Below are 55,904 nucleotides of genomic sequence, written 5' to 3' on the forward strand. Positions count from 1 at the left end.
TTCGGCTGGCGGCATGATCTGCTCCCTGTGTGGTGAGTATGCAGAGTCAGACAGCGCTGCCAAGAGAAGATTCCGGCATTTCCCCTATTTGCCGAGGACAGAGCCTATCATAAAGGACACACCGATGAAAACCTCCCGCCTTCCCTCCCTCTCTTGCCTGCTGGCCTGCGCCACCCTCGCCTGGCCGCTTGCTGCCAGCGCGGCCGACCAGGCTGCCCCCTCCCTGCCCGGACACTACTACCTGCAAGGCGTCATGGAAACGGGTTCCGAACTGCTGCTGAAAAAGGATGGCACCTTCGAATGGATGCTCAGTTATGGCAATACCGACGAGCAAGCCAGCGGCGAGTGGCGCGTTGCCGGCGACACGGTGACCCTGGAGGCGGGCAACGGCGGCAAGGAACCGCAGTTTCGCGTGTTCGATGAATCGGAAATGCGCATTCAGAAACCGTCCGAAACAGGACTGTGGGTGGCCATCGTCGGCTTCCCCCGGCTGGGGCCGATGGCCGGCGTGGAAGTGAAGTTCGAAGCGCACAGCGGCAAGACGGCCACGGCCGTCAGCGTGGCGAACGGCGACGCCATCGTCCGCATGCCGGCGTCGGAGCGCTGGGTGCGCGCCGGCTTGCGCCGCCAGGGTTCCAACGCCGACTATCAATGGCTGGCCGTGCCGCCCGAGCGCGCACAGGAACGCATCGCCGCATTCGCCGTCACCGACCCTCAATGGCTCAGGGGCCAGGCATTCCAGAAGCTGGCCTTGCGCGTCGTCAAGGGTGGCCTGAAAGTCGATGATGCGGACAATGGCCTGGCCAGGGGCCTGTACGCGAAACCGGCATCGAAGCCATAGCCCGCACTCCCCCGCGTTCCATTCTCCAGGCACGCTGCCCTGGTCAAGCATATTGACCGGGGCGGCGCTGTTTGCCCGCGCGCGCTGCCGTGCGCCGTTGACACCCCGCACGGTCTGTCCTATAGTCGCCGGGTTAACAAGAAATGAGAATGAGAATCATGTTCATTAAAGTGAAAAAATGGCTCGTCTGCTATCCACTCGTCGCTGCCAGCCTCAGCCTGTTGCTGGCCGGCGGCGCGCAGGCGCAAGCGACCGATGCCGGCGCCGGTGCCAAGCAATTGTGGCAATTGATTGATTATGTTGCCGTCGATTACAGCGGCGCCGTCGAGCACGGCAAGGTAGTGAGCGAGGCGGAATACGCGGAAATGCTCGATTTTACGGACAACGCGACGACGCAGATCGCCGCCCTGCCCGCCCACGCCTCGAAAGCGGCCATTGCCGCCGCCATCGCCGACCTGCGCAAAGCCGTCGTCGCCAAGGCGGACGGCGTGGAAGTCAGGCGCCTGGCGCACCATGCGAATGGCTTGCTGATTGCCGCGTATCCGATTCCCGTGGCGCCAAAAGTACTGCCCAACCTGGCGCGCGGCGCGGCCCTGTATGCGGCCCAGTGCGCGTCCTGCCATGGCATGGCCGGTGGCGGCGATGGTCCGCTGGCGGCCAGCCTGGAACCGAAGCCGATCGCTTTCACGGATGGCGAACGGGCGCAGTCGCGCAGCCTGATGGCGCTGTACCAGGTCATTTCGCAAGGCGTGGCCGGCACCTCGATGGCCAGTTTTGGCCAGCTGTCCGAAAATGAGCGCTGGGACCTGGCGTTCTATGTCGGCGGCATGTCGCACGATGCGGCGGCGAGCGCGCGCGGCGAAAAGCTGTGGCAGGACGATCCGCGCAGCAAAAAACTGTACGCGGACCTGGCCGCCGTGACGACCCTGACGCAGGAAGCCGTTGCCGCCAAGCTGGGCGCGGACGCGGCACTCGCCTTGACGGCGTACTTGCGCAGCCATCCGGGCAAGGCCGAGGCGCACAAGCCGGCCGGCCTGGCCCTGTCGCGTTTGCGCCTGGCGGAAAGCCTGGCCGCCATACGCGCGGGCGACCGCGCGGGCGCCACGCGCCTGGGCCTGTCGGCCTACCTGGACGGCTTCGAGCCGATCGAGCCGATGGTCGGCGCGCGCAACAAATCCCTGCTGCTGGCCGTGGAAAACGCCATGCTGGCCTACCGTGCCGCCGTTGCCAAGGGCACGCTGGCCGACGCCGAGGCGGCCGGCGACAAGCTGCAGCAACTGTTTACCCACGTGGAAGCGGAACTGGGCGACGCCAAGGCCGAACCGATGACGACCTTTATCGGCGCCCTGACGATCTTGCTGCGCGAAGGCGTGGAAGCGCTGCTGATCGTGATCGGCATCATCGCCTTCCTGCGCAAGGCCAAGCGCAACGACGTGTTGCCCTACGTGCATGCGGGCTGGGCCAGTGCCCTGGTGGCGGGCGGCCTGACGTGGGTGGCGGCAACGTATCTGGTCACCATCAGCGGCGCCAGCCGTGAAGTGAGCGAAGGGCTCGGTTCCGTATTTGCGGCCCTGGTCCTGCTCAGCGTAGGCTTGTGGATGCACCAGAAGAGCAGCGCCGGACGCTGGCAGGAATACCTGCACGAGAAACTCACGGCGGCGATGAGCCGGCGCTCCGCCTGGGGCCTGTTCGCCCTGGCCTTCATCGCCGTCTACCGCGAAGTCTTTGAAACCGTGCTGTTCTATTCCGCCCTGGCGGCGGACGGCAATGGCGGCGCCCTGCTGGGCGGCTTCCTGGTGGCCATCGTGCTGCTGGTCGTGATCGCCTGGGCCTTGCTGCGCACCAGCGCGCGCATGCCTATCGGCAAATTCTTCTCGTGGACGTCCGCCTTCGTGGCCGTGCTGGCCGTGATCCTGATGGGCAAAGGCGTGGCCGCGCTGCAGGAAGCGGGCTGGGTCGGCGTCACGCCCGTCGACTTCATCCGCATCGACCTGCTGGGCATCCTGCCAACGCTGGAAACCTTGCTGGCGCAGGCGGCCATCCTGGCCATCATCATCGCCGGCTACGGCTGGAACCGCGCTTCCGCAGGCAAGCGCAAGCCGGCCTGAGCTTGGCACTCGTCCCTTGAAACGCGCCGGCACGGGCGTTACCGCCTAGAACGGCTGATAGCCCCCAATAGCCGCAAGCTATTGGGGGCTATTTCATTGCGCCAGCGGGTCTTGGCCGCCATTCGCAGCGCGCTCATCCAGTTTCTTTGTTGAAGACATGCAGCCATGTTTCGGCACGTGACAATTGAATAGTAATATTTTTAAATATTTAACTATATTCGGTATTGCAGAGATTACGCCGGCCGCCCGGACATTGGCCGTATCCAAAGAAACCCATCCATTGAACGCACCACCAACGAAAGCTTATCGATGAAAACTCAACGCGCGACAATCTGGTCGCTGGGTCTTATTGTGGCAGGCGCCCTGTTATCGTCCCCTGCATATGCGGCGAAAATCCCCGACTGCGGCAAAAGGGAACCGAGCAAAACCCTGCCCACCCCGCAAAATAGCGAATATGACGCCTACCGCAACGCGAAGACGCGCGCGGTGGCCGGTGGTGCCGGCAATACCGTCTTCAATAACAATGAAGGCCGCCTGCCCGCCGCCGGCAAGGACGAGGTTTATTATGAATACTATCTGGGTATCGGCGGCGATGGCGGAGCGGGCTCGCATCGCGCGGTATTGCTGGTGCAAACCCCGGCGGGCAAACGCAAGTTGGTGCAACGCTATTACACGCAAGACCACTATGCTTCCTTCTGCAGCCTGAAAAGCTAGTTTATCTTCAAATACGAGCCGCAGCCGAGAAACAGCTGCTGCGGCTTGTCGCGTGCACGGTGTTGAAAATTGCGATATGATGGCCGTCATGCAGAAACCACCTGACAACTCAACTGCCAAAGCCCCGGCGCAAAGCCGCAAGGAAGCCAGCCACGAACGCATCGTCGAGGTGGCCACGCGCGCCATCCGCCGCAGCGGCTATGCGGGCACGGGGGTGGCCGACATCATGAAGGAAGCGGGCCTGACCCACGGCGGCTTCTACGCGCACTTCGCCTCGCGCGACGCCCTGCTGGCCGAAGCGGGCGACCGGGCGGGCGCCGAGTCGGTGGCGCTGGCGGCCAGGGTGGCCGCTGCCGCTCCGCCCGGCCAGGCGCTGCAGGCGATGCTGGCCGCATATCTGTCGCCCGAACACGTCGCCGCCATTGAGGTGGGCTGTCCCGTCTCGGCGCTGGGTTCGGAAATGCCGCGCCAGGCGCCCGCGGTGCGGCGCGCCGCCACCATTCACATCAAGGAAATGATCGACCTGTTCGCGCGCCAGTTGCCGAACTGGGGCCAGCCCGAAGCGCACGCGCAAGCCATGGCGACGGTATGCGCCATGATCGGCACCACCATCCTCGCGCGCGCCGTCGATGAGCCAGCCCTGTCGGAAGCGCTGTGCGCGGCCACCCTGGCGCAGTTTCAAACGCCCGGCTAATTGCCCTGCCCGTGGCGCTGATCCGTCCCGGGCTTTTTTTTAAACAACAATATGACGATCGTCATATCTTATGTCCCACGCTGTCAACCACTGAAGGAACTAGCATGAAAAACCACAAGATTGCCCTGGTCACCGGCGCCTCGTCCGGCATCGGCGCGGCCGCGGCCCAGCGCCTGGCGCAAGCCGGCTATACGGTGTACGGCACCAGCCGCCGCAGCGCGCAAGCCGGCGTACACGGCGACACGATGCTGGCGCTCGACGTCACCAGCGATGCGTCTGTCGCTGCCGCCGTGGCCGAGGTGATGCAGCGCGAAGGCCGCATCGACTTGCTGGTGAATAACGCCGGCTTCGGCGTGGCGCCGGCGGGCGCCGAGGAAAGCAGCATGGCGCAGGCGCAAGCCATCTTCGACACGAATTTCCATGGCGTCGTGCGCATGACCCTGGCCGTGCTACCGCACATGCGGGCCCAGGGCGGCGGGCGCATCCTCAATATCGGTTCCGTCGTGGGCTTTTTGCCCATGCCCTACGGCGCGCTGTATTCGGCCACCAAGCACGCCATCGAGGGCTACACCGAATCGCTCGACCATGAAGTACGGGGCTGGGGCATCCGCGCCAGCGTCATCGAACCGGCCTACACGAAAACCACGTTCGAAGCCAATTTGCTGGCGCCCGATGCCCCGCTGTCCGCCTACCGGCCAGTCGGCGCGGCCGTCACGCGCCGGCTGCAAGCGTTGATGGCCGGCGCCGATGGCCCTGGCGTCGTGGCCGAGACGGTCTTGGCGGCGGCGCAGGCACGCCAGCCGAAATTGCGCTACACGGCCGGGCCGCTGGCGGCGCGCTTGCGCCTGATGCGCCGTTTCATGCCCGCCGCTCTGCTGGACGCCGGCTTGCGCAAGGACCTGCGCCTGGCCTGAAGGCCAGCACTTTTTCCAGCATTCAGAGAGAACATCATGCAAGCATTGCAACTCAAACAGTACGGCGGCCCCGATCACGTGGCGTTTGCGGAACTGCCCCGTCCCTCGCCCGACCCCGGCTAACCTCGATGTCGTGCACGCGGCGTCGATTCCCATGGTGGGCTTGACGGCGTGGCAAGCCATGCAAAGGCACATGCAGCTCCAGCCGGGCCAAAAAGTGTTTATCCAGGCCGGTTCCGGCGGCCTCGGCACGTTTAAAAGCCGTGCGCATCGTCAAGCCTGGCAGCCGCGTCGTCTCGCTGGTCGGTCCGCCGGACGCCGCTTTCGCCCGCGCGCGCGGCAAGGTGGTGCTGCAATTGTCCGTGTCTTGAGTCGCCTTGGGATTGCTTTTAGCGCCGTGACTGCGAATGTGACTATGTGTGAGTTTTGCCTTGGTAATTTCCTCCATACTCGTTATCAACCCTATACCTCTTGATAACGATCAAACTCAATCAAGGTAGCTCATGCGCTTCTTCCGGAAATGCTGCTGGCTCGCGATTACCCTGGGGGCAGGCATCGGCCATGCCGCCGAACCGGGCGTCACCGACACGCAAGTCCGGCTGGGCATGGTCAATGCGCAAACGGGCGCCGCCTCGGGGCTGGGGCGGGCCATGCTCGATGGCGCAACGGCCGTGTTCCAGGAAGCGAACCGGCGCGGCGGCATCCATGGCCGGCGCATCGAGCTGGTGGTCGCGGACGACGGCTACGATCCGGACCGCGCCATCAGTGAAACGCTCAGGCTGGTCGAGGAGGAACAGGTGTTCGCCCTGTTCGGCAACGTGGGTACGCCCACCACCAACGCCGTCATGCCGATCGTCCAGGAAATGAAGGTGCCGCTGATGGGCGCGTTTACGGGGGCGATGACCTTGCGCCGCCCCGTGGTGCATGAAATCATCAACTTCCGCGCCAGTTATGACGATGAGTCTGATGCCCTGGTGCAGTATTTCGCCAGCCGCGGCGTCACGCGCTTTGGCGTCCTGTACCAGGATGACGGTTTCGGCAATGCCGTGCTCGACGGCACCGTGCGCGCCCTGCAACGGCGCGGCATGGAGCTCGTCGCCAAGGGCTCCTTCCAGCGCGGCACCACGGCCGTCAAGGCGGGATTGGCGGCTCTGATCGGACACGACCTGCAAGCGGTGATCATGGCCGGCCCCTACACGCCGGTGGCCGCGTTCGTGCGCGAGGCTGGCGGTGCCGGGCTGAAGGCAGCCCTGGCAACCGTGTCCTTTGTCGGCACGGACAGCCTGCTGCAACTGCTGGGCAAGGAAGGCAACAACATCGTCATTTCGCAGGTGGTGCCCTTGCCGGAAGACCGCCAGTTGCCCATCGCCGCCGACTGCGCTGCGCTGCTGGCCAGGCATGTGCCGGCGGCCAGGCTGTCTTTCGTCAGTTTCGAAGGCTGCATCTCGGCCACCCTGATGGTCGAAGCGTTGCGCCGCACGGGCGCCGACCTCACGCGCAAGCGCCTGATCCAGAGCTTCGAAACGTTCGACCGGCTCGACCTCGGAGGCATGCAGGTGACGCTGCGGCCAAGCGACCACCAGGCGTCGACGGCCGTCTTCCTGACCCGCATTGCCGACGGCAGGATCGTTCCGGCCGGGCCGGCGCCTGGAGCCTGGCGTGAAAATCAGGACTAAACTGATCATCAGTACCACCGTCCTGCTGGCGGGCGTGGCAGCCATGGCGGCGGCCAGCCTGCTGCTGGTGAAAGGCATCGAAACCCATGTGCACGGCTTGACCGACCGGACCGTGCCACTGTACACGGACGTATTGCGCCTGCGCTATACCGTGCAGGACATGGCATCGGATTTTTTCGAACTGGGCAAGGCGGAAGACCTGGTGCAGCTGGAGCAGGTGTCGAACAAGATAGTGGCCAATATCCAGACCGCCGAGAGCATCAGCAATGCCTTGCGGCGCCACGGCGAGTCGCAGGCGCCCCGCTATCACTCGGCTTTCGAACAGGAATTCCAGCGCATGCGCGTCGCCGTGCGCACCCGCCTGGAAAACGAGGCCTACTACAAGGCGCAGGCGACGGAGATGCGGCAAGTGCTGGCGCAGATCAAGGCCGCCGCCAAGGGCGCGCGCGGCAAGATTCGCCTGGTCGACAGCCAGGCCCAGACCACGGCCGCCGAGGTGCAGCTGCAAAGCCAGCGCCTGAACCAGAACGCACGCTACCTGACCGACTTGCGCAAGAGCATCCTCGACATGCAGATTGCGCTGGCCGAAACGGAGGCCGTGAAAAACCGTTTCCGCATCGCGCCCTTGCGCGAGCGGCTGACGGCGGCAGTCGCGCATCTGGCGGGAAGCGGCGAGCGCGACATCAGCCCGGCCCAGCAGGCGCTGCGGGCGACACTGCTCGCCACGGCGCGTCAGACGCTCGATCCCGCCGCCGGCCTGATGGCCTTGCGCGCCGGGCTGCTGGCCGAAGGCGGCGCCAGCGCGGCGCAGCAGGCGCGCTATGCCGCGCTCAAGGAGCAAATCAGCGCCACCCTGGCCAGCGCCCACCTGCGCCTGGCCGAGGAACTCGACCCCATCGAACTGCAACTGGCCATCGGGCGCGACCGGCTGGCGCAGGCCAACCGCTACATGCGCACCTCGGCCCGCATCGAGGACGCCAGCGGCGACATCAACCTGGCGGTCGACGCCATCAGCATCGGCGTGGGCGAAGTCATGCTTGCCACGGCCGCCGGCGACGTCACGCGCCTGGGAGACGAGATCGCACTGCACATCAGCGCCCTGCACCGCGACATGGGCACCATGCAGACCTTGCTGCAAAGCATAGGTCAGCTGGGCTTGCTGGCCGAAACGCGCAGCGTCAACACCTACCTGGACGCGGTGGAGCGTTCGGGACAGCGGCTGCTGCAAGCCAAGGGCAGCGTGCTCGACAGCCGGACGGCGCTGGACGAGGTCATCGACCATGTGCGCGCCTTCGAGCGCGAACAGGCCGCCTATTCCGCGCAGCAGGTGGCGCGCATCACGGAGCAGCAGCAAGACGCGGTGGCCAAGGTGCGCGATGGCGTGCGGCATGCTTTCATGCTGATCCTCGGCATCGCGCTGGTCCTGCTGCTGGCCTGCGTGGCCATCACCGGACTGATCAGCGCTTCCATCGCCAGGCCGCTGGCGCGCCTGTCCCACGCGATTGCCCATATCCGCCGCGGCAACGCGCTGTCGGTACGCGTGCCGCAGCATGGCAGCGATGAACTGGGACAATTGATCCAGGGCTTTAACGGCATGCTCGAGCACATCGAACAGCGCGACCTGGCGCTCAAACAGGCCAAGGCCGATGCCGACGCCGCCAACCGCGCCAAGTCGGAATTCCTGGCCAAGATGAGCCACGAGATCCGCACGCCGATGAATGGCGTGCTGGGCATGACGGAATTGCTGCAGCGCACTGAACTCAGTCCCAAGCAGCAGCGTTTCGTGCACACGGTGCACCGTTCCGGCGAAAGCCTGCTGAGCATCATCGACGACATCCTCGACTTTTCCAAGATCGAGGCGGGCAAGCTGGTGCTCGAACACATCCCCTTCGACCTGCGCCAGGTGATCGACGATGTCGTGGCGCTGTTTGCCAACGGCATCGAGCGCAAGGCCATCGCATTTACCTGCCGCATCGCCCCCGACGTGCCGCAGCACGTGCGCGGCGACCCCGTGCGCCTGCGCCAGATCCTCACCAACCTGCTCAATAACGCCACCAAGTTCACCGAACGGGGCGAAATTTCCGTCGATGTCAGCTGCCCCGCTGCCGGCCGGATCCGCCTGGAAGTGCGCGACACGGGCATCGGCATGGCGCCGGAAGCGGCGGCGGCCGTCTTCCAGCCGTTCCGCCAGGCAGACAGCACCACTTCGCGCAAATACGGCGGCACAGGACTGGGCCTGGCCATCATCAAGCAACTGGCGGAAATGATGGACGGCAACATTGTCCTCGAGTCGGTGGCGGGCCAGGGTTCCAGCTTCGCCGTCACCGTCGCCGTGGGCGAGGTGGCGCCCGCAGACGCGCCGCCAGCGCTGCCTGGCCTGCCCGCTCCGCCTGCGCCTGACGGCGGGACCGCAGGCCAGGCGCCGCTGCGCATGCTGCTGGTGGAAGACAACGCAATCAACCAGGAAATCGCCCTGGCCATGCTGGAAGATACCTCTTACCACGCCACGCCGGCCGGCAACGGGCGGCGCGCGCTGGCCCTGTGGGAGCGGCAGCCTTTCGACGTGATCCTGATGGATTGCCAGATGCCGGAAATGGACGGCTTCGAAGCGACCCGGCAGTTGCGCCGCATGGAAGCCCAGCAAGGCCGTGAGCGCACGCCCATCATTGCCCTGACGGCCAATGCCATCCTCGGCGACCGCGAACTGTGCCTGGACGCGGGCATGGACGACTATCTCGCCAAGCCCTATACGCGCGCCGCCCTGCTGGCCGTGCTGGCCCGCTGGCGCCCGCCGGCCGCCGCGCCGGCAGCCGACGAGACGGTGGAAACGCTGGAGACGGCTGCACTGCCTGGCGCCATCCTCGACGCGGCCGCCCTGCAAAATCTGCGCGCCATGCGGCGTCCCGGCCGTCCCGACGTGCTGGCCCGCATCATCGACCTGTTCTACAGCGATGCCCCCCGCCTGCTGGGCCAGCTGGAAGTGGCCGCCGGGGCCAGCGATGCCGCAGCCGTCCAGCTGGCGGCGCACACGCTCAAGTCCAGCTGCGCCAACGTTGGCGCGCTGGGCTTGTCGGCCACCTGCCGTGAAATCGAACAATACGCGCGCGGCAATGACGTCGGCAGCGCGCTGCAGCATATCCGCGGCATCCAGCAAGAACTCGACCGTGTCCTCGCCGCCCTGGCCATTGAAAAGGAAGCCATATGAATACCGCACTGCCCCCGCAAGCACTGGTTCTGGTGGTCGATGACGACACCATGACGCGCATCCTGGTGACGGAAGCGCTGGAGCCGGAAGGCTTCCGCATCGAGGAAGCGGCCAGCGGCCTGGAAGCGCTGGCCGCCTTCCAGCGCGGCGTGCCCGACCTGGTCCTGCTCGACGTCGCCATGCCAGGCATGAGCGGCTTCGAATGCTGTCAGCAGCTGCGCCGGCTGCCCGGCGGCGCGCACGTGCCCATCGTCGTCCTGACCGGCAACGACGACGATGACTCCATCAAGCAGGCGCTGGAAGCGGGCGCCAGCGATTTTATCTCCAAGCCGATGCAATGGCGCTTGCTGGCGCACCGGCTGCGCTACCTTCTGCGGGCCAGCAGCGCCCTGACCGAGTTGAGCCGTATCCAGGAAAGCCTCAGCCACGCGCAGGCGCTGGCCCGCCTCGGCAACTGGGAATACCGGGTTGCCGCCGGCGACGGCTACTGGTCGCCGGAACTGTCGCGCATCCTGGGCCTGGACGCCGATGCCGGCCCCACCAGTTTCGACCGCCTGCTGCAATGCCTGCCGCAAGACCAGCGGCCCCTGCTGCTCGATGCCTTCATGGAACTGCATGCCAGCGGCACCAGCTACGGCCTGGAACACAAGGTGCTGCGGCCCGATGGTGGCGAAAGCATCGTCTTTCACCAGGCCGAGGCCGTGCGCGAAGGCCGCGAGGTGCTGCTGATGCGCGGTACCGTGCAGGACATCACGGAACGCAAGCGGCAGGAATTGCGCATCGAATACCTGGCCAACCACGACGCGCTGACGGACTTGCCCAACCGCCAGTTGCTGAACGACCGCATCGGCCAGGCCATCGCGCATGCCCGCCGCACCCGCTTGCACCTGGCCACCCTGATGCTGGACCTCGACCGTTTCAAGTTCGTCAACGACAGCTATGGCCACCCGGTGGGCGATGCGCTGCTGCAGGAAGTGGCCCGGCGGCTGAAGCTGGCGGTGCGCGAAGGCGACACCGTGGCCCGCCAGGGCGGCGACGAGTTCGCCATCCTGCTGACGGACCTGTCAGATATCGAGACGGCCGAGCAGATCGTGAAAAAGGTGCTGGCCGTGTTCGCCGATCCTTTCGTGCTGGGCGCACATACCTTGCACGTCAGCACCAGTATCGGCGCCAGCGTGTTTCCCTCCGACGGCGACAGCGGCGACATGCTGCTCAAGACGGCCGATGCGGCCCTCTACAGCGCCAAGGACAAGGGGCGCAACGGCTACCAGTTCTACAACCACAAGATGGGGGTGCTGGTGGAAGAGCGGGCCGAAATCGAGCACGCGCTGCACCAGGCGCTGGCGCTGGGCGAACTGGAGCTGCACTACCAGCCCAAGGTCGACCTCACCAGCGGCAAGATTTATGGCATGGAAGCGCTGCTGCGCTGGCGCCGCGACGGCATCGGGCTGGTGCCGCCGGACCGCTTCATCCCTCTGGCCGAGGAGACGGGCATGATCGTGCCCATTGGCGAATGGGTGCTGCGCACGGCGTGCGCGCAGCTGGGCGTCTGGCATGCCTACGGCTTTACGCACCTGACGATGGCCGTCAACGTATCGGCGCGCCAGTTCCGCCAGGTCGACATGCCGCAACTGGTGCGCGAAGTGCTGGCCAACAGCGGCATGCCGGCCCACTGCCTGGAACTGGAGCTGACGGAGAGCGTGCTGATGCAAAACCGCGACCTCGTGGTGGGAGCGCTGGAAGAATTGAAAGACATCGGCGTCACCTTGTCGCTGGACGACTTCGGCACCGGCTATTCCAGCCTGTCCTATCTCAAGCAATTTCCCATCGACGTCGTCAAGATCGATCAATCGTTCATCCGCGACGTGACCGACAGCGTGGATGGCGCTTCGTTGACCCGCTCCATCATCGCCATGGCCAAGTCGCTGCACATGACCACGGTGGCCGAGGGGGTGGAAACGGAGGGGCAATTGGGATTTCTCAATACCAACCGCTGCGACGCCATGCAAGGCTATTACTTCAGCCGCCCCCTGCCCGGCGCCGAGATGGATCAGATGTTGTATGCCGGCACCCATTTGCCGCCCGAAAGCTGCCATGCGGAGGCGCCGCAGCGCGTGCTGCTGCTGGTCGATGACGAGGAGCATATCCTGTCCGCCCTGCGCCGCTCGCTGCGCAAGGAGGGTTACCAGATACTCAGCACCAGCAAGCCGCAGGAAGCGCTGGAACTGGTGGCCGCCCACGCAGTGGGCGTGATCCTCACGGATGCGCGCATGCCGGGCATGTCCGGCAACGAACTATTGCGCCGCATCAAAGGCATCTATCCGGAGATCGTGCGCGTGATGCTGTCCGGCTATCCTGAGTTGCATTCGGTCACGGCAGCCATCAACGAAGGCTCGGTGTACAAGTTCATCACCAAGCCCTGGGACGAGACCTTGCTGAAAGACCATTTGCGCGAAGCCTTCCTGCGCTTCGAATCGGGCGTGCAGCGGCCGCCGCGAGGCCCCCATGGCATCGAGATCGGCAACCGCGCCGCCTAGCCACTTTGCTTACCAGTAGCCGAGCAGCTTCCACCAGGTCGTGCCGACGACGGCAAAGATCAGCAGTTCCACCACGCACATGATGAAGCCGACGCGCCACCAGTTGCCCATCGTCACGAAACCGCTGCCGAAGATGATGGGCGAGGTGCCCGTCGCATAGTGCGTCAGGGTCATCATGATGGCCGAACCGGCCGTCATCATCAGCATGAACGGCACGTGGTATGCGGCCGGAATCAGGTGCAGTCCCACCGTCAGGAAGGCCAGCAGCATGGCGCTGATGTGGGCCGTCGTGCTGGCGAAGAAGTAATGCGAGAAGACGAACACCAGCACCAGGACGCCCGCGATCGGCAGCCAGTCCATGCCGCTGGCAATAATCGCCGCCTTCATGCCGGCCGAGAACCAGGCGATCACGCCCGTCTTGTTCAGCTGCTCGGCCATCATGACGAGTGCGCCGAACCACACGAGGGTATCCCAGGCGCTCTTTTCCGACAGCACGTCGTCCCAGTCGATGGTGCCCGTAATGATCAGCACGAACAAGCCGACAAAGGCCACCACCGTCGCATCGAGCGAAAACGCGGGGCCGAACAGCATGGCGGGCACGTTGGCCCACAGCAGCAGCAACAGGGCGAAGGTGCCCAGCATGACCTTTTCCGACGGCGACAGCGGACCCATGCTTTTCAGCTCCGCCTTGGCGTAGGTGACGGCGTCCGGTGTCGCTTTCAGTTCCGGCGGCGAGAGCCAGTAGATGATCAGCGGCATCACCAGCAGACAGACCAGGCCCGGCAGCAGCATGCACAGGGCCCAGGTGGTCCACGTCAGGTGAAAACTCTGGCCGCTGGCCTTGGCCACGAAGTCGACTACCAGGGGATTGGGCGCCGTGGCCGTCAGGAACATGGCCGACGTGATCGGGTTGGCGTGGTAATTGACGAGGGCCAGATAGGTGCCGACTTTCTTTTCCGTGCCCTTGGCCGGGTCCGAATCGAAGGCATTGGCGATCGATTTCATGACGGGGTGGACGATTCCGCCGCCGCGTGCCGTGTTACTTGGCGTAAATGGCGCCAGCACCAGTTCGCAAATCGCCAGGCCGTAGCCGATGCCCATGGTGCGCTTGCCCAGCAGGGAAATGAACAGCAGGCCGATGCGGCTGCCCAGCCCCGTCTTTTTCAGGCCGCGCGAAATCAGGATCGCCACGACGATCAGCCAGATCAATGGATTCGAGAAACTGCTGAGCGCATCCGTGATGGCGCCCTTGGATGAGGTCGACGTCACTTGCGACAAGGACACGATGACGATGGCCATCATGGCCATCACGCCGATCGGCATGACTTTCAGAATGATCGCCAGGATAGTGGTGAGGAAAATCGCCACCAGCCCCCAGGCCTTGGGCGTCAAGCCGTCCGGCGCCGGCAGCAATAGCATGCTCACCAGCAAGGCGGTGCAGATCAGGGCGGGGACGAGGCGGAATGGGACGGCTTCCTTGAAATGCAGGAACAGGTCGCGCACTGTTTTATACATCTTTATTACCTTTCGCTGTGGGTCAGGCATCCTCGCGGTCGGAATCGCGCACGCAGATTCATGGGCCGATAGGCACAAGAAGCGCGCCCGCAAGATGACAGATGCCCAACAATTCTGTTCGGCAATATCATACACGCAAGGCGCCCACGCCCCTGCTCCATTCAGCGCGCCGTTCCCGGCAATTGCAAAATCGTTGACCTACGCGCGACATCGCTCACATAATCGCCCCTCATGCTGCCAAACAGACAAGGACGCCATTGCAAGCCCGCAACCATCATATCGACGCCCTGCGCGGCGCGGCCATCCTGTGCGTGCTGGTGCTGCACTTCGCGCTGGCCTATGGCTTGAAGAACAGCCCGCTCTCGGCCTTGCCTGGCTGGCTGCTGGGCGCCGCCTACCAGGGTAACTATGGCGTGACCATGTTCTTCGTTATTTCCGGTTACCTGATCAGCTCGACCTCGCTGCGCCGCTGGGGCGACCTGGCGCGCATCGACCTGGCGGCGTTTTATGCCTACCGCATCGCCCGCCTGCTTCCCTCTCTGCTGCTGGCCCTGTCCCTGATCGTGCTGCTGGGCGTGCTGGACGTGCCCTTCTTTGCCAATTCGGACGGCGGCAAGGATTTGCCAGCCAGCTATTTCGTCATCGCCATCGCTTCCGTACTGACCTTCTGGCACAACGTGCTGATGCAAAGCGCCGGCTATTTCAATTACTGCCTGAACGTGTACTGGTCACTATCTGTCGAGGAAATGTTTTATCTGCTGCTGCCGCTGTCGTGCCGCTTCCTGCGCCAGCGCCATCGGATAATGCTGCTGTGCGGCGTTGCCATCGTGGCCGGCCCCGTCTATCGCAGCCTGCACGCGGACAACGAAATCTATTTCATGTATGGCTATATCGCGTGTTTCGACGCCATCGCCATCGGCTGCCTGACGGCCCTGCTGACACAACATTGGCAGCCGGGTGCGCGTGCCGGGCAACTCTTGCGCTGGCTAGCGGGCCTGGCTCTGGCGGCCCTGTATGTGCGCGGCATCGGCGGCCATGAAGTCTTCGGCTTCAGCGCGATCGCACTGGCCAGCGCCGCCTTCATCGTGGGCGCCACGGCGGGCCAGGCGGCCAGCCAGGGCCGCCACGGTCCGCTGCCATGGCTGGGACGGCACAGCTATGAGCTGTACCTGTTCCATATCATCATACTGGCCGCCATGCGCAATGTGGTCGACAAGGCGGGCCTGGGCTACGCGGAGCGCCTGCCGTGGCTGGCGCTTTTCCTGGCCGCGACGGCGCTGGCGGCCGCCCTCGTCGCCCGCTATGTGTCCGAACCGGCCAATACCGCCCTGCGCCGGCGCTTGCGGGGCGTCGTCACGGCCACGCCTGCACGCACTGGCGACAGCCCTGGAGCGGCGCCTTGAAAAAGTGAGCCAAGTCAAGAGTCCGCCTGCTGCCTGCGTCTTTCACGGCAGTTTTCAGCCCCGCCTTGCCATTCGCACTATAATGTTGGCACCGCGTGCGGCAGAATTGGCGGCGATAGACGGTAACAATTTCGTGTAGAGGCCGGTACAATAGCGTCTGGGCCTACACAGGGTTTCACTTTTGCCAGCAGTTGCCAGCAACTAACCATTTTTTTGACCAGCCAACACATACTATGAGTTCGATGAATGAAGAGCGCGTTTTAAGCGTGCACCACTGGACGGATACCCTGTTCTCCTTTACCACCACGCGCGACCCGTCGCTGCGTTTCTCGAATGGCCATTTCACCATGATCGGCCTGCGCGTCGATGGCAAGCCCTTGCTGCGTGCCTACAGTATCGCCAGCGCCAATTACGAAGACCATCTGGAATTTTTCAGTATCAAGGTGCCGGGCGGCCCCCTGACGTCGCGTCTGCAGCACTTGCAAGTGGGCGACACCGTCATCGTCGGCCGCAAGCCGACGGGCACCCTGGTGTCCGACTACCTGCTGCCAGGCAAGCGCCTGTACATGCTGTCGACGGGCACGGGCCTGGCGCCTTTCCTCAGCATCGTGCGCGATCCCGACATCTACGAGCGCTTCGACCAGCTGATCCTCGTGCACGGCGTGCGCCAGGTCGATGAACTGGCTTACCGCGAGCTGCTGGAAGAGCACCTGCCGCAGCACGAATTCCTGGGTGAAATGGTCAGCGACAAACTGCGCTATTACCCGACCGTGACGCGCGAGGATTTCCGCAACATGGGCCGCATCACGGCACTGATCGAGAACGGCAAGCTGGCCGAAGACCTGGGCTTGCCGGCGCTGAACCCGGCCGAAGACCGCGTGATGATCTGCGGCAGCTCGGACATGCTGCGCGACCTGAAAGAAATGCTGGAAGCGCGTGGCTTCAAGGAAGGCAATACTTCGACGCCGGGCGACTTCGTCGTCGAGCGCGCGTTCGCCGAGAAGTAATCCGCAAGTCATCCGCAGTACCCCAAGGGCCCGGCCCGCCGCCATCTGCGGCGGCGCCGGGCCTTTTTCATTGGTGGCTCAACGGGCCAGCGGCGCGCCGCGCTGGTACTGCAAGCCATTCATGAAGCGCTGCACGGGAGTAAAGGCGCTGCTGAGGATATCGTCATGCGCGGCGTAATAGCGCGTCTCGATCTTCAGCAAACCCAGCACGGTCGCATCGAGCTTGTCGGTCTGGTATGGCCGGCTTTCCAGCGCGGCGCGCGCGGCCGCCGATGCCGGCGCTTGCCGGCTATTCCAGATCAGCATGGGAATTTCATAGCCGCTCTTGTCGGAGGCGGAATGACCCGCGTGATTGCGGCTGTAGCCCACTTCCTGCCCATGGTCGGAGACGAACAGCAAGGAGGCGGCGCGGTTCGCCTTGGCCTTTTCCGTCATGCCGATCAGCGTACCCAGCACATAATCGCCATAGCGGATGGCGTTGTCGTACTCGTCGCGCTGGTGGCGTATCCAGCTCGACCGGCCCTGGTGTTCCATCTGCGCGCTGACGGCGTCGTGCGCCCGGTCGAAATGCGCAAAGCGGCTGGGATAGCGCATGTCGTAGCTGGGATGGGCGCCCAGCAAATGCACGACGATGAGTTTTTTCGGCGCCGCGTCGCGCAGCGCATGGGCGAACGGCTGGAACAGGTTGCCATCAAAATTGTTTTCGCCGCGGCCAGTGCCGTAGTTGATGAAATCGCTTTCATCGGCCTCGCCCGCCAGCAGTCCGATCCAGCCATCGTTGCGCGTCTGGTTCGACACCCAGAACGTCTTGTAGCCGGCCGCCTCGGCCAGCATCAGCAGATTCGGCTTGGCCATCCATGCGTCCGGGTTGCCGATATCGGCCGGCGTGAGCATCGTCATCATCGATTCCACCGTGCTGGCGGCTGGCGAAATCACGTCATTGAATACCAGCAGCTGAGCCCGCATGGCGTCGAGCCGGGGCGTGGTGGCGCGCGGATAGCCATACAGCGACATCGAGGCGCGGTTGGTGCTCTCGCCGATCACGAGGATGACGGTGCGCGCATCCTCGCCCGCATAGCGCACATTCCAGTCGCGCGGCGCGGCCATGTCCGCCGTCAGCGCATGCCGCATCGATTGCATGGCGTCCAGCTGCGCGCAGTACTGCTGGTAGCGCAGCGGCCAGAACAGGGCTGGATTTTCGCGTCGCATGGTGGTGTTGACGTGCAGCAGCACGAGAAAGACGGCCATGCTGGCGGCAAAGCATTTTTGTGGCAGGCCCGGCGCGGCAACATCGCGCGCCGCCTGCCAGCGCTGCAGCTGGCGGTCGGCCAGCAGCACGGCTGCCGTGACGAGCACAAACCAGCCGGCCGCTTGCGCCAGGGCGACGCTGTTGTGCACGAAAAACTCGTGCGTTTCGGCTTGATCTGTCGCAAACATGGCCTGTAAGACCGCATTCGGATTCGGCCGCATGCCAAAATAGCCACGCAAAAACCCTTTGATGGCGGCGTCGAGATAAAACACGGGCACGACAACGCGCACCAGCACGGTGATCGCACCGGCACTGCAGCGCCACGCGTGCAGCACGCCGCCCACGCCCAGCAGGATGGCCGCCAGCAAGACGCTCAATTTCAGGCATTCGTTCGCGCTTAACTGATCGAAGAGGAAGAACAACAGCAGGCCAGCAATGCTGAACAGGACACGGCAAAACAGAATCAGCATGGCAGCGATGGATAATAAATCGTGAACAGGGACGGGCCCGCGATTGTAGCGCAGCCTGTTGCAACTTGTACCATCATTTTGCGTGCGCTCCTGACAGAAATTGTCAGTGCTTTTTATTATGATTTCGGCACCAGCAGGCTAGCCAGCCAGCCTGTACTATTGATATCTTCACCTGCGACAGGACTTTTCATGACACGTGCCATCACCATTCTGACCGAGAACTTTGCCGATTGGGAAACCGCCCTGCTCAATTCCACGGCGCGCCTGTATTACGGCTTTTACACGCAGTTCGCCACGCCTGGCGGCTTGCCCGTCACCTCATCCGGCGGCATGCTGGTCACGCCGCAACTGGCGCTGGAAGAGATTGTGCTCGATGAACTCGATTTGCTGATGGTGTGTGGCGGCAGCCACTGGCAAAGCGGCAAGGCGCCCGACCTGAGTCCCTTGCTGCGCGCCGCCCGCGACAAGAAGATCGTGCTGGCCGGCATCTGCGACGGCACGCGCGTGCTGGCGCAGGCGGGCGTGCTCGACAATGTCCGCCACACCTCCAATGGCGCGGACAACCTGACGCAGACCGGCTATGCGGGCGCCGCCCTGTATCAGGATGTGCCGTGGGCCGTGGCCGACCAGCGCGTCATCACGGCGCCCGGCACGGCGCCCGTCAGCTTTACGGCCGAGGTCTTGCGCGCCCTGGGCATCGATGATGACAACCTGGCCGCTTACCTGTCCATGCACGGCGCCGAGCACGGCAAGGCCGCCCAGGCAAGCCGCTAGTTGGCACCCAGGCGTGCAGGCGCGCCACGGCGTGCGTGTTGCCGGGGTCCATTTCCAGCAAACGGCGGTAATGCGTGATGCCTTGCGCCCGCTCGCCGTCGGCCTCGTACGGTGGCCATTTGCCCCTTGCGGGTACAGTTGCACGCCAAGCTGGAAGACGGCGATGTCGTGTTCCGTGCGCGATGCCTGCGGCCCGCTGGCGGGTGCGGCATTAGCAGCCAAGGCGGCAGCGGGGACGCCGGCAAGCGCCATGACCAGAAGCACAGACGGGAGGCGCGAGTTCAAGATGCGGCTTTCGACCGGCGAAAACGGAACCGCAGCATCCCATACCTATTTATTAACGGCAACGATAATCTTGCCGGTCAGAAAATTACTCTTCCAGCCACACGTCTTCATATCCTTCGCGGTCGAGAATGAACTTGGCGCCGCTGGGCAAGGCCAGGTAATCGAGCACCTGCGGCAGCATCTGCTGCAGGTGTTCCGCATGCAGGGGCTGGTAAAAGCCGCTGGCGTCGTCGTGTTCGCCGCAATGGATGAACCAGCTGATGGTGCCGTTTTCCGGCAGCGCGATGCGCGTGCCATAGATGGGCGACTGGTCCAGGCTGCCGATGGCCAGGGCCACCATGGGCTCGGGCGCCTGCGCCGGCAAGCCGTATTTGTCGCAGATGCGCCGCTGTGTTTCGCTGATAAGTTCAATCATATGGTTATCAGGATCCGATGTAGTGGTAATGCAGGCGCGGCGCGCCATCGTGGCTGGACATTTCCAGGTGCAAGATCGCTTCGCCCGGCTGGCCGTCGGCCAGCAACAGGCATTCCAGGCCCAGCGGTCCGGCGTCGGTGGCATACACATCGACGGCGGGACGGCCACCCTTGCCCGGCACGAAGGCTTGCGCCAGCGGCGCCAGGGACAGGGCCTGGTTCGCCGCAAAATAGCTGTCGAGCAGCTCGATGACCTCGTCGGCCACGCCCGGCGCCAGGCCCCAGTCACGCTGCAGCGCAACAGGATCGCGCCGGTCCAGCGTCTGCACGAAGGCGGCGGCCTGCACGTATGCCAGTTGCCGCAGGCTGTCGGTAATGTCCATGTCCATGTCCATGTTGCGACTCCTCTCTCTTAAGCAGGCGCCATTATAGTGCACCACCCCGCGCAAGCCCCATCCATTCCCCTCAAAATTATCCGCATGCACCGCGATAGTGCGGCGCAATAATATTCCCGCCATCCTGACATTTAAATCCTGCAATCATAATTTATCGATTGATAATAACATCGGTGCATTGCGTGATATTTGGTGATTATTATAAAAACATAATCTCGTGCACAATTCAATTTCACGTTGACGCCTAAATGTTGCGGCGCTAATATCGTAAAGCCATTCACCGTGGCCGACAGCTCAAGCCGTACTTAACCATCACAAGAGGATAGTACAATGCAAAACCAACCAAGATTGTTCGCTTTCAAGCTTGCTGAGAAAGAGATATCAACCCTGCCTACGCCGCCCACCGAATGGAAAGTACGCACCGGTGTCGCCGTCGCCGGTTGCAGCGAAGTCGACCGCTTCCAATACCGCTACTCTTCCACCATGAATTCCCGCGATACCGGCCAGTTCTGCTGAGCGCCGCACCAGCATCCATTCAACTCATGGAGGGAATGTCATTTAATTCCCGATGCAAACACGTTCGCACCATTTGCGGCGCAGTTTTCCCGTGCGCGCCATTCATATCGATTGAAATCTATTTTTGAAATTTTCAATTTATTGGTTGACGCGGAATTTTTTTAAAATTAGCATTTGAAAGCCAAATCAACTGGCACGCAAAACAGGTCGTACTTAACCACCACAAGAGGATAGTACAATGCAAAACCAAACCAAATTGTTCGCATTCAAACTGGCTGAGAAAAAGGTACAAAAACAGGCGGCGCCCGCCACCGCCTGGAAGGTGCGCGACGGCGTCGCCGTGGCCGGCTGCACCGCAGTGGGCACCAATGACCAGTATCGCGACTCTTCGCGCCTTAAGCCGAACGACAGCGGTCAGTATTGCTGATCTTAGCAGCGCCCTGGCACCTCGCCCCTGGCGGGGTTCTATTCCATCTCGACTTTAATGCATCAACGCCAATTGCGGCGCAGTACTTCCCTGCGTGCAGCATTCATTGAAATATTAATCTTGAGCGTTTATCGATTCACGCATCGTTAATTGAAAATTAATATGCAAAAGCCTGCACCATTGGCGATCCATACAAGCGGCACTTAACCACGACAAGAGGATGACTATGCAAAAACAGAATCAAACCAAGCTGTTTGCTTTCAAACTGGCCGAAAAGGAAGTGAGCAAGGAAGTCAAACAACCATGGCAGGTGCGCGATGGCGTGGCCGTGGCCGGCTGCACGTATTACGGCGATCCGGAAGATTACAATCTGCGCGACAGCTCGCGCTTTGCGCCCAACGATACGGGCGTGTACTGCTAATACCTTAGCCAGCTGAAAGCCTTGCCACGGCAAGGCTTTTTATTTTCCTTCGCCGCAGGACCCTGAATGCATAAGAAGGTATTGATTATCAGCCATAGCGGCGACTTGCATGCCGACCTGGTCACCCCGATCCTGGCCGCCCGCGGCCATGCTCCCTTCCGTATCAACCTCGACGCCTTTCCCCGCGACTACCAGTTGTGCCAGCGCCTGCAGGACGGCCGCGCCAGCGCGCGCCTGCGCCGCTTGCCCGATGGCGACTGGCTGGACTTGCAGCAAGTGGGCGCCGTCTGGCTGCGCAAGCCGGCCGAGTACGCCTATGCCAGCGCCGACCTGGCGCCGCAGGAACGCGCCTACGCGCAACTGGAAACGGAGCAAGCCATCTTCAGCGTACTGTATGCACTCGATTGCTACTGGCTCAGCCATCCGCTGGCGCTGCGCGGCGCGCAGTGGAAAGGCGAACAGCTCGCGCGGGCCGCGCGCATGGGCTTTCGCGTGCCCGCCACCTTGATTACCAACGTGCCGGACGACGTGCGCGCTTTCCGCGCAGCCGTCGGCGGCCCCATCATTTTCAAGAGCATGTCCACGCCCAGCCTGGCCGCCGAAGCGGTCGGCGACGTTGACAGGGTCAGCGCCGGGATCGGCACCACCATCGTTGACGACGCCATGCTCGATAGCCTGGACGCCGTCAGCGAACTGAGCTGCCAGTTCCAGCAATATATCGCCAAGCAATACGAATTGCGGATCACCGTGATCGGCAAGCAACTGTTTGCCGCGCGTTTGTATTCCCAGGATGATGCGCGCACAGCCATTGATTCGCGCGACATGTCGGCCCCCATCCGCTATGAAGCAGCGACCTTGCCGGATGACATACGGCAACGCTGTCTCGATTTCGTGCACAGCTATGGCCTCGAGTATGGCGCGATGGACCTCATCGTCACGCCCGACGACGAATATGTTTTCCTGGAAAACAATCCTGTTGGTCAATTTTTGTATGTGCAACAACTGGTGCCCGCCTTGCCCCTGCTGGAAAGCGTGGCCGATACCCTGATCAAAGGAGCCGTATGCCGCAGCCAGACCTGAGCCAGATTCCTCTTCATCTGCGCGAACTGGAGCAGGCGCGCGACAGCCGGGCCATCGTCCTGGCCGCCTCGCACCTGGACATGGAACTGCTGCCCGCCCTGTATGAGCTGTGCCAGGCTATCGGCCCCGTGGCGCGCCTCGACGTGGTGCTGCACGGGCGCGGCGGCATCGTCAACGCGGCGCGCCGCATCGCCATTGTGCTGCGCCAGCATGCGCGCCACCTGAGCTTTATCGTGCCCTTCCACTGCCAGTCAGCCGCCACCTTGCTGGCTTTGGGCGCCGATGAAATCATCGCCGGCGACCTGGCCCTGTTCTCGCCCATCGACCCGCAGCTCGATGGCGTCGACGGCGGCGCTTTTTCCAGCCTCGACATCAAGGTTTTCGGCGACATGGCGCAGCAGTGGTTCGGCGTCGATGCCAGCGAAGCGCGCCAGCAATCGCTATCGCTGCTATGCGGCAGCATCTTCCCTCCTTCCCTGACGGCCTTTTACCGTACCACCCTGGAACTGGCGCAGATCGGCGAGGAGTTGCTGGCGTGGCAATTGCCCGATGCCACGCCCGAGGCGCGGCGCGCCATCGTCGCGCAGTTGGTGACGGGGTATCACTCGCACAACTATGCCTTGACACGCGAGGAATTGGCCCAGCTGGGCTTGACCATGGCGCGCAATGCCCACGCCGAACGTCTGGGCTGGGCCATCTCGACGCAATTGCAGGCGAACGTGGGCGGCGCCCTGCGCAGCGCCCCTGACGAAACGTGGAACGATGCCCTGCTGGCCTCGCGCGACGGCGTGCAGCTGCGGCGCCAGCGTCCGGGCGGCTTCGCGCCCCTGTGGACCACGCAAGCGCGGGCCGCATGCTGACGCCGCTGCTGGCCGCGCTCGTTGCCGACACGGCACGCTGCTTCATCGCCTTGCTGCTGCTGGCGGCAGGCGTGGGCAAGCTGCGCAGCTACGGCGCCTTCCGTGGCAACCTGGCCACCTCGTTCGGCGTGCCGCCCATCCTCGCCAGATGGGCGGCACCGGCCCTGGTAATGGCCGAATTATCGCTCTCATGCTGGCTGCTGGTGAGCACGCTCCTGACGGACGGCACGCGCCTGCCCATGCTGCTGTCGCTATTGCTACTGAGCACGCTCACCGCCGTCTTGGCCTACCGCTACTTCACGTACAGCGTGGTGCGCTGCAGCTGCTTTGGCGAAGCGGCGCGGCCCGTCTCGCCCTACGACCTGCTGCGCAACGTGCTGGTGGTCGGCATCAACGGCGCCTACTTTGCGCTGGCGCAGGAAACGCCATTGCCCGTGACCACCAGCATGCTGGCCGCCGGCCTGGCGGCCATCGCATGCGTGGCCATTATTTCCCTGCACGACATCGCCACTTTGGCAAAAGCAGACTGATGGATTCCACGACCTTGCAACTGGTGCTGGCGGCGCTGGCGTTCGCCGTCGCCGGCAATATCTGGCTCAGCCTGGCCGTGCTGCGCGCCAGCCGCCGCGAACGCATCGCGCCCACGGCGCTGGTGCCAGGCGAGCCCCTGCCTGCCGTGCAAGCCCGTCCGCTGACTGGCGGCGCGCGCTTTCAACCGGGCGCCAGCGGCCAGGCGACCGTGCTGCTGTTCCTGGCCAGCCGCTGTCCGAAATGCGTAGCCAAGCTGGCCGGCGTCGAACAGCTGCTACCGTTGGCACGGGAGGCGGGCCTGACCCTGTGGCTGATCAGCGAAGAGCCGGCCCGCCGGCTGCGCGCTTTTTTGCCCGGCAACAGCCTGCGTGCAGCCACGGCGCAGCTCGCGCTGCGCGACTACCGGCGCCTGAATCCGCTGATGAGTTCGCCCTCCTATGTATTCGTCAATCACCAGGGCAACGTGGAAGCGGCCGGCCTGATCGGCGACGAAGACTGGCTGGCCCTCGTCGGGCAACTGAACGCCGAACCCTCGCAGGAGCGCGCCGCATGAACCATCTGCACTTCGCCCCCCATTTTGAACGCCTGCGCCTGCTGCATCCCGTGCGCTGGCGTATTGCCGCCGGCCTACTGTGCATGGCCCTCACCGTGGGCGCGCAGTTGGCCTTTCCGCAAGCCATCGCGTATTTCATCGACAACGTGGCCGCCCTCACCCGGCGCGGCGTCACGCCAGGCATGGTGGCTGCCATGCTGGCCTTCAGCCTGCTGTATGCGCTGGCTTCGGCCGCGCGCTTCTATTTGCTGCAATCGAGCGGCCACATGATCGTCATGGGCGTGCGCCGGCGTCTGTTCGACGTGGTGATCAACCAGCCCATCGCCTTTTTCGACAAGCACCATGGTGGCGAGCTGAACAGCCGGCTCACGTCCGACGTATCGGCCTTGCATGAAAGCCTGACCATCGGCGCGGCCAATGCCCTGCGCTCGCTGTGCGTCTTTGCGGGCGGCATCGCCATGCTGCTGCAATTGTCACCGATGCTGAGCCTGCCGCTGGCCCTGTTCATTCCCATCAGCCTGTATCTCGGCAAATTATCAGGCAGCAATTACCGGCAGCGCGCGCGGGCCATTTCAGCCAGCCTGGCCGCCAGCGGCAAGGTGGCGCAGGAGTATTTTGCCCATGCGCGCCTGGTGCAGGCCTTCAACCAGCAGGGCGGCGCCATGGCCCGCTACGCGCAAGCCATGCGGCAACTGCTGGACGTGTCCCTGGCCGGCACGCGGCTGCTGGCCGTGTTCCAGGGCGCGCAAGGCTTGCTCGCCTTCGTGGCCCTGCTGACCACGCTATGCTTCGGCGCCCACCTGATTGGCCAGGGCCGCCTGAGCGTGGGCGAGCTGACGGCCTTTGTCATCTATGCCAGCATGGTGACGGACACGGCCGGCTCCATCAGCGAATTCTGGAACACCTGGATGCGCACCATGGGTTCGACCGACCGCATCTTCGACATCCTGCGCAGCCACCGTCCCGTACCCGACGCGGCGCCGCAGCCGCCGCTGGCGGGCCACATCGCGCTGCGTGAAGTACGCTTTGCCTACCCCGAGCGGACGCAAGCCACGGCCCTCGACGGCGTCAGCCTCTCCATACGCGCGGGCGAAAAAATCGCCCTCGTAGGGGCGTCCGGCGCCGGCAAGTCCACCATCGCCAGCCTGGTACTGGGCCATTACCAGCCCGTTACGGGCAGCCTGCACTTCGACGGCATCGATGCGCGGGTGCTGGGCGTGGCGCAGCTGCGCCGCCAGATGGCCGTGGTGGAGCAGGAACCGGCCCTGTTTTCCGGCAGTATCGCGGACAATATCGCCTTTGCCGTGCCGGACCGCCAGGTGACGCGCGAAGAGATGCTGGCGGCGGCGCGCCTGGCGCACGCGCACGACTTCATTGCGGCCTTTCCGGATGGCTACGAGACCCTGGTGGGCGAACGGGGCGTGCAGTTATCCGGCGGACAGAAACAGCGTATCGCCATCGCCCGCGCCATCCTGCGCGCGCCGAAAATCCTCATCCTGGACGAAGCCACCAGCGCACTCGACGCCGCCAGCGAACAGCAGGTGCAGCGCGCCCTCGATACCCTGATGCAAGAACGCACCACCATCATCATCGCCCACCGCTTTTCCACCATCGTCAAGGCGGACCGCATCATCGTCATGGAGGACGGCAGGATATGCCAGCAAGGCACGCACGCCGAGTTGCTGCGCGCGGGGGGCCAGTATGCCAGGCTGATGCAGCAGCAGTTGTCACAATTCCAGCAATTGCATGACAGTACGGCAATCCTGTGATTGGCCCACGATGAAAAAAACCTACCATGGCAGTTGCCACTGCGGCGCAGTGCGCTTCGCGGCCGAGATCGACCTGGCGGCCCCGAGCCTGCGCTGCAACTGTTCGTTCTGCCTGAAAGTGCGCTGCTGGGCCAGCCTGGTGCCCCCCACGGCCTTCCGCCTGCTGGCCGGTGAGGGGGACCTCAGCGAATACCGCTTCGGTGCCGGCCGCGAGCGCCACTATTTTTGCCGCCACTGCGGCGTGCGCCCATTTGGTCACGGCGATTCTGCGCGCAGCGGTCCGTTTGTCGGCATCAGCGTCAGTTGCCTCGATGACTCTTCGGCGGCCGAACTGGCGCGGGTGCCCGTCACCTTTGTCGATGGCTGGCACGACGACTGGGACACGCCGCCGCAGGAAACGCGGCATTTGTAAGGGAGCGAGGACGGCTGGGAAAAGAAATGCGGACGTGCCATGTCGCATGGCGGCCAGATAAGCATGCGCTGCCCGTTGTCTGGATCGGCATTCTGGGCGATAATTACGCCCATGAACGATACCACCACCTTACCCCCATTGCCCGATCGCCTGTCGATCGACCCCAGCAGCCCTTACCACGTTGCAGCCGTGTTCGAGAACGACGTCGGTATCCGCTTCAACGACAAGGAACGTCTTGACGTGGAAGAATATTGCATCAGCGAACGCTGGATCAAGGTCGCTTCCACCAAGTCGCTCGACCGCCGCGGCCGTCCGCTGCAGATCAAGCTGAAGGGCAAAGTCGAAGCGTTTTACCGCTAAGCAACACCTACAGTTGTCATCGAGGCCGATTTCCATCGGCCTTTTTTGCGTCCGCCGGTTCCTGCTCAGGCAGCGATGGTGATCAGCCCGGCTGCGGCCGCCATCGGCAGCCACAGCATGGCGTCGGCCAGCACCTCGTCCGGCGCCCTGTCACTGGACTGCGCCGCCTGCTGCGCGCAGAGGATAAACGGCGCGCCGCCCGCCAGCGCCTGCAGCCAGTAAAACTGCCATGGCTGCAACTCCTGCATGACCAGCCGATAATGCATGCGCGAAATGGCCACGAATGTGGCGCTGGCACCGGGCTGGGCCGGCACGGCGTCGTCCGGCGCGGCCTGCGCCTGCTGCCAGAAAGCACACAGGGGAAATGACAGGGCCAGCAGCCGCGTGCACGGCGCCAGGCGCCACTCCCGCATCTGTCCCAGCAGCAAGTCCAGGCCCGAAGCCGGCATGGGCGGCGCCAGTTTTTCCAGCCCCGGCGCCCTGCCCGCCTCGCTGCGCGCCCGTTCCAGCCGCGCCAGTTCGACGGGAAAGCGCAAGTCTGCCCCTTGCGCGCCTTCGGCACGCTGGCTGGCGGCAAGAAAGCCGGCAAAGCCGCCGCCCAGGTCATACAAGGTGGCAGAAGCGGACGGGTGGCGCCAGACATAGGCGCGGGCAAAGAACGGGAACAGCTCGTCGCCCATGACCTTGCGCAGGACGGGATAGTCGGCCTGCAGGCATTCGAGCAGGCGCTGCACATAGCCGTCCGCATGGATGTGCAGCGGCGCCGGCCCGCCCCTGGCCGGTTTCAATACTTGCTCCTGCGTCAAGCCGTGGCGTTCGCTGGCCAGCCGGGCACCGCGCGCCGCGCCGCCCGGCGCCGTCATGGCCGTCAGGAACCACGCTTGCACCTGCGCCAGCGGCGCGGTCTTGCCATCGAGCTCATGCATGGACGGTTTCCAGGTAAAAACCCAGCGGCGTGGAGGTGGCCGCCGAGGCCGCGCCTGCAGCGGCCGGCGGTAGCTCAGCGAACTCGCCCCGCTCGGCGGCGCGCGCCTTGTCGAGCTCGGCCAGCAACTGCGGATATGGCGGAATGTCCGCATCCCATTCCAGCAGGGCCGAGACCCCTCCTGTCAGCTGCTGTGCCAGCGCGTACAGGCGCCAGACGGCGGCCGGCACGGGCGCATCATGCGTATCGACCAGCACATCGCCGCAATCGGTGGGACCGGCCAGGTGGATCTGCACGATGTGCGCGTGCGGCAACTGGCGGATGTAGGCGGGTGCGTCATAGCCGTGGTTATGCGCGCTGACGTGGACATTGTTGACGTCAAGCAACAGTCCGCAGCCCGTGTCCTCGGCCAGGCGCCCGAGGAATTCCCATTCCGGCATGCTCGACTGGGCGAACTCCACATAGGTGCTGGGGTTTTCCAGGACCAGCGGCCGCCCCAGGAATTCCTGCACTTGCCGCACCCGCCCCGCCACGTGGCGCAGGCTGGCCTCGTCCAGCGGCAGCGGCAGCAGATCATGGCTGTTGAGCGAGGCGGTGCCCGTCCAGCACAGGTGGTCGGAAATCCAGGCAGGCCGTATCTCTTGCGCCAGGTGGCGCAGCTTGCGCAGGTAGCCGAGATTGAGCGGATCGCTGCTGCCGATCGACAGCGACACGCCGTGCATGACGATGGGCACCTGCGCCGCCACCTGCTCCAGCACATGGCGCGCATAGCCGTGGTTGTCGACGAAATTCTCGCTGATGATCTCGAACCAGTCCACTTGGGGGCCATGTGCGAGGATGTGTGCGTAATGGGACGGGCGCAACCCCACGCCCAGGCCCAGGTTCGGCAGGCCCAGGCGCGGGTGCACCCCATGCATGGCGCGCGGCATCAGGTCGACGGCGGCAAGGCCAGGCGCAGGTCGGTGGGCGCAGGCGGCGCGCCCACCGGGGTGCCGCGCGCCGCCATCACCTTGCCATAGGCTTCCCAGGCCTTGTCGTAGACATTCTCGCCCAGCGCGAAGCTCATGGTCTGGCCCAGCGCAATGCTGCGGTGCTCGGGCGCGGGGCCGAAATCGTACAGGGTCATGGTGGCGGGCTCGGGCGGTTCCTTCCTGGTGGTGTTCGGATACAGCTGCGAGGCCGAAATCGGCACGGCGCAGCCACCGAAGCCCCCGCATTTGTTGTCGCTGGGCGCGCTGTAGACTTTATCTTCCTCCGGCGCCGGCGGCACGTAGCATGGCGTGCCCGGTGCCGCGGCCACTTTCACCGAGTGGCCGCAGGACGAGCCGCCCGTATCGGCCTGGGCAAAGCCGCAGCCGCCCTGGGCGTGGCAACCGTTGGAGCCGCGGCAGGTATGGTAGACGGCCAGCGCGGCGCAGGTGGACGACGCCTCGCCCTCGAGGTGCATGCCCTGGCAGGCATGGTAGAGCACGCCTTTCTCGGCCAGCGGCACGCCTGTCGCCAGGTTCGGCGCCTGGCCCAGCACGGCCCAGCAAATGGCCATGCGGTCGCCTGCGCCCACCATCGACGGATACGGGAAGTCCAGTTGCTGGTTCAGCCAGTATTTGTCCAGCACGGAAGTGATGCCATAGAGGGCGCCCGTGGCTACCGTGCTCAGCATATCCAGGGTGCCGCTGGCATCCTTCAGGCGGTTCAGGGCGCCCGCCACGGCCGCCGGCGCGGGGATATTCTTTGGCGCGGTGGCCGGATTGTAGCGCTCGTTGGTCAGCATGGCCTCGCGCCAGCGCCCGCCTTCCGCGTGCCAGCCGGCCCAGGTTTTTACCGGCAGCATGGCCTTGACCTGGCCGAAACGCTCGTAGTGGTCGAACGGGGCGCTGTCGTGGCGCGCTTGCGCGTCGCGCGATTCCGCATCCTTGCCATTGTTCGCGTAGGACGGATAATCGCACCGCAAGGCGGCCAGGTCTTCGCGGTAGTCGGGCTGCACTGCCATCAGCTGCCTGCCCGCGTCGCGGCGGTAGCGCTGGATGGCCGTTTCGCTGCCTTCCCCCTGGTCCGTGATGGCCGCCATCATGTCGATGGCCTTGTTGAACGAGCCCGTCTGGCCGCCATCCTGGTCCTGCGGACCGAAACAGGTGTCGAAGCGGGGAAATTCCGCCCGCGCGTGGCCCTGGACCTGGCTGTTGAACATGTCCTGCTGCACCGAGCCATTGACGAACAGTTTCTGCCACAGGGTCTGGCCATCCGCGTATTCGATGCTGATGTAGCGCGCATAGCATTCATACATATAGCCGATGGTGCCGAACAGGGGCAAGTCCTGCACGTGCTTGGCCGGCGTCCAGCCGTCGAACGGCACCTCGGGGAAGTATTTGCTGTGGTTGTGCCGGTCGAATTCGGCCAGCTGGGCGCGTGCCTGCTCCTCGGGCTGCTCGATGGCGAGGAACAGGTCGCACTGGTTGCTGTTCAATTCTTCCAGGTTGACGCGCACGTGGCGATAGCCGGACGTGTCCTGCAAGTCGACGATGTGCGGGATCACCGTGCACGCCTTGCCATAGCAGGTCCAGCCATGGTCCGGCGACTGCAGCTCCGACCCCGTGAAACATGGCGCCGTGCCGATGGCCGTGGCCAGGTTGGCCGCCATCTGCAGGTGCAGCATTTCCTGGATGAAGACGCTGAAGATGATATTGAAAGCCTTTTGCTCCTGCAGCTCGGGCCGGGCCGTCGTGCCCATACCCGGCCACTGGCGCCCCTCATAATAGGTGACGCCTTTCGAGTTGATCTGGTGCGTGCCCTGGATCGAATACATGGTGGCCATGTACAGGGGAATGGTGAACAGCTCGACGCTGACAGCCGCCTGGGCGATGGCGCGCACGGCAGCCTTGTCGGTGTCCAGCATATCGAGCGCACGCCTGGTGATGGCGGGCTGTGTGCTTCCTAAAACGGGCATTTTCATTCTGTATCTCCACAGGCAGGATGCGTTTCGGATATCGGGCCGCGCCCGCGCCACCTGGGTGCGCTGATCGCGGCAAGGAAATCATACGCCTGAGAAAGATATTTTTGCGGCAAGACTTATGCGCTGGCCGAGTGGCAACTCAGCTTGCCTTTCAAGCTGAAAATAGGCGTTTCAGGCTGCCATTCGATGACAATTGAATAGAATCGGCAAAACGCGCGCGTGTATAAGCAAGGCACCGGCGCGTGGCTTGCATCATGCAAGTCACGCGGCCGGCGGCGGCTGGAAAGCGCAGAAACCCGGCCACTGCTCGCGGCTGTCGCACACTTTCAGGCAGCCTTTATTTTCCTTGAAGGTGGCGACGACCTTGATCGGGAAGCCATAGTGTGGCGTGGTGGTCAGGAAGGCGGACGGGCAGCTTTGCTCATTGCTGAAGCGGAAAGTGATTTCTTCGCGCCGGCCCTTGCGCTCGAAGCTCAGCATGAAGGTTTCATTGCTGTTCCATTGCGCCTTGCCCGGCACGCGGAAGCGGTAGCGCGGGCTGCCCGGCTGCTGGCCTTCGAGTTTCTGACCAAACACACGGCTGCTGGCAGTGGCCGTCTCGACCTTGGCGATCGGATAGGGCACGGCAAACATGTAGGTGCCGGCAAAACCCTGGTCGAAGCCGAGTCCCTTCTGGTAAAAAGGCACGACGATATGCGGCGCGCCCGCGTATTCCACGCTGTTGTGCGCCGTCACGCGCGACGTCAGCTTGTCATCGGGCGCTTTGCCGAAGACGACGTCCAGTTCCAGCAACGCTTGTTGCCTGTCGATGTCTTGCGCCAGATAATCCTTGGGGAACAGCTCGCCATGCACGCAGCCGGCCAGCAGGGATGCGGCGAGGCAGCCGGCGATGAGTTTGGGGTGTGTCATGGCTGTTTTCCTTCCGGCGGCGCGGAGCTGAGGCCCAGGCCCGTCACTTGCAAGCCGTTCTTGCCTTGTTTCCATTGAAATTGCTGGCCGAACCAGGCCAGCTCCAGTTCGCGCCGGATGCGGTTCGAATCCGTGCGACCCTGGCCCGCCTTGATGGCGGCGCGCGCCTGCCCGGAAGCGGCTTCCGACAAGGGCTTCAGCCACCGTTGATAGGTGTCTGGCGGCAAGGCCAGCACGCCGGCCACGCCGTCGTCGCGCGTGGCGACGATAATCCCCACCTTCGTCAGCGCATTCGTCAGATAGGCGCCGCGCCGCCCGTCGGGCGAGACGGAGACCAGCATGGCATGCGGATAGTCGCCGCTGACGCTGCCCGGCACGTCAAACCACAGCAGTTCGCCCGTGCCCGTATCGAGCGCGCGGCCGTCGCGGGGAAACAGCAGCACCTCGCTGCGGCCCGGCTGCGGCACGCCCCATTCGGGGTCGCGTTCCGTGCGCACCATGTCATCGCGCTGCATGGGACTGATGGGACGCATCAGCGGTTCGCCATTCTGCACGCCGATGAGTATCGTGCCCTGGCCCGTATAGCCCTTGGTAAAGGCCAGCAGCATGCGCTGGCCTTCGCGCGTGGCCTTGATGGGCCGCACTTCCACCACTTCGCGCGCACCGCCGGGCCAATAGCCGTGCTTGCGGAAAGTCAAGGTGACGAGCGGGTCGTGGCGGTCACGCGTGACGACAAAGTCGCCGTATTGCTTCATCACCGGCACGTATGGCGTTTGCGCCTGCGCGGCAGGCAGGACGGCGGCAAGCAAGCTGGCGGCAGCCGCCAGGCGGCGCAGGGGGAAAGAAAGGGACAGCATGGCATCCTGTAAAGGTCGCAAGGGGCGAAGGATGCACATCATAGACGATTCCTCGTCAGCAACACTGCCCAATTGGAAACATCAGTGGCGCTGGATTTCGATCAGCTCGATCTCGAACAGCTTGGGCCACAGTTTGCCCGTGACAAACAAGCGCTTGCCGCGCGCATCCCAAGCGATGCCGTTGAGCACGGCGTCGGGATTGGCCGTGCCCCGCTGCGCGGGCGGCAGCAAGCCCGTCAGGTCGACCCAGCCGACAACCTTCCCGCTGGCCGGGTCGATGCGGGCGATCACGTCGGCGCCCCACACATTGGCGAACAGCTCGCCGTTGACCATTTCCAGTTCATTCAGGCGCCCGATGGAGCGGCCCTCGGCCTTCACCTCGAAGCGGCGCACCTCGGCCAGGGTTTTCGGATTGAGCACGCGGATGGCGGAACTGCCGTCGCTCATGTAGACAAATTTGCCATCGCTGGCCAGGCCCCAGCCTTCGCCCTGGTAGCTGAAGGTGCGTTTCAGCTTGAAAGTTTTCTGGTCAAACACATAACCGGTCTGCGACATCCACGTCAGGCCCACGATCTCATCGCCAACGTCCGTGATGCCCTCGCCGAACACTGTTTTATCGAGCATGGTTTTCTGCAAGACCTTGCCCGTCGCCAATTCCACCTTGCGCAAGGAGGACTGGCCGTTCTGGCCCGTGCTTTCATACAGATGGCCATCCTTGAACAGCAAGCCCTGGGTGAACGCCTGAGGGTCGTGCGGGTAGGTATTCTTGACAAAGTATCCATACACGGGAATGGCGGCCTGGGCATAGCCCATTTCGCTCATCAGGCCCACGGTGCATAACAATCCCAGCATCAGTGAGCCGGCGGTGCGTTTGAGTCTGGCGTTGAGATTCATCTGGTCGGGCGGAAGTTGACAGTCGCCTATTGTAAACGCGCCGCGCCCGCCATGCGCGCCCTGACGAGTTCCAGCCAGGCGCGCGCGGCAAATGACAGGCGTCCGCCGCGGCGCCAGGCCAGCATCAGATTCCACTCCACGGGCGGGCCGGCCAGGGGGATGACGGCAAATTGCGTTTGATCCAGGGTATCGCAATACATCTTCGGCAGCAGGCAGATGCCCACGCCCAGCCGCACCAGCGAGGCAATGAAGTCCCACTGGCCGCTGCGGCCCGTGATACGCGGGGCAAAACCGGCCCGCTGGCAGGCATCCTGCACGATGTCGTTCAGGGCAAACGCGGCGCCATAGAAGATGAAGGGACTGTCGGCCAGCTCGGCCAGCGCCACGGAAGCGCGTCCCTGCCACGGCGAGCCGGGCGCCGCCAGCAAGCATAGGGGCGAGCGCACGAGGGGCAAGGCTTCGAAATCCTGCCAGGTGGCCGCATTGCCCGGGTAGTCGAGCATGGTACCCAGTTCCACAGTGCCCGTGCGCAAGTCCCGTTCGATGGCTTGCGTCCCGCTCTCATACATTTTCAGCTCGATGCCGGGATAGCGCTGGTGGTACTCGGCCAGCCACGGCGCCAGCGTGGAGTGGGTTTGCGGCGACACGCCGACGCGCAGCTCCCCCCGTTCCAGATGTTGCAAGTCGCGCAATTCCACCTTCAGTTCCGCGTGCAGGGCCAGCAAGGTATGCGCGCGCGACAGCACCACCTTGCCCGCGTCCGTCAGCGTAAACCGCTTGCCGGCGCGGTCCAGCAAGGCAAGGTCCAGCGACTGTTCCAGTTGCTGGACCATCTTGCTGACGGTGGGCTGCGTCACGTGCAGCCTGGCCGCCGCGCGCGTAAAACTGTTCTGCTCGACCACTTCGACGAAGTAGCGCAGGGAGCGGATATCCATGATGCATTCCAATATCGAATGATAATCATGAGTTTAAGTCATTTTATCTTTTGATGTAGGGTCTCTACAATGAAAACTTCCCCCTGCCGCTTGAAAGCCTGCCGTGAAAGCCTTGCACTGTTCCACCGCCGCCCTGCCCTCCATCCCCGTCTGGCGCCGGCCCGCGCAGACCGCGTGGCAAGTGGGCCTCTTGACCTGCGCCTGGTGGCTGGCCGACGAGGCCGCTTACGCCCTGCACCTGCCGTTTTCCGGCGGCGTCGTGGGCCTGTTCGTGCTGGTGGCCCTGCTGCTGGCGGGCTGGGTGCGGCCGGCCGCCATCGAACTGGGCGCGAACTGGCTGCTGGCCAACATGCTGCTGTTTTTCATCCCGCTGGTCGTCTCCGTGGTGCAATTTACGCAGCTGTTGAAATCGCAGGGGCTGATGCTGTTCGTGAACATCGGCCTGGGCTTTGCCAGCGTGATGCTGGCCACGGCCTTCACCGTCGAGTGGGTGTGCCGCCATGAACGCAAGCTGCGCCTGCAAAAACTGCTGCGCCAGCGCGCAGGCAGGGCGGCAGCATGAGCACCCTGGTCCCGTCCCTGCTGTTTTTGCTGCTGACCCTGGTGCTGTTCTACGCCAACCAGGCGCTGCACCGCCGCCACCCGCATTTCTTGCTGACGCCCGCCATCTGCACCTCGGCGATACTGATCGTCATCGTGCAGGCCACCTCGACGCCGTTCGCCACGTATTTCGGCGAGACGCGCTGGCTGCCGTGGCTGCTGGGGCCGGCCACCATCGCCTTCGCCCTGCCCATCTTCCAGGAGCGCAAGCTGATCCGCAAGCACTGGCTGGCCCTGTCGCTGGGCAGCTGCGCCGGCATCGTCGCATCGGTGGCCGCCACCCTGCTGCTGGACCGGCTGCTGGGCGTGCATGGCGACATGGCGCGCAGCCTGCTGGCCCGTTCCGTGTCGACGCCGTTCGCGCTGGAAGCGTCGCGCCACATGGGCGGCTCGGCCCAGTTGACGGGGATCTTCGTGGTGATGACGGGCTTGTTCGGCCTGATGCTGGGCAAACCGTTATTAAAGCTGCTGCCCTTGCGCATGCGCATTGCCCGTGGCGCCCCGTATGGCGCGGCCGCGCACGGCTTTGGCCTGTCCGTGGCGCGCCGCGTTGGCACGGAAGAAGGCGCCGTGGCCAGCCTGACGATGATTTTCTCGGGCATCGTGACGGTGCTGCTGGCGCCGCTGCTAGGCAGGCTATTAGGCTAGTTCCACGGCATGGGCCTTTATCGGGGATAATACGTCTTTCCCCATTCCAGGCAGCCGCGCCACGATGAAATACCCTGCAGTCCTGCCCTTTGGCGACATCCTGCCACGCCTGCATGAATTCGATGCCATCATCGACGTGCGCAGCCCGTCCGAGTTCGCGGAAGACCACTTGCCGGGCGCCATCAATCTGCCCGTGCTGGACGACGAACAACGCGTGCGCGTCGGCACCCTGTACAAACAGACGAGCGCATTCGAGGCGAAGAAGCTGGGCGCCGCACTGGTGGCCAAGAACATTGCGCGGCATATCGAAGACGGTTTCCTCGGCCATCCACATTCCTGGTCCCCGCTGGTCTACTGCTGGCGCGGCGGCAACCGCAGCGGCGCCATGGCGCACATCCTGGCGCGCATCGGCTGGCCCGTCACCCAGCTCGAGGGCGGCTACAAGGATTACCGGCGCCACGTGAACGCCGAGCTGGCCACCCTGCCCGAACACTTCGACTTCATCAACGTGCTGTGCGGCCCCACGGGCAGCGGCAAGAGCCGTTTGCTGCAGGTGCTGGACAGCCAAGGCGCGCAAGTGATCGACCTGGAAGACCTGGCGGCCCACCGCGGCTCCGTGCTGGGCGGCTTGCCCGAAGCGGACCAGCCATCGCAGAAAGCGTTTGAAAGCGCGCTGTGGCAGCAACTGCGTACTTTCGACCCGCAACTGCCCGTCTTCATCGAGTCCGAGAGCAAGAAAGTGGGCCGGCTGCGCGTGCCCGATGCGCTGATGGAAAAGGTGCGCGCGGCCGCTTGCACGGACGTGCGGCTGGCCACCGACCAGCGCGTGCAATTGCTGATGCAAGACTATGCGCATTTCGTCGGCGACCCGGCGCGCCTGAACGTGCAGCTGGCCCTGTTGACGCAGCTGCATGGCAAGGAGAAAATTGCCCACTGGCAGCAGCTAGCCACGTCTGGCCGCATGGAGGCGCTGGTGGAAGAGTTGCTGGTGCAACATTACGATCCCGTCTACCGGCAATCGATCGCCCGCAACTTCAGCCGCTATGCCCAGGCAACGCCGCTGGTGCTGCCCGACATTTCAGACCATGCCTTTGAGCAAGCCGCGCGCGCATTATGTGCTATCGTCGGCGAACCCCGTGCCGCCAGCGCCGCGTAAGCGCCGGCGCAGCTTTTAACGACCTTTTTGAGCAGGATGACGACCATGTCCGATAGCGCAGCAACACCAGATACCCCGATCCGATTGACCGAATTTGCCCATGGCGGCGGCTGCGGCTGCAAAATTGCGCCCGGCGTGCTGGCCGACATTTTAAAGGGCAGCGGCGGCTTCCCCTTGCCGAAGGAGTTGCTGGTCGGCATAGAAACCTCCGATGACGCGGCCGTCTACCAGCTCAACGACGAGCAGGCGCTGATCGCCACGACGGATTTCTTCATGCCCATCGTCGACGACCCGTTCGACTTCGGCCGCATCGCCGCCACGAATGCCATTTCCGACGTGTACGCCATGGGCGGCACGCCCATCATGGCGCTGGCCCTGGTCGGCATGCCGATCAACAAGCTGCCGGTGGAAACCATCGGCCGCATATTAAAAGGCGGCGAAACCATCTGCGCCCAGGCCGGCATCCCCATCGCGGGCGGCCACACCATCGATTCCGTCGAACCGATCTATGGCCTGGTCGTGCTGGGCCTGGTGCACCCGTCGCAGGTGAAACGCAACGCGGGCGCGCGCGCCGGCGACAAACTGGTATTGGGTAAACCGATCGGCGTGGGCATCCTGTCGGCCGCGCTGAAGAAGAATGCGCTCGATGCGGATGGCTACGCGTCCTTGATCGACAACACCACCAAATTGAATACCCCGGGCAAGAAGCTGGCCCTGCTGGACGGCGTGCATGCGCTGACGGACGTGACGGGCTTTGGCTTGCTGGGCCATACGCTGGAACTGGCGCGCGGCGCCAAGTTGCAGGCGCGCATCGCCATGGACGACGTGCCGCTGCTGCCGCAAGTGCAGCAACTGGCGCAGAATGGCAACATCACAGGCGCGTCAAGCCGCAACTGGCAGGGCTACGGCGCGCAAGTGGCCCTGTCCGACAGCCTCAGTGCCATCGACAAGGCGATTTTGACGGACCCGCAAACGGCCGGCCCCCTGCTGGTAGCCTGCGCGCCGGAAGCCGTCGAGCAAGTGCTGGCGATTTTCCGCGCCGAAGGCTTTGCCGACGCCGTCGTCATCGGCGAGATGCAGGACGGTACGACCGGGGTTTCCGTATTTTAATGAACAATTTTTTTAAAGGCAGTCCCATGACCACATTCTCTAAATTCCCTGCCATCCTGGCCACCGTCGCCGCCACCCTGGCCATCCACAGCGGCCTGGCGCAGGCGCAGCAAGTGTTGCGCGTGTCTGCCATTCCCGACGAAGCGCCGACGGAATTGCAGCGCAAGTTCAAGCCGCTGGGCAGTTACCTGGAGAAAAAGCTGGGCATGAAGGTGGAATTTACGCCCGTCACCGATTACGCGGCCTCCGTGGAAGGCTTGATCAATCACAAGCTCGACATGGTCTGGTTCGGTGGTTTTACCTTCGTGCAAGCGAACGTGCGCAGCGGCGGCAAGATCGTGCCGCTGGTGCAGCGCGAGGAAGACACGAAATTCCGCTCGGTTTTTGTGACCACCAGCAAGGACATCAACCAGTTGTCCGACCTGAAAGGCAAGAATTTCACGTTCGGTTCGGAATCGTCGACCTCCGGCCATTTGATGCCGCGCTACTACTTGCTGGCCGCCAAGATCAATCCGGATACGGACATGAAGCGCATCGCGTTTTCCGGCGCACATGACGCCACCGTGGCGGCCGTGGCCGGCGGCAAGGTCGATGCGGGCACCTTGAACATTTCCGTGTGGGAAAAACTGGTCGAAACAAAAAAGGTCGACCCAAGCAAGGTGCGTGTGTTCTACACGACGCCCGGCTACTACGATTACAACTGGAGCGTGCGCGCCGACATGAACCCCGTCGTGCGCAAGAAGCTGACGGACGCCTTCCTGGCGCTGGACCCATCCACGCCGGAAGGCAAGGAAATCCTCGAGCTGCAGCGCGCCACCAGGTTCATCCCGACCAAGGCCGAGAACTACAAGGACATCGAAGCGGCCGCGCGCGATGCGAAGCTGTTGAAGTAATTTACGCCGACGCGTTTCACCGTAGGTCGGATTAGGCCGGAGGCCGCAATCCGACAACATTGTTGGCTTCACTGTGTCGGATTACGCGGCTTCACCGCGAATCCGACCTACGTTGCACTTGCATGGCGTAATCCGACACCGCCCAAAAAAAACCGAAACATCGCATGACATTCCAACTTCACAAGGTCAGCGTCCATCACGCGGGCGCCGCCAGCAATGCGCTGGCCCTGCGCGAGCTGGACCTGGACGTGGCCCAGGGTGAACAGATCGCCCTGATCGGCCCTTCCGGCGCCGGCAAGACCAGTTTGCTGCACACCTTGGCCTGCGCGCTGCGCCCCGAGTCCGGCACCCTGAACATCCTGGGCACTTCGCCCTGGCAAGTCGGCAGCGCCGCGCGCCACGCCCTGCGCGCGCGCCTGTTCCTGGCGCCGCAAACGCCGCCGCTGCCGCCGCGCCAGCGGGTCGTCAACGCCGTGCTGGCGGGACGCCTGCCGCAATGGAGCTTGTGGACGGCGATGCGTTCGCTGCTGGCGCCCGTCGACCCGCGCGCCGCGTGGGAAGCGCTCGGCAAATTCAATCTGCAGGATAAACTGTATGCGCGGGTCGACCGCCTGTCCGGCGGCGAACGCCAGCGCTGCGGCATGGCCCGCGCGCTCGTGTCGAATGCCCAAGTCTTCCTCGTCGACGAGCCCTTGTCCGCGCTCGACCCCACGCTCGCCTTGCAGACGATCCATGTGCTGCAGGCCGAAGCGCAGGCGCGCAACGCCACCCTGATCTGCAGCCTGCACCAGGTGGACATCGCCCGCGCCTGCTTTACGCGCATCGTCGGCTTGCGCGACGGCAAGATCGTCTTCGACGCGGCCAGCGCCAAGGTCAGCGACGCCATGATCGAGCAACTGTACCGCAACAAGGCCGATCCGGCGCCGCAGTTCGAGGCCGTGGCAACGAAGCTGGACGCCGCGAGGCCCATTTGCTGACGAGCACCAACGCCACCATGCCGCGCGACCCCGCCTGGCGCGGCCGCTTGAGCGCCGCTGCCGTCGTGCTGCTCGTGCTGTGGCCGATGCTGGTGCAAGCCGAATTCAAGCCGTGGATTTTATGGGATGCGCAAAGCCTGGCCGCCACCTGGCAATTCCTTGCCAGCTTCGTGCCGCCGGCCCATTCGCTGGAATTCTTGCAACTGGTGGCCATTTCCAGCTGGGAAACCATCGCCATGGCCACGGCCGGCATGGCGCTGGCCATGCTGGGCGCCATCCCGCTGACCCTGCTGGTGACGGAGCGCCTGTCGATTTCGCGCATCGGCAGCGGCAAAGTGTCGCCCCTGGCCTCGAGCGTGCGCCATGGCGTGCGCGCGCTGCTGGTGCTGCTGCGCAGCGTGCCCGAACTGGTCTGGGCATTATTGCTGGTGCGTATCGTCGGTCTGGGACCGACGGCCGGCGTGATCGCCATAGCCCTCACGTATTGCGGCATGCTGGGCAAGGTGTATGCGGAAATCCTCGAATCTTCGGACGCTGCCGCCTGCAACGCCCTGCTGCACAATGGCAGCAGCAGACTGAAAGCCTTGCTGTACGGCGCCCTGCCCGAATCGGCTGCCGAACTGGTGTCGTATACGATTTACCGCTGGGAATGCGCGATCCGCGGCTCCGTCGTCATGGGCTTTGTCGGCGCGGGCGGCCTGGGTCAGCGCATGGATGAATCGATGAAGATGATGGCGGGCAGTGAACTGGCCACCATGCTGATGGTGTTCGTGCTGCTGGTGGCAGGCGCCGATGCCGTGTCCGCCATGCTGCGCCGGAGGCTGGCATGAAGGGCGACACATCCATGCTGCCTGTTTCCCCTCGCGTGCGCTGGTCCACCTGGGCCTTGCTGGCCGGTTTAGTGCTGCTGGTCATCGCCAGCTTCGCCACCCTGCCCCTGAAATGGGGCGAGTTCTTCAGCGCGGACGCCGTGCGCACGAGCGCCGACTTCCTGCACGGCTTCGCCCCGCCGGAACTGGCCAGCCCTTTCCTCATGAAAGTCGGCGTCGCCACGTTCGAGACCTTGGCCATGTCGGCCATCGGCACGGTGATCGCGGCCGTGCTGGGCGTCCTGCTGGCCCTGCCTGCCAGCGGGCGCTTCGGCAACGTGGCGCGCAACGCCACGCGCGCCATCCTGAACGTGCTGCGCTCGGTCCCGGAACTGGTGTGGGCCTCGATTTTGCTGATCGCCGCCGGCCTGGGCCCGTTCGCGGGGACCCTGGCGCTGGCCCTGCACACGGTGGGCGTGCTGGGCCGGCTGTTTGCCGACGCGTTTGAAAATTGCCCGCCCTTGCCGGCCGCTACCTTGCGCATGAATGGCGCGCGCCCCGCCGTGGCTTTCCTGTACGCGACCTTGCCGCAATGCAGCCCGCAGATGATGTCCTACACCTTGTACCGCTGGGAAAACAATATCCGCGCCGCCGCCATCCTCGGCGTCGTCGGCGCGGGCGGTCTGGGGCAGATGCTGAAATATCACTTGTCGCTGTTCCAGATGCAGAACGCCGCCACCGTCATCGTCGCCATGCTGCTGATGGTGGCGGCCGTCGATGGCCTCAGCTACCTGCTGCGCCGCGCCATGACCCGTTAAATTCTACTTTTCACAAGGAAACCCTATGTCAGGCTGGTGGACCATTATCTCGACCGAAACGCCGGAACAGCTGGCCGATATGACGAAAGTCAACAAGGAAGCGTTTCTCGCCACCTGGGAAGCGGGCCTGTTCGGCGCAGACTGGATCGCGCAATTATGCGAGCAAGGCAAGGCGACCCAACTGTCCTTCAACGGCTTCCCCAATCGCTACACGGCGCTGGCAAGCGACATCGTTCCCCTGCTGCAGGCCGGCATTGCCGAGGCGCGGGAAGGAGAATTTCCACAGGACCAGCTTACGGGCTGGCCTGGCTGCATTACTGTGCATCCGCAGCGCATCGCCGCGTGCGCGCCCGGACAACTGCTGACGATCGAAGTGTGGGACCAGTCGTAAATGATGATCAAAGGCAAATGGTTTAGACTGATGCGCAATTGAGGAGTTCATACATGGGATTAGCAATTTCGGTCGGCGCCCTTGCAGACTTGCAGGAAGAAGACCCGGAAGGCGCGCAGTGGCTCGTCACCGCTTTTCAGGAAGCCAATCTACTGCTGCAAAAGGCGGGACTGCCACAGCACAGCGAACCGGTCGCGCTGCCGCAACTGGACTCGCGCGTCATGCTCGACTCCTTTCCATACAGCTTCCTGCACTACCTGCGCCACGCATATGCCCATGCGCGCCTGGATGCGCAATGGCGTGCCACACCACTGACCGAAGGCGAGGATCCAAGCGGGGATCCGGTGCTGGAAGCAGCGCAAGATGACCTTGACAGCCACCTGATCTGCCATTCCGATTGCGAGGGCTTTTATTTTCCCCTCGTCTTCGAGGAAGTCATTTTTGCCGATGAGGAGCATGCGCTGCTGGGCGGCATGCTGGGTTCCTCGTACAGCCTGCGCGCTGAACTGGTCACGGTCGCTCCCGCGCTGGGCATATTCCTGCTTGGCGACGAATTGAGCGATGAAGAAGCGGCACGCATCAATGCGCGCATCAACGCCGAAGACGGCCTGGAACGCGAACTGGTCGCCTGGCTGGCCGCTTACGAGGCATGCCGGCTCAGCATCGAACACAAGACGGCGATCGTTTTCAATTGAGCATGCTGATACGCCCCACCATCGCGGCCGACTGGCCAACCCTGAACGCCACGCGCCTGGCCGCCCTGCTTCACGCCCCCACGGCCTTTGGCGCCAGTCTCGCCAGCGCGGCAAGTTTTTCCGATGCCGACTGGCAGCCTCAACTGCCATCCTGCCACTAATGCCAAACATTGACATCGACTGGACTACATGACAAATCAGCACAGCAAGGTTCCCCTGCAGATAGAACACCTCGCCTGGTTCAGCCAGCACTTAGGCGGGCGCTTCCGTACGGCAGGATTGCGCATTCAATTTCATGACAATCAGGATGCTGGCATCCGTTGGAAGGTAGCCTGTCCCGAGGAATACCAGGCCGCCATTCTGCAATGGCTTGCACGAGGGGATGAGCGACGCTTTTCCGCAATATCTGGCAAGCAGCGGCGTGTGGATCACGGAAGTGCTGGTCGACGACGTCAGCTCCTCGCCCGATGCCTTTTATCGCGCAGGCTTGCTGGTGGTAGCCCAGGCCAAGGCGCTGTTGGAACTGTCAGGGCGCGCATACAACACGGCGTGAACAAAATTATGCGAGCGGCAGCAAACAACGCGGTGACCCTGTTAATATTGCCAATTACTTAAATGGCTGGCGCCATCCAATGGACAGACGCGGCACCATTCAAGCATGATGGACGTATTTTCCTGCACCGCAGGCCACTCTTGCATAGGCTGTCAACACCATGAAAAAATCGCTCCTGGGCGCCCTAGCCGCCTGCTGCTCCCTGCACGCCAGCGCCGCTCCTGTCGAAGACTTTATCGGCACCTGGAAACTGGAACGCACCACCGTCCCGAACTATGTCGTCATCAAGCAGGAAGGCGAGCGGCTCGTCGCGCTGCGCTATACGCGCAATGTCATCAGCAAGAAGATCACCGAACGGCGCTTTCCCGCCAGCTATGCGAACGGCGATGTCACCATCGCCGCGGGCGAAACGGTCATCGAAGCACGCAGCGTGAACGACGTGGCGACCATCACGATGCTGGCAGAAGCGTACAAGAAGATTTCGTCCTCCACGGCCGCGCCGACCAGTTAAGGAATGTCGCAGATTTGAAGAATATTATTATTATTCGCCCCATCACCGCCAGCGACTGGTCAGCCCTGAAAACGACGCGCCTGGCCGCCCTGCTCGACGCCCCCACGGCCTTTGGCGCCAACCACGCCAGCGCAGCCGCTTTTTCCGATGCTGACTGGCAGCAGCGCGCCGTCAGCACGCCGCAGCGCACGTTTTTCCTCGCCTTCGATGGAGAGCAGCCGATCGGCCTGGCCGCGCAAGTGGTGGCCGCCGGTGGTGTATGCCACCTGATCGCCATGTGGGTACATCCCCAATATCGGGGTATGGCCGTGGCGCAGGGCCTGGTCGATGCCGTGAAACAATGTGCCGTCGATAACGGCCACGGGCGGCTGGTGCTCGACGTGGCGCAGGAGAACACCCGCGCGGCCGCGTTTTACCAGAAACAGGGCTTTGTCTTCTTACCGGAATGGGAAGCGCTGGAAAGCCATCCGCATATCCAGGTGCAGAAGATGGAGTGGCTGGCAGCTGCATGAACTCAATCAGCACAGGGAACTGTAATCCTGCAGCCTTCGATGCATCCGCTTGCCCTATCCGAGAATGAACCGTGCTTGACTGAATCAGTCATTGCTTCCGGCTTGTTGATGGCATTGACGTAAATACAGTTGCGCGTATTGGGGAAATTCAGCGATTTCATACACTCCGTTCATCCAAATTTGCATTCTGTCTTAAACATCTGCTCGTACCTCTGTTTTTTTCTACACTTACGTTTTCACTGATGAGTAGAAAGATAGGATATGCGTGCAATCCAAAAAGCTGGTCTTCTGCTGTGTTTATACGGCGCCGCGGTGCAGGCTTATGCGGATACCGATCAGGCCGTGGAACCATCCGGGCTGGATGCGGCGGCATCCGTCAATGTCAAAGGCATGCGCGATCCGGACTGGAAACCCTACAGTGCCATGCTCAAGGGCGTCAAACGCTTCGAGGAAAAACATGCGCTGGCGCCTGGCGCGCAGCTGCGCTTCGTCCTGGAGCCGCGCCGCGCCGACGTCGACATGCACGCCATCGCCCTGCGGCTGGAAAGCGACGAAGCGGGCATGGCGATACCGCTGGGGGAGCGCAATATCTTCAGCCTGCCTGTCGAACAGGGTCCGCTGTATGAAAAGGCCGAGCTGACGGTGAACCGCAAGGCGGGGTCGGTCCGGTGGCTTCCCTACGTCAGGAGCGCGGCGACCAGCGACACCGTCCGCCGCCTGGGCGACCTGCGGCTGGCCTGCGAAGTGCATTGGGCCATCGACAAGGAGACCTTGCCTTTCGCCATGCGCACGGCGATGAGCGCGATGGGCGGGCCGTGCAATTTCGTGTCGCAAAAGGGCACCTACAGCTTTGCCGCAGCGCGCCGCATCACGGCCGCGACGATCAGTTTCAACGGCAAAAACGCGCCCGTGCCCTTCAGCGGCTCGTCGTTCACGCCGCCGTTGCGGGAGCAGGACTGGAGCGATGACAGTACGATCGAACTGACATTCGACAACGATTAGACCGCGCCGGGGCTATCGCAGTGCCTATTTCACCCGCTGCTTTTCCAGCTTCCTCGCCAGCGTGCGCCGGTGCATGCCCAGCCTTCTGGCCGTTTCCGAGATATTGAAATCCGTCTCGGCCAGCATTTCGTGGATACGCTCCCATTCCAGGGTCTTGATGTTGGTGGCGCGGTTCGTCAGTTCGATGTCGGCGTTGCCGGCCACGTGGCCGAACGCCGCTTCGATGTCATCCGTGTTCGACGGTTTCGCCAGGTACTGGCAGGCGCCCAGCTTGATCGCTTCGACGGCCGTGCCGATGCTGGCGTAGCCGGTCAGCACGACGATCAGCATCTCCTGGTCGTGCTGGTGCAGCATCTGCACGCAGGCCAGGCCCGAGGTGTTGCCGTTGAGCTTTAAGTCGACGACGGCGTAGTCGGGGCAATGCTGCTCCAGCAAGGCGCTCGCCTCGTCGAAATTGGTGGCCAGGATGACCTGGTAGCCGCGCCGCTCGAACGAGCGGCCCAGGGTGCGGGCAAACGCGGCGTCGTCTTCCACGATCAGTAACAGACGGTCATCCTGCATGGTGGTCGCTTTCTCTTTCCAGTTTGATGGCCGCCAGAGGCAAGGCCAGGTGCACCACCGCCCCGCCCTGCACCCGGTTGCGCGCCGTCACCGTGCCGCCCAGGGTCCGCGCAACGTTGACCACCAGGAACAGGCCGAGGCCGCCGCCAGGCTTGCCCTTGCTGCTTTGATACGGTTTACCCAGGTGCGTCAGCATCGATGGCTCGAAGCCGGGGCCCGCATCGGTGATGACCAGGTGCAAGGCGTCCGCTTCGCGCGTCGCTTCGAAGCGCAGCCACTCGGGTGACGCTTCCAGCGCATTGTCGAGCACATTGCAGATGGTTTGTTTCAGGGTCGAATCGAAGACGACGGGCACGTCGTGCTCGATGCGGTTATCGTACTCGAAACCCTGGATCGGGCGGCTGGCGCGCCACTCGTCGACGAGGTCGTTGAGGAAGGTATTGATCGTCGTCTTGACGGACGATTCGCCGCGCGCCTCACCCGCCGACAATAAAATGCCGCTGACGATGCTCTTGCAGCGCTGCAACTGCGCCTGCATTTCCGTGATTTCTTCCAGCAGTTCGCTATTCTTGCTCAGTTCCGGCATGCGGCGCCAGTCGCCGAGGATGACGGAGAGCGTGGCCAGCGGCGTGCCCAGCTCGTGCGCGGCGCCCGAGGCCAGCAAGCCCATGCGGATGATGTGCTCTTCTTCCGCCGCGCGCTGGCGCAAGTCGGCCACCTTGGCGTCGCCGGCGCGCTGGTTGCGGTTGATGCGCGTGATGAACACCACCAGCAAGGCGGCATTCAGGATGAAACAGATCAGCAGGCCCTGCACGTACAGGCTGGAAAAGCCCCGCTCCGGGTCGATCGGCAGGATCAAGGGGCCGGGCAGCAAGGCCAGGCCGGCCAGGCACAGGCTGGTGATGGCCACCATGATCCACGTCGACCACACTTCCAGCAGCACGGCGCTGAGGATGACTTGCAGTAGATACAGGAAGGCGAACGGGTTGCTGATGCCGCCGCTCAGGTAGAGCTGGGCCGTCAGCACGGTGACGTCGACCAGCAGAGCGAGGAACAGGGCCGTGTTCGAGACGGGTTGGCGTTCGTGCCAGCGCAGCAGGCTGGCCAGGTTGAAAGCGATGAGGCAGGACAGCACTTCGAGCATGTAGGGCACGGGCAAGGCAATGCCCAACCCCACGCCCACGCCGAAGATCGTGCTGATCTGGCCGATCACGGCCAGCCAGCGCAGCTGGATCAGCAGCTTCATGTTCTGGTGGCCGGCCGGATGTTCCATCTCGGCCGCCACCGCACCGCGTTCTAGCACCTCGCGGTTGGGCAGGATCTCAATCCTGCCCGGCATGGTCGCTTTCCTGGCGCCGGGCGCCACGGGCGCGGCGGCGCTTGTCTTCGCGCACGATCCACCAGGTGATGCCGGCCACCATCAGGGCCAGCGCGAACCACGTCAAGGCGTACACGAGGTGGTTGTTGTGGAAGGAAATCACGGTCAGGCCGCCGACGGGAGAGTCGCTGGCCGTTTCCGATTTTTCCTTCGCATCGACAAAATATGGCGCCACCTTGGTCAGCATGTGCGAGGCGCCGATGGCGGCCACGTCGCGCGAATACCAGTGCTGCGTGGCAGGACTGTTTTCGCGCAGGAAACCGCCGCCCGTCTCGCTGACGCGCAGCAGGCCGTCCACGTGGACGATGCCGGCTGGGGTGCTGGCGGCGATGCTGGCGCGTTTCGGCACGAAGCCGCGGTTGACCAGCACGGTGCTGCCGTCGGCCAGGCGCAATGGCGTGATTAACCAATAACCGCTGCCCAGTGCCGTCGTTGCCTGCACCAGGGTATTGAAAATGGGGAGATAGGTACCGGAGAGTCGCACGTGGCGGTATTCATCCGTTTGTAGCGTAATGCTGGCCCAGGCTGCGGGTCCAGGCGCATCCGTTGCGGGCGCATGTACGCGTTGTTCGACGCGCTCGATCAGGTCAAGCTTCCAGAACAGGCGCTTGACTTGCCAGGTGCCCAGGGCACAGAAACCGGCAAACAGGATCCCCGCCAGCAGGGCCAGTGCATACCGCACAGCCATGCCGCGTGGGCCTGGCGCGGCATCTTGCGATGCGGCGCCAGGGGCGCGCCCGGTGTTGCTTGGGCGCGTATGACTCATCATGGAGCCGTTTTCGTATGCATGTACTCAGGCATCAGATCCGGCATCATGTTGTGGTTCATGTGGTACATGACCCACAGGGAACCGGCCATGGCAATACCCACGATCATGATCGTGAAGATCAGCGCCATCATGTTCCAGCCGCCTTCGGACTTGGTGTTCATATGCAGGAAGTACACCATGTGCACGACCACTTGAACAGCCGCGAACGCCAGCAGGACCAGGCCCATGGTGCCCGAGTTGGTGATGGCTTTCGTCATCACCAGCCAGAAAGGAATGGCCGTCAGGATCACCGACAGGATGAAACCGATGGCGTAGCTTTTCAGGCTGCCATGATCGTGGTTGTCATGGTGGTGGCTATCGCCGTGTGTGTGGTGGTCGCTCATGGCAGCACTCCCATCAGGTAGACAAAGGTGAAGACGCCGATCCAGATGACGTCCAGGAAGTGCCAGAACAGCGACAAGCACATCATGCGACGGCCGTTTTCCGGGGTCAGGCCATGCTTGTTCAACTGGAACATCAAGGTCACGAGCCAGATCACGCCGAACGTCACGTGCAAGCCGTGGGTGCCGACCAGGGCGAAGAACGAGGACAGGAACGCGCTGCGCTGCGGACCTGCACCCACGTGGATCAGATGCATGAACTCATACATTTCCAGCGACAGGAAGGCCAGGCCGAACAGGCCCGTGATGCCCAGCCAGACCAGGGTGCTGCGCAATTGCTTGCGCTGCATGGCCAGCATGGCGAAACCGTAGGTGATCGACGACAGCAGCAGCATGGCCGTGTTGACGGCCACCAGCGGCAGGTCGAACAGCGCGGCGCCAGTCGGGCCGTCCGCGTAGCTGCGGCCGACCACGGCGTACGTGGCGAACAGACAGGCGAAGATCAGGCAATCGCTCATCAGGTAGAGCCAGAAACCCAGCAGGCTGCCGTTTTCCGGGTGGTGCTCGCGCACAAAGTAGCTGCGCGTGCTTGGTGCGGCGCCAGCGGCGCCGGTGTTATGGGCGATGGTATCAGACATGGCTGCTCAGCAATTTAGTATATGCGTCTTCGGTACGGACCACTTCTTCCGCAGGAATGTAGTAATCGCGCTTGTAGTTAAAGGTATGGACGATGATGGTGACCATCATGATCACGAAGCCAATGCTGGCGACGAGCCACATTTGCCAGATCAGGCCAAAACCAACCAGTGCAGACAGAGCGGCGATCACGAAACCAGCCCAGGTGTTCTTCGGCATGTGGATCTTCGTGAAACCGGACGTCGGACGCTGGTAACCGTGTTTCTTCATGTCAGTCCATGCATCGAGTTCGTGCACTTGTGGCGTGAAGGCGAAATTATAGTCTGGCGGTGGCGACGACGTCGACCATTCCAGCGTACGGCCACCCCATGGGTCACCGGTCACGTCGCGCAGTGCGTGACGGTTGCGGTAGCTGACATAGAACTGGATCAGCATGGACGCGATGCCCAGGGCGATCGAGACGGCGCCAAACCAGGCGATGATGGTCCAGATTTGCAAGGATGGATCTTCAAAGTGGTTGACACGACGGGTCACGCCCATCAGGCCCAGCACGTACAGCGGCATGAAGGCCAGGTAGAAGCCGACGAACCAGAACCAGAACGAGCACTTGCCCCAGAACGCGTCGAGCTTGTAGCCGAACGCTTTCGGGTACCAGTAGTTAATCGCAGCAAACACACCGAAGACCACGCCGCCGATAATCACGTTATGGAAGTGGGCAATCAGGAACAGGCTGTTATGCAGCACGAAGTCCGCTGGTGGTACGGCCAGCAGCACGCCGGTCATGCCGCCGATGGTGAAGGTGACCATGAAGCCGATCGTCCACAGCATCGGCAGTTCAAAGCGGATACGGCCGCGGTACATGGTAAACAGCCAGTTGAAGATCTTCGCGCCCGTCGGGATCGAAATGATCATCGTCGTGATGCCGAAGAAGGAGTTGACGCTGGCGCCCGACCCCATGGTGAAGAAGTGATGCAGCCAGACCAGGTACGACAGGATCATGATGACGCAGGTGGCGTACACCATCGAGGCGTAGCCGAACAGGCGCTTGCTGCTGAAGGTTGCGACGACTTCCGAGAACACGCCGAACAGCGGCAGGATCAGGATGTACACCTCCGGGTGACCCCAGATCCAGATCAGGTTGACGTACATCATGGCGTTGCCGCCCAGTTCCGTCGTGAAGAAGTTAAAGCCGGCAACGCGGTCCAGCGACAGCATGGCCAGCACCGCCGTCAGTACCGGGAAAGCGGCGACGATCAGGATGTTGGTGCACAGTGCGGTCCAGGTGAAGACGGGCATTTTCATCCAGGTCATGCCTGGCGCGCGCATCTTGACGATGGTGGCGATCAGGTTGACACCGGACAAGAGCGTCCCGACCCCGGCAATCTGCAGGGACCAGATGTAATAGTCTACCCCCACGTCCGGACTGCCGACGATGCCCGACAGCGGTGGATACGCCAGCCAGCCCGTGCGGGCGAATTCGCCGACGAACAGCGAAGCCATGACCAGGGCGGCGCCCATGGTGGTCATCCAGAAGCTGAAGTTGTTAAGGAAAGGGAAAGCCACGTCGCGCGCGCCGATTTGCAGCGGCACCACGTAGTTCATCAGACCCGTCACGAAAGGCATCGCGACGAAGAAGATCATGATCACGCCGTGGGCGGTGAAGATCTGGTCGTAGTGATGCGGTGGCAGGAAGCCGGCATTGTCGCCAAAGGCGATCGCCTGCTGGGTACGCATCATGAGCGCATCGGCAAAGCCGCGCAGCAGCATGACCAGGCCCAAAATCATGTACATGATACCGATTTTTTTATGGTCGATACTGGTGATCCAGTCGCGCCACAGGGTACCCCAGACGCGGAAATACGTCAGTGCCGCAACGAGTGCGATACCGCCCAGGGCAACCATGGCAAAGGTCACCAGCAGGATAGGTTCGTGAAATGGAATTGCATCCCAAGTCAGACGGCCGAATATAAGCTTCGTCAGATCAATATGGTCTAGCATTGTTACTCTCAGAGAAAAAAGGGAGGCGCCAGGCAAGCGGCGCCAGTATCTGCAGCGCACTGCGCTGCGGGATTCATGCAGTCGTTACTTGGCTTGAACGCCCTTTTCAACCACTGCACCGCTAGCGACGACTGGCGTGACAAACGCTACCGGGTTATTTGCCATCGTCAATTTGTATGGCTCGACCGGCGTCACGCACAGGGCGTCGGAAACGATGGTGCGGTTCAGGATTGCCTTGTACAGATCGGTCGGCACATTGCTGTAGCGGCGCACGGGATCGCGCTCGCTAGGCTGGGCCAGCGACAGGTAGTCGTCGCGGTTCAGCGCGCCGCCACCGGCACGTGCCGATGCCACCCATTTGTCGAAGTCCGCATCATTGACGCCATGGAACTTGAAGCGCATGCCCGAGAAGCCGGCGCCGCTGTAGTTGGCGGAGAAGCCCTTGTACACGCCAGGCTTGTTGATGACGGCATTCAACTGTGTTTCCATGCCCGGCATGGCGTAGATCTGACCTGCCAGTGCGGGGATGAAGAACGAGTTCATGACGGACGACGCGGTGATCTTGAAACGGATCGGACGATCGACTGGCGCGTACAGTTCATTCACGGAAGCGATGCCTTGCTCCGGGTAGATGAACAGCCATTTCCAGTCCAGCGCCACGACTTCGACGATCATCGGCTTGTGGCTGGCAGGAATCGGACGGTTGGCGTCGATGCGGCTCAGCGGACGATAAGGATCGAGGGTGTGGGTGCTGATCCAGGTCAGCAGGCCCAGCACGATGATGATCAGCAGGGGCGCGCCCCAGATAATCAGCTCGAGGCGAGTCGAGTGGTCCCAGTCCGGCTCGTATTTGGCCGCGGTATTGTTTTTTCTATAGCGCCATGCGAAAAGCAGGGTCAGGGCGATTACCGGAACGATAATCAACAGCATCAGCAATGTCGAGATGACAATCAGATTGCCTTGCTGAACTGCGATGTCACCGGACGCATTCAGTACCACCGTATTGCAACCAGCCAACAATGCGAGAGGTAAAAGAAGCAGTCCGCGACGAACTTTTAATGAAAACATACAGGAAAGTCCAGTACAGGGGATGAAGATATGGTACTGTATTCTCACTGGAGCGCGTTGGCAATTGGACGTTTTGTCCTACCCCTTGCTCGGACTTTCACTGCGTAGGCGCGGAGTTTTCCTACGACTACCTGATGAATTGTCCTACTCCGGGCGTGAGACACCCGGGGTATGTTACGCGTTGGCCGAACTCGAAACTATATTGGAGACGATCATCATGTCCAGCACGCGCATACACAGCGGGGATGTACCCGCCGACTTTTCCCCCCACTCCCTGCGCGACGCACGCGGGGCCGGCACGGTCGAATCGCATATCGACCCAGGTGAGATCGCCGTCGGCGTGATCATCGGCCGCGCTTCCGAATACTTTGACTTCTTTGTCTACGCTATCGCCTCGGTGCTGGTGTTTCCGCGCGTCTTCTTCCCGTTTGAAGAACGCCTGGAGGGCACATTATATGCGTTCCTGATCTTCTCGTTTGCCTTCATCGCCCGCCCGTTCGGCACCGTGATCTTCATGGAGATCCAGCGCCGCATGGGGCGCAGCGCCAAGCTGACGATCGCCCTCTTCCTGCTGGGCGTGTCCACGGCCGGCATCGCCTTCCTGCCGACCTATTCCCACCTGGGCTTTGCCGCCATCGTCTGGCTGTCCGTGCTGCGCATCGGCCAGGGCGTGGCCCTGGGCGGTTCGTGGGATGGCTTGCCATCGCTGCTGGCCCTGAACGCGCCGGAAAACAAGCGCGGCTGGTACGCCATGCTGGGCCAGCTGGGCGCGCCGTTCGGCTTCCTGATCGCCGCCGGCCTGTTCTGGTTCATGCTGACCACCCTGACGGATGAAGACTTCCTCGACTGGGGCTGGCGCTATCCTTTCTATGTCGCCTTCGCCATCAACGTGGTGGCCCTGTTTGCCCGCCTGCGCCTGGTGTCGACGAATGAATATGCGCGCCTGCTCGACGAACGCGAACTGCAGCCCGTGAGCGTGTTTGAAATGAGCCGCGGCCAGGGCCGCAACGTACTGATCGGCGCCCTCGCCGCGCTGGCCAGCTACGCCCTGTTCCACCTGGTCACCGTGTTCCCGCTGTCGTGGATTTCCGTCTACCAGACGCGTTCCGCGTCAGACTTCCTGCAAGTGCAGATGCTGGGCGCCGTGCTGGCCGCCGTCGGCGTGGTGATCTCCGGCTTGCTGGCCGACAAAGTGGGCCGCCGCACCACCCTGGGCGTGCTGGCCGTGCTGATCGCCATCTTCAGCGCCTTCGTGCCGACCCTGATGGGTGGCGGCAATACGGGCCAGGACGTCTTCATCCTCGTGGGCTTCAGCCTGCTGGGCTTGTCGTACGGCCAGGCAGCCGGCGCCGTGACGGCCAACTTCCCTGCCCGCTTCCGCTACACGGGCGCAGCCCTGACGTCCGACCTGGCCTGGCTGGTCGGCGCCGGCTTCGCCCCGCTGGTGGCGCTGGGCCTGTCGGCCAACTTCGGCCTCGCCTATGTCAGCTTCTACCTGCTGTCGGGCGCCGTCGCCTCGCTGGCCGCCCTGAGCCTGAACCGGGCGCTGGAAATCCGCGACTGACATATATAGATGCAATCTGGGTGCCAGCGCGCTGCCACCCGGAACACTCCAAGAAACGCCGGCACCATCCGGCGTTTTTTCGTAGGTCGGCTTAGCCCGTAGGGCGTAAGCCGACAGGCGCCGCCACGAAGATTGTCAGATTACGCTGCGCTCATCTGACCTACGCACGGCCCGGCTCACTGTATCGCCAGTTGCCGACCGCCCGTCCCCTCCCTCTTCGGCAAGTCCAGCAGCAGCACGCCATTTTCATAGCGCGCCTGCGCGCCGGCCTCGTCCACCTCGTGCGGCAGCACGAAGCTGCGGTATTGCTGGCCGTACTCGCGCTCGCTACGCACGACCTTGCCGCCGTCGCGCGTCACTCTCTCCTCCTTGAGTTCGGCACTGATGGAGACGCGGTTGCCATCGATGGAGACCTTGATGTCGTCTTTATTCACGCCTGGAATGTCCGCCTGCACCTGATAGGCTTGCTCGGTTTCGGCAATATCAACGCGCATGCGTGACGCACTTCCTTCGCGCAGGCGCAAGGCCGGGACAAAGAAGTCGTGCATGAATTCTTCCATGTCGCTGAAAGGGTCGAAACGTCCCAACGAGTGCTGCGGATCGCGGTGGATCAAATGATTGGCCATGATGTCCTCCTGCCTGGACCGGTTTGCACAAGGCGACCGTCCGCAGGGACGTCGCCACCATCCTGCATCATAGGATGGCAACGGCCAATCTCTTTGATCCGCCTCAATTGTGGCCAGCTTGATTTTCCCTCTACTTTGATCTGTGCGTTGCCGCGCATTGCATGAGCTTGCAGGTCGGCAATTGTCCGCAAGGCTGTTATGCTAGCGCACGCTTTGCTTGAGCACCAGAAAACTTGCATTTCAATTAAAATTGTTTTTCGCGACAGCCTTACACGGACATGATGAATACCAAGACCCCGATCGATTCCTTCAGCTTTCGCCGCATCCTCGCCCGCAATGTGACCTTGCCGCTGGTCATCGGGGTCGTCACGGCCCTCGTGTTTGTCGGCCTGATCGCCTACCTGCTCTCGGCCCTGCGTTCGGTCGAGCATTCCGAACGGGTGATCGGCAATGCGAATGAAGTCATGAAATTGTCGGTCGACCTGGAAACGGGCATGCGCGGCTACCTGCTGACGGGTGATGAAACCTTTCTGGCACCGTATAAATCGGGCAAGGCGAAGATTGCCGTCGAAATGACGACCCTGCTCGAACTGGTGTCCGACAGTCCCATCCAGACGGACCGCTTGCGCCGCATCCGCGCCCTGCAAGGCCAGTGGCTCGATTACGCCGAAGGCGTGATCGCCCAGCGCCGCAGCAATCAGGAATTCCTCGCGCGCGTGCGTCAGGGCGAAGGCAAGCTGGAATTTGATGAAATCCGCCGCGAATTCCTCGCCTTCCTTTCCCTGGAGCAGCGCCTGCGCCAGGAGCGGGCCGATACGGCGGAAAGCCGCACCATGCTGGCCGTGGTGGTGTTCCTGATCCTCAGCCTGGGATTGTCCGGCTTGCTGGCCTACCTGGGACGGCGCGAACTGCTGCGCCTGTCCGATATCTACAACGATGCGCTCGCGCAGCGCGGCAAGGACAACGACGTGCTGCAGGAGCAAGCCTGGCTGCGCACGGGGCAGACGGAGCTGGCGGCACATACGAGCGGCCAGCTGGGCCTGCCGCAACTGGGACGGCACGTGCTGGACTTCCTGGCCCACCGCCTCGACGTGGCCGTGGCCACCCTGTACGTCGTTGACGAGGATGGCAGCCTGCGCCGCACGGCCGTGTACGGCTTCAATGAACAGGGCGTGAAGGACAAGCAGGTGTTCAAATTGGGCGAAGGCCTGGTGGGCGAGACGGCGCGCGAAAAGCGCCTCAAGCATGTGCGGCAAGTGCCCGACGATTATCTGACCGTGACGTCGAGCCTGGGCCGCGGCGCGCCGCTGGAGCTGGTCTTGACGCCCGTCAACAATGAAGGCCTCGTCAACGGCGTCATCGAGCTGGGCTTTACGCATCCCGTCAGTGCCCGCGCCAAGGAATGGCTGAACCTGATTGCCACGAATGTCGGTACCTCGCTGGAAGCGGCCCTGTACCGCCAGCGCCTGCAAAATGTGCTGGAAGAAACCCAGCAACTGAATGAAGAGCTGGAAGTGCAGCAAGAAGAACTGCGCACGGCCAATGAGGAGCTGGGCGAGCAGTCGCGCGTGCTGGAACAGTCGCAAGCCCACCTGGAAGAGCAAAAGGCGGCGCTGGAGCAGTCGAACGAGCAGCTGGCCGTGCAGGCG

57 protein-coding genes and 1 pseudogene (1 of these 58 running past the window's edge) are annotated in these 55,904 nt (G+C 63.2%); 39 read left to right on the top strand and 19 right to left on the bottom strand.

The window, feature by feature from the left end; translation table 11 throughout:
- The first annotated feature begins 124 nt into the window (after positions 1-124).
- From AC54AF_RS15865 to AC54AF_RS15905, 9 genes and pseudogenes are all read left to right on the top strand, one after another.
- Positions 125-841, top strand: a complete 717-nt coding sequence (locus AC54AF_RS15865; RefSeq protein ID WP_496637315.1) for a hypothetical protein — start codon at positions 125-127, stop codon at positions 839-841.
- Between the two features lie 158 nt (positions 842-999).
- Positions 1,000-2,949 (top strand): FTR1 family protein, encoded by a 1,950-nt coding sequence (locus tag AC54AF_RS15870; RefSeq protein ID WP_496637387.1) that lies wholly within the window; start codon positions 1,000-1,002, stop codon positions 2,947-2,949.
- A gap of 309 nt (positions 2,950-3,258) precedes the next feature.
- The gene (locus AC54AF_RS15875) at positions 3,259-3,663 is read left to right on the top strand and encodes a ribonuclease domain-containing protein (protein ID WP_496637316.1); all 405 of its coding nucleotides are present in this window, start codon (positions 3,259-3,261) and stop codon (positions 3,661-3,663) included.
- A gap of 76 nt (positions 3,664-3,739) precedes the next feature.
- Positions 3,740-4,357, top strand: a complete 618-nt coding sequence (locus tag AC54AF_RS15880; protein WP_496637317.1) for a TetR/AcrR family transcriptional regulator — start codon at positions 3,740-3,742, stop codon at positions 4,355-4,357.
- A gap of 104 nt (positions 4,358-4,461) precedes the next feature.
- Positions 4,462-5,271 carry an oxidoreductase gene (locus tag AC54AF_RS15885; RefSeq protein WP_496637318.1) on the top strand — a complete coding sequence of 270 codons (810 nt, stop codon included), beginning with the start codon at positions 4,462-4,464 and terminating at the stop codon, positions 5,269-5,271.
- A 115-nt stretch (positions 5,272-5,386) separates the two neighbouring features.
- Positions 5,387-5,612 (top strand): annotated as a pseudogene (locus tag AC54AF_RS15890) (NADP-dependent oxidoreductase); the annotation flags it as partial.
- 162 nt (positions 5,613-5,774) lie between these two features.
- Positions 5,775-6,947, top strand: a complete 1,173-nt coding sequence (locus AC54AF_RS15895) for an ABC transporter substrate-binding protein (RefSeq protein ID WP_496637319.1) — start codon at positions 5,775-5,777, stop codon at positions 6,945-6,947.
- Complete coding sequence (locus AC54AF_RS15900; protein ID WP_496637320.1) at positions 6,931-10,152, top strand: ATP-binding protein; 3,222 nt, start codon at positions 6,931-6,933, stop codon at positions 10,150-10,152. Before AC54AF_RS15895 ends, AC54AF_RS15900 begins: the two co-directional genes overlap by 17 nt.
- Positions 10,149-12,689 (top strand): EAL domain-containing protein, encoded by a 2,541-nt coding sequence (locus tag AC54AF_RS15905; protein WP_496637321.1) that lies wholly within the window; start codon positions 10,149-10,151, stop codon positions 12,687-12,689. Before AC54AF_RS15900 ends, AC54AF_RS15905 begins: the two co-directional genes overlap by 4 nt.
- Before the next feature lie 9 nt (positions 12,690-12,698).
- Here the strand turns inward: AC54AF_RS15905 and AC54AF_RS15910 are convergent, their stop codons facing one another.
- Entirely contained in the window at positions 12,699-14,204 is a 1,506-nt protein-coding gene (locus tag AC54AF_RS15910) for an anion permease (protein WP_496637322.1), read from the bottom strand.
- 257 nt (positions 14,205-14,461) lie between these two features.
- Between AC54AF_RS15910 and AC54AF_RS15915 the strand changes: the two genes are divergently transcribed.
- Positions 14,462-15,607, top strand: a complete 1,146-nt coding sequence (locus AC54AF_RS15915) for an acyltransferase family protein (RefSeq protein WP_496637323.1) — start codon at positions 14,462-14,464, stop codon at positions 15,605-15,607.
- 233 nt (positions 15,608-15,840) lie between these two features.
- The gene (locus tag AC54AF_RS15920; protein WP_131686551.1) at positions 15,841-16,614 is read left to right on the top strand and encodes an FAD-binding oxidoreductase; all 774 of its coding nucleotides are present in this window, start codon (positions 15,841-15,843) and stop codon (positions 16,612-16,614) included.
- Between the two features lie 78 nt (positions 16,615-16,692).
- On the opposite strand, the gene AC54AF_RS15925 is transcribed toward AC54AF_RS15920, so the two are convergent.
- Entirely contained in the window at positions 16,693-18,333 is a 1,641-nt protein-coding gene (locus AC54AF_RS15925; protein WP_496637324.1) for a phosphoethanolamine transferase, read from the bottom strand.
- A gap of 189 nt (positions 18,334-18,522) precedes the next feature.
- Between AC54AF_RS15925 and AC54AF_RS15930 the strand changes: the two genes are divergently transcribed.
- Positions 18,523-19,107 carry a type 1 glutamine amidotransferase family protein gene (locus AC54AF_RS15930; RefSeq protein ID WP_496637325.1) on the top strand — a complete coding sequence of 195 codons (585 nt, stop codon included), beginning with the start codon at positions 18,523-18,525 and terminating at the stop codon, positions 19,105-19,107.
- Positions 19,108-19,477: 370 nt separating this feature from the next.
- Here AC54AF_RS15930 and AC54AF_RS15935 read toward each other — a convergent pair whose 3' ends face one another.
- Positions 19,478-19,807, bottom strand: coding sequence for an immunity protein Imm33 domain-containing protein (locus AC54AF_RS15935; RefSeq protein ID WP_496637326.1), 330 nt, complete (start codon positions 19,805-19,807; stop codon positions 19,478-19,480).
- 7 nt (positions 19,808-19,814) lie between these two features.
- On the bottom strand, positions 19,815-20,201 hold the full coding sequence (locus tag AC54AF_RS15940) for a hypothetical protein (protein ID WP_496637327.1): 387 nt from the start codon (positions 20,199-20,201) through the stop codon (positions 19,815-19,817).
- Positions 20,202-20,531: 330 nt separating this feature from the next.
- On the opposite strand from AC54AF_RS15940, the gene AC54AF_RS15945 reads away from it, so the two are divergent.
- The 10 genes from AC54AF_RS15945 to AC54AF_RS15990 all read left to right on the top strand — a co-directional run bounded on the left by AC54AF_RS15945 (position 20,532) and on the right by AC54AF_RS15990 (position 27,130).
- Positions 20,532-20,717: a hypothetical protein gene (locus AC54AF_RS15945; RefSeq protein WP_496637328.1), complete on the top strand. Its 186-nt coding sequence runs from the start codon at positions 20,532-20,534 to the stop codon at positions 20,715-20,717.
- 238 nt (positions 20,718-20,955) lie between these two features.
- Positions 20,956-21,144 carry a hypothetical protein gene (locus AC54AF_RS15950; protein ID WP_496637329.1) on the top strand — a complete coding sequence of 63 codons (189 nt, stop codon included), beginning with the start codon at positions 20,956-20,958 and terminating at the stop codon, positions 21,142-21,144.
- Positions 21,145-21,370: 226 nt separating this feature from the next.
- Positions 21,371-21,565, top strand: a complete 195-nt coding sequence (locus AC54AF_RS15955) for a hypothetical protein (RefSeq protein ID WP_096235488.1) — start codon at positions 21,371-21,373, stop codon at positions 21,563-21,565.
- Positions 21,566-21,631: 66 nt separating this feature from the next.
- Entirely contained in the window at positions 21,632-22,645 is a 1,014-nt protein-coding gene (locus AC54AF_RS15960; RefSeq protein WP_096235489.1) for an ATP-grasp domain-containing protein, read from the top strand.
- The gene (locus AC54AF_RS15965) at positions 22,627-23,505 is read left to right on the top strand and encodes an SDH family Clp fold serine proteinase (RefSeq protein ID WP_496637330.1); all 879 of its coding nucleotides are present in this window, start codon (positions 22,627-22,629) and stop codon (positions 23,503-23,505) included. The genes AC54AF_RS15960 and AC54AF_RS15965 overlap by 19 nt, the downstream gene beginning before the upstream one ends.
- Complete coding sequence (locus AC54AF_RS15970; protein WP_496637331.1) at positions 23,475-24,035, top strand: MauE/DoxX family redox-associated membrane protein; 561 nt, start codon at positions 23,475-23,477, stop codon at positions 24,033-24,035. The genes AC54AF_RS15965 and AC54AF_RS15970 overlap by 31 nt, the downstream gene beginning before the upstream one ends.
- Positions 24,035-24,589: a TlpA family protein disulfide reductase gene (locus AC54AF_RS15975; RefSeq protein ID WP_496637332.1), complete on the top strand. Its 555-nt coding sequence runs from the start codon at positions 24,035-24,037 to the stop codon at positions 24,587-24,589. Before AC54AF_RS15970 ends, AC54AF_RS15975 begins: the two co-directional genes overlap by 1 nt.
- Complete coding sequence (locus AC54AF_RS15980) at positions 24,586-26,358, top strand: ABC transporter ATP-binding protein (RefSeq protein ID WP_496637333.1); 1,773 nt, start codon at positions 24,586-24,588, stop codon at positions 26,356-26,358. The genes AC54AF_RS15975 and AC54AF_RS15980 overlap by 4 nt, the downstream gene beginning before the upstream one ends.
- 10 nt (positions 26,359-26,368) lie before the next feature.
- Positions 26,369-26,770, top strand: a complete 402-nt coding sequence (locus tag AC54AF_RS15985; RefSeq protein ID WP_496637334.1) for a GFA family protein — start codon at positions 26,369-26,371, stop codon at positions 26,768-26,770.
- A 111-nt stretch (positions 26,771-26,881) separates the two neighbouring features.
- A complete protein-coding gene (locus AC54AF_RS15990) occupies positions 26,882-27,130 on the top strand; it encodes a DUF3297 family protein (protein WP_010398340.1) in 249 nt (82 codons plus the stop codon).
- A gap of 65 nt (positions 27,131-27,195) precedes the next feature.
- Here the strand turns inward: AC54AF_RS15990 and AC54AF_RS15995 are convergent, their stop codons facing one another.
- The 7 genes from AC54AF_RS15995 to AC54AF_RS16025 all read right to left on the bottom strand — a co-directional run bounded on the left by AC54AF_RS15995 (position 27,196) and on the right by AC54AF_RS16025 (position 34,600).
- On the bottom strand, positions 27,196-28,056 hold the full coding sequence (locus tag AC54AF_RS15995; RefSeq protein WP_496637335.1) for an HvfC/BufC family peptide modification chaperone: 861 nt from the start codon (positions 28,054-28,056) through the stop codon (positions 27,196-27,198).
- Positions 28,049-28,972, bottom strand: coding sequence for an MNIO family bufferin maturase (gene bufB / locus AC54AF_RS16000; protein WP_496637336.1), 924 nt, complete (start codon positions 28,970-28,972; stop codon positions 28,049-28,051). The genes AC54AF_RS15995 and bufB overlap by 8 nt, the downstream gene beginning before the upstream one ends.
- 11 nt (positions 28,973-28,983) lie before the next feature.
- Positions 28,984-31,005: a ferritin-like domain-containing protein gene (locus tag AC54AF_RS16005; RefSeq protein ID WP_496637337.1), complete on the bottom strand. Its 2,022-nt coding sequence runs from the start codon at positions 31,003-31,005 to the stop codon at positions 28,984-28,986.
- 261 nt (positions 31,006-31,266) lie between these two features.
- The gene (locus AC54AF_RS16010; RefSeq protein ID WP_496637338.1) at positions 31,267-31,914 is read right to left on the bottom strand and encodes a hypothetical protein; all 648 of its coding nucleotides are present in this window, start codon (positions 31,912-31,914) and stop codon (positions 31,267-31,269) included.
- Positions 31,911-32,771, bottom strand: a complete 861-nt coding sequence (locus AC54AF_RS16015; protein WP_496637339.1) for a hypothetical protein — start codon at positions 32,769-32,771, stop codon at positions 31,911-31,913. Before AC54AF_RS16015 ends, AC54AF_RS16010 begins: the two co-directional genes overlap by 4 nt.
- A gap of 81 nt (positions 32,772-32,852) precedes the next feature.
- Positions 32,853-33,623, bottom strand: a complete 771-nt coding sequence (locus AC54AF_RS16020; RefSeq protein WP_496637340.1) for a glutaminyl-peptide cyclotransferase — start codon at positions 33,621-33,623, stop codon at positions 32,853-32,855.
- Positions 33,624-33,691: 68 nt separating this feature from the next.
- A complete protein-coding gene (locus AC54AF_RS16025) occupies positions 33,692-34,600 on the bottom strand; it encodes a LysR family transcriptional regulator (protein WP_496637341.1) in 909 nt (302 codons plus the stop codon).
- A 103-nt stretch (positions 34,601-34,703) separates the two neighbouring features.
- Between AC54AF_RS16025 and AC54AF_RS16030 the strand changes: the two genes are divergently transcribed.
- The 15 genes from AC54AF_RS16030 to AC54AF_RS16100 all read left to right on the top strand — a co-directional run bounded on the left by AC54AF_RS16030 (position 34,704) and on the right by AC54AF_RS16100 (position 45,275).
- On the top strand, positions 34,704-35,162 hold the full coding sequence (locus AC54AF_RS16030; RefSeq protein WP_496637342.1) for a CidA/LrgA family protein: 459 nt from the start codon (positions 34,704-34,706) through the stop codon (positions 35,160-35,162).
- Positions 35,159-35,848: an LrgB family protein gene (locus AC54AF_RS16035; protein ID WP_496637343.1), complete on the top strand. Its 690-nt coding sequence runs from the start codon at positions 35,159-35,161 to the stop codon at positions 35,846-35,848. The genes AC54AF_RS16030 and AC54AF_RS16035 overlap by 4 nt, the downstream gene beginning before the upstream one ends.
- A gap of 64 nt (positions 35,849-35,912) precedes the next feature.
- Positions 35,913-37,004 (top strand): tRNA 2-selenouridine(34) synthase MnmH, encoded by a 1,092-nt coding sequence (gene mnmH, locus AC54AF_RS16040; RefSeq protein WP_496637344.1) that lies wholly within the window; start codon positions 35,913-35,915, stop codon positions 37,002-37,004.
- A 45-nt stretch (positions 37,005-37,049) separates the two neighbouring features.
- Positions 37,050-38,114 carry a selenide, water dikinase SelD gene (selD, locus tag AC54AF_RS16045; RefSeq protein ID WP_496637345.1) on the top strand — a complete coding sequence of 355 codons (1,065 nt, stop codon included), beginning with the start codon at positions 37,050-37,052 and terminating at the stop codon, positions 38,112-38,114.
- 26 nt (positions 38,115-38,140) lie between these two features.
- Complete coding sequence (locus tag AC54AF_RS16050; protein WP_496637346.1) at positions 38,141-39,007, top strand: putative selenate ABC transporter substrate-binding protein; 867 nt, start codon at positions 38,141-38,143, stop codon at positions 39,005-39,007.
- Positions 39,008-39,171: 164 nt separating this feature from the next.
- On the top strand, positions 39,172-39,984 hold the full coding sequence (locus AC54AF_RS16055; protein ID WP_496637347.1) for a phosphonate ABC transporter ATP-binding protein: 813 nt from the start codon (positions 39,172-39,174) through the stop codon (positions 39,982-39,984).
- A gap of 17 nt (positions 39,985-40,001) precedes the next feature.
- A complete protein-coding gene (locus AC54AF_RS16060; RefSeq protein WP_496637388.1) occupies positions 40,002-40,814 on the top strand; it encodes a PhnE/PtxC family ABC transporter permease in 813 nt (270 codons plus the stop codon).
- Positions 40,811-41,611: a phosphonate ABC transporter, permease protein PhnE gene (phnE, locus tag AC54AF_RS16065; RefSeq protein ID WP_496637348.1), complete on the top strand. Its 801-nt coding sequence runs from the start codon at positions 40,811-40,813 to the stop codon at positions 41,609-41,611. The genes AC54AF_RS16060 and phnE overlap by 4 nt, the downstream gene beginning before the upstream one ends.
- A 25-nt stretch (positions 41,612-41,636) precedes the next feature.
- Positions 41,637-42,002: a hypothetical protein gene (locus AC54AF_RS16070; protein ID WP_496637349.1), complete on the top strand. Its 366-nt coding sequence runs from the start codon at positions 41,637-41,639 to the stop codon at positions 42,000-42,002.
- Between the two features lie 53 nt (positions 42,003-42,055).
- Positions 42,056-42,697: a putative DNA-mimic protein gene (locus AC54AF_RS16075; protein ID WP_496637350.1), complete on the top strand. Its 642-nt coding sequence runs from the start codon at positions 42,056-42,058 to the stop codon at positions 42,695-42,697.
- A 2-nt stretch (positions 42,698-42,699) separates the two neighbouring features.
- Positions 42,700-42,858 carry a hypothetical protein gene (locus tag AC54AF_RS16080; protein WP_496637351.1) on the top strand — a complete coding sequence of 53 codons (159 nt, stop codon included), beginning with the start codon at positions 42,700-42,702 and terminating at the stop codon, positions 42,856-42,858.
- 221 nt (positions 42,859-43,079) lie between these two features.
- Positions 43,080-43,250 (top strand): hypothetical protein, encoded by a 171-nt coding sequence (locus AC54AF_RS16085; RefSeq protein ID WP_496637352.1) that lies wholly within the window; start codon positions 43,080-43,082, stop codon positions 43,248-43,250.
- A 160-nt stretch (positions 43,251-43,410) separates the two neighbouring features.
- Positions 43,411-43,761, top strand: a complete 351-nt coding sequence (locus tag AC54AF_RS16090; protein ID WP_496637353.1) for a hypothetical protein — start codon at positions 43,411-43,413, stop codon at positions 43,759-43,761.
- A 14-nt stretch (positions 43,762-43,775) separates the two neighbouring features.
- Entirely contained in the window at positions 43,776-44,273 is a 498-nt protein-coding gene (locus AC54AF_RS16095) for a GNAT family N-acetyltransferase (protein ID WP_496637354.1), read from the top strand.
- 342 nt (positions 44,274-44,615) lie between these two features.
- Entirely contained in the window at positions 44,616-45,275 is a 660-nt protein-coding gene (locus AC54AF_RS16100) for a hypothetical protein (protein WP_496637355.1), read from the top strand.
- 24 nt (positions 45,276-45,299) lie between these two features.
- On the opposite strand, the gene AC54AF_RS16105 is transcribed toward AC54AF_RS16100, so the two are convergent.
- The 7 genes from AC54AF_RS16105 to cyoA all read right to left on the bottom strand — a co-directional run bounded on the left by AC54AF_RS16105 (position 45,300) and on the right by cyoA (position 52,065).
- On the bottom strand, positions 45,300-45,836 hold the full coding sequence (locus tag AC54AF_RS16105; RefSeq protein WP_131686528.1) for a response regulator: 537 nt from the start codon (positions 45,834-45,836) through the stop codon (positions 45,300-45,302).
- Entirely contained in the window at positions 45,826-47,175 is a 1,350-nt protein-coding gene (locus AC54AF_RS16110) for an ATP-binding protein (protein WP_131686527.1), read from the bottom strand. The genes AC54AF_RS16105 and AC54AF_RS16110 overlap by 11 nt, the downstream gene beginning before the upstream one ends.
- Positions 47,159-47,983 carry an SURF1 family protein gene (locus AC54AF_RS16115; RefSeq protein ID WP_496637356.1) on the bottom strand — a complete coding sequence of 275 codons (825 nt, stop codon included), beginning with the start codon at positions 47,981-47,983 and terminating at the stop codon, positions 47,159-47,161. Before AC54AF_RS16115 ends, AC54AF_RS16110 begins: the two co-directional genes overlap by 17 nt.
- Entirely contained in the window at positions 47,980-48,366 is a 387-nt protein-coding gene (gene cyoD, locus AC54AF_RS16120; RefSeq protein WP_034788483.1) for a cytochrome o ubiquinol oxidase subunit IV, read from the bottom strand. The genes AC54AF_RS16115 and cyoD overlap by 4 nt, the downstream gene beginning before the upstream one ends.
- The gene (gene cyoC, locus AC54AF_RS16125) at positions 48,363-49,001 is read right to left on the bottom strand and encodes a cytochrome o ubiquinol oxidase subunit III (RefSeq protein WP_131686525.1); all 639 of its coding nucleotides are present in this window, start codon (positions 48,999-49,001) and stop codon (positions 48,363-48,365) included. The genes cyoD and cyoC overlap by 4 nt, the downstream gene beginning before the upstream one ends.
- Complete coding sequence (gene cyoB, locus AC54AF_RS16130) at positions 48,994-50,997, bottom strand: cytochrome o ubiquinol oxidase subunit I (protein ID WP_076568585.1); 2,004 nt, start codon at positions 50,995-50,997, stop codon at positions 48,994-48,996. The genes cyoC and cyoB overlap by 8 nt, the downstream gene beginning before the upstream one ends.
- An 84-nt stretch (positions 50,998-51,081) precedes the next feature.
- Positions 51,082-52,065 (bottom strand): ubiquinol oxidase subunit II, encoded by a 984-nt coding sequence (gene cyoA, locus AC54AF_RS16135; protein WP_496637357.1) that lies wholly within the window; start codon positions 52,063-52,065, stop codon positions 51,082-51,084.
- Between the two features lie 217 nt (positions 52,066-52,282).
- Here cyoA and AC54AF_RS16140 point away from each other — a divergent pair, with 217 nt between their 5' ends.
- The gene (locus AC54AF_RS16140) at positions 52,283-53,629 is read left to right on the top strand and encodes an MFS transporter (RefSeq protein WP_496637358.1); all 1,347 of its coding nucleotides are present in this window, start codon (positions 52,283-52,285) and stop codon (positions 53,627-53,629) included.
- 176 nt (positions 53,630-53,805) lie between these two features.
- Here AC54AF_RS16140 and AC54AF_RS16145 read toward each other — a convergent pair whose 3' ends face one another.
- A complete protein-coding gene (locus AC54AF_RS16145) occupies positions 53,806-54,255 on the bottom strand; it encodes an Hsp20/alpha crystallin family protein (RefSeq protein ID WP_496637359.1) in 450 nt (149 codons plus the stop codon).
- A gap of 281 nt (positions 54,256-54,536) precedes the next feature.
- Between AC54AF_RS16145 and AC54AF_RS16150 the strand changes: the two genes are divergently transcribed.
- Positions 54,537-55,904 carry the 5' portion of a response regulator gene (locus tag AC54AF_RS16150; RefSeq protein WP_496637360.1) on the top strand. 2,103 nt of this gene lie beyond the right edge of the window, so the window shows 1,368 of its 3,471 coding nt (coding positions 1-1,368); the start codon lies at positions 54,537-54,539; its stop codon lies off the right edge, out of view.

It is taken from the genome of Janthinobacterium sp. JF4 (assembly GCF_059617925.1).

Excerpts from the sequence above, each read along its gene's own strand:
- AC54AF_RS15990 (WP_010398340.1), top strand. The coding sequence starts at position 26,882 with ATGAACGATACCACCACCTTACCCCCATTGCCCGATCGCCTGTCGATC.
- AC54AF_RS15885 (WP_496637318.1), top strand. The coding sequence starts at position 4,462 with ATGAAAAACCACAAGATTGCCCTGGTCACCGGCGCCTCGTCCGGCATC.
- AC54AF_RS15865 (WP_496637315.1), top strand. The coding sequence starts at position 125 with ATGAAAACCTCCCGCCTTCCCTCCCTCTCTTGCCTGCTGGCCTGCGCC.
- AC54AF_RS15995 (WP_496637335.1), bottom strand. The coding sequence starts at position 28,056 with ATGCATGAGCTCGATGGCAAGACCGCGCCGCTGGCGCAGGTGCAAGCG.
- AC54AF_RS15975 (WP_496637332.1), top strand. The coding sequence starts at position 24,035 with ATGGATTCCACGACCTTGCAACTGGTGCTGGCGGCGCTGGCGTTCGCC.
- AC54AF_RS15950 (WP_496637329.1), top strand. The coding sequence starts at position 20,956 with ATGCAAAACCAAACCAAATTGTTCGCATTCAAACTGGCTGAGAAAAAG.
- AC54AF_RS16080 (WP_496637351.1), top strand. The coding sequence starts at position 42,700 with ATGCTGATACGCCCCACCATCGCGGCCGACTGGCCAACCCTGAACGCC.
- AC54AF_RS16070 (WP_496637349.1), top strand. The coding sequence starts at position 41,637 with ATGTCAGGCTGGTGGACCATTATCTCGACCGAAACGCCGGAACAGCTG.
- AC54AF_RS16075 (WP_496637350.1), top strand. The coding sequence starts at position 42,056 with ATGGGATTAGCAATTTCGGTCGGCGCCCTTGCAGACTTGCAGGAAGAA.
- AC54AF_RS15880 (WP_496637317.1), top strand. The coding sequence starts at position 3,740 with ATGATGGCCGTCATGCAGAAACCACCTGACAACTCAACTGCCAAAGCC.
- AC54AF_RS15875 (WP_496637316.1), top strand. The coding sequence starts at position 3,259 with ATGAAAACTCAACGCGCGACAATCTGGTCGCTGGGTCTTATTGTGGCA.
- cyoA (WP_496637357.1), bottom strand. The coding sequence starts at position 52,065 with ATGTTTTCATTAAAAGTTCGTCGCGGACTGCTTCTTTTACCTCTCGCA.
- AC54AF_RS16090 (WP_496637353.1), top strand. The coding sequence starts at position 43,411 with ATGAAAAAATCGCTCCTGGGCGCCCTAGCCGCCTGCTGCTCCCTGCAC.
- AC54AF_RS15930 (WP_496637325.1), top strand. The coding sequence starts at position 18,523 with ATGACACGTGCCATCACCATTCTGACCGAGAACTTTGCCGATTGGGAA.
- AC54AF_RS15920 (WP_131686551.1), top strand. The coding sequence starts at position 15,841 with ATGAGTTCGATGAATGAAGAGCGCGTTTTAAGCGTGCACCACTGGACG.
- phnE (WP_496637348.1), top strand. The coding sequence starts at position 40,811 with ATGAAGGGCGACACATCCATGCTGCCTGTTTCCCCTCGCGTGCGCTGG.
- bufB (WP_496637336.1), bottom strand. The coding sequence starts at position 28,972 with ATGCATGGGGTGCACCCGCGCCTGGGCCTGCCGAACCTGGGCCTGGGC.
- AC54AF_RS15935 (WP_496637326.1), bottom strand. The coding sequence starts at position 19,807 with ATGATTGAACTTATCAGCGAAACACAGCGGCGCATCTGCGACAAATAC.
- AC54AF_RS16015 (WP_496637339.1), bottom strand. The coding sequence starts at position 32,771 with ATGCTGTCCCTTTCTTTCCCCCTGCGCCGCCTGGCGGCTGCCGCCAGC.
- selD (WP_496637345.1), top strand. The coding sequence starts at position 37,050 with ATGTCCGATAGCGCAGCAACACCAGATACCCCGATCCGATTGACCGAA.
- AC54AF_RS16060 (WP_496637388.1), top strand. The coding sequence starts at position 40,002 with ATGCCGCGCGACCCCGCCTGGCGCGGCCGCTTGAGCGCCGCTGCCGTC.
- AC54AF_RS15965 (WP_496637330.1), top strand. The coding sequence starts at position 22,627 with ATGCCGCAGCCAGACCTGAGCCAGATTCCTCTTCATCTGCGCGAACTG.
- AC54AF_RS15870 (WP_496637387.1), top strand. The coding sequence starts at position 1,000 with ATGTTCATTAAAGTGAAAAAATGGCTCGTCTGCTATCCACTCGTCGCT.
- AC54AF_RS15960 (WP_096235489.1), top strand. The coding sequence starts at position 21,632 with ATGCATAAGAAGGTATTGATTATCAGCCATAGCGGCGACTTGCATGCC.
- AC54AF_RS15945 (WP_496637328.1), top strand. The coding sequence starts at position 20,532 with ATGCAAAACCAACCAAGATTGTTCGCTTTCAAGCTTGCTGAGAAAGAG.
- cyoC (WP_131686525.1), bottom strand. The coding sequence starts at position 49,001 with ATGTCTGATACCATCGCCCATAACACCGGCGCCGCTGGCGCCGCACCA.
- AC54AF_RS16140 (WP_496637358.1), top strand. The coding sequence starts at position 52,283 with ATGTCCAGCACGCGCATACACAGCGGGGATGTACCCGCCGACTTTTCC.
- AC54AF_RS16055 (WP_496637347.1), top strand. The coding sequence starts at position 39,172 with ATGACATTCCAACTTCACAAGGTCAGCGTCCATCACGCGGGCGCCGCC.
- AC54AF_RS15980 (WP_496637333.1), top strand. The coding sequence starts at position 24,586 with ATGAACCATCTGCACTTCGCCCCCCATTTTGAACGCCTGCGCCTGCTG.
- cyoD (WP_034788483.1), bottom strand. The coding sequence starts at position 48,366 with ATGAGCGACCACCACACACACGGCGATAGCCACCACCATGACAACCAC.
- AC54AF_RS16105 (WP_131686528.1), bottom strand. The coding sequence starts at position 45,836 with ATGCAGGATGACCGTCTGTTACTGATCGTGGAAGACGACGCCGCGTTT.
- AC54AF_RS16085 (WP_496637352.1), top strand. The coding sequence starts at position 43,080 with ATGAGCGACGCTTTTCCGCAATATCTGGCAAGCAGCGGCGTGTGGATC.
- AC54AF_RS15910 (WP_496637322.1), bottom strand. The coding sequence starts at position 14,204 with ATGTATAAAACAGTGCGCGACCTGTTCCTGCATTTCAAGGAAGCCGTC.
- AC54AF_RS16005 (WP_496637337.1), bottom strand. The coding sequence starts at position 31,005 with ATGAAAATGCCCGTTTTAGGAAGCACACAGCCCGCCATCACCAGGCGT.
- cyoB (WP_076568585.1), bottom strand. The coding sequence starts at position 50,997 with ATGCTAGACCATATTGATCTGACGAAGCTTATATTCGGCCGTCTGACT.
- AC54AF_RS16010 (WP_496637338.1), bottom strand. The coding sequence starts at position 31,914 with ATGACACACCCCAAACTCATCGCCGGCTGCCTCGCCGCATCCCTGCTG.
- AC54AF_RS15895 (WP_496637319.1), top strand. The coding sequence starts at position 5,775 with ATGCGCTTCTTCCGGAAATGCTGCTGGCTCGCGATTACCCTGGGGGCA.
- AC54AF_RS15955 (WP_096235488.1), top strand. The coding sequence starts at position 21,371 with ATGCAAAAACAGAATCAAACCAAGCTGTTTGCTTTCAAACTGGCCGAA.
- mnmH (WP_496637344.1), top strand. The coding sequence starts at position 35,913 with ATGAAATACCCTGCAGTCCTGCCCTTTGGCGACATCCTGCCACGCCTG.
- AC54AF_RS15925 (WP_496637324.1), bottom strand. The coding sequence starts at position 18,333 with ATGCTGATTCTGTTTTGCCGTGTCCTGTTCAGCATTGCTGGCCTGCTG.
- AC54AF_RS15985 (WP_496637334.1), top strand. The coding sequence starts at position 26,369 with ATGAAAAAAACCTACCATGGCAGTTGCCACTGCGGCGCAGTGCGCTTC.
- AC54AF_RS16025 (WP_496637341.1), bottom strand. The coding sequence starts at position 34,600 with ATGGATATCCGCTCCCTGCGCTACTTCGTCGAAGTGGTCGAGCAGAAC.
- AC54AF_RS16115 (WP_496637356.1), bottom strand. The coding sequence starts at position 47,983 with ATGATGAGTCATACGCGCCCAAGCAACACCGGGCGCGCCCCTGGCGCC.
- AC54AF_RS16020 (WP_496637340.1), bottom strand. The coding sequence starts at position 33,623 with ATGCTGGGATTGTTATGCACCGTGGGCCTGATGAGCGAAATGGGCTAT.
- AC54AF_RS16035 (WP_496637343.1), top strand. The coding sequence starts at position 35,159 with ATGAGCACCCTGGTCCCGTCCCTGCTGTTTTTGCTGCTGACCCTGGTG.
- AC54AF_RS16145 (WP_496637359.1), bottom strand. The coding sequence starts at position 54,255 with ATGGCCAATCATTTGATCCACCGCGATCCGCAGCACTCGTTGGGACGT.
- AC54AF_RS16110 (WP_131686527.1), bottom strand. The coding sequence starts at position 47,175 with ATGCCGGGCAGGATTGAGATCCTGCCCAACCGCGAGGTGCTAGAACGC.
- AC54AF_RS16050 (WP_496637346.1), top strand. The coding sequence starts at position 38,141 with ATGACCACATTCTCTAAATTCCCTGCCATCCTGGCCACCGTCGCCGCC.
- AC54AF_RS15940 (WP_496637327.1), bottom strand. The coding sequence starts at position 20,201 with ATGGACATGGACATGGACATTACCGACAGCCTGCGGCAACTGGCATAC.
- AC54AF_RS15905 (WP_496637321.1), top strand. The coding sequence starts at position 10,149 with ATGAATACCGCACTGCCCCCGCAAGCACTGGTTCTGGTGGTCGATGAC.